The organism is Streptomyces sp. NPDC091387, from assembly GCF_044756945.1.
In the GTDB taxonomy this organism is placed as follows: domain Bacteria; phylum Actinomycetota; class Actinomycetes; order Streptomycetales; family Streptomycetaceae; genus Streptomyces.
The window spans coordinates 56,544-107,628 of the sequence record NZ_JBIVTZ010000021.1; the positions used below are offsets into that span (position 1 = coordinate 56,544).

Here is a 51,085-nt window from a genome sequence, read left to right on the forward strand (position 1 = left end):
GGGCTCACCCTGGTGCTGGAGGCCAGCGCGGGTGTCTCCGTCTACCCCGACCACGCACTGGACGCCGAGGGCCTGCTGCGCCGCGCGGACGTGGCGATGTACCAGGCCAAGCGCGACCGCACGGGCGTCGAGGTGTACGAGTCGAAGCGCGACAGCAACACCCCGGACCGGCTCGGGCTCCTCGGAGACCTGCGGCGCGCGCTGGACGCCGGCGAGGTCGAGCTCCACTACCAGCCGAAGGTCCGCTTCGACGGACAGGTGGCCGGTCTCGAAGCCCTGGTCCGCTGGGTGCACCCGGAGCGGGGCCGGGTCCCTCCGGACGAGTTCATCGCCATCGCCGAGTCGTCCGGGCTGATGCCGCACCTCACCGAGTACGTACTGGAGACGGCGCTCGCCCAGGTCGCGAGATGGCGGGCGCAGGGGCTGTTCGTCCCGGTCGCGGTCAACGTCTCCCCGCGCGACGTGCACACCCCGGGGTTCGCGGGCAGTGTCGCGGCCCGGCTGGCCCGGCACGGCGTTCCGGCCGGCGCGCTCCAGCTGGAGATAACGGAGCACGTACTCCTGGAGGACCCGCAGCGGGCCGCGGACACGCTGGCCGGGCTCACCGGGCACGGCGTGAAGATGTCCCTGGACGACTTCGGTACGGGGTACTCCTCCCTCGTCCACCTGCGCCGGCTGCCGGTCAGCGAGCTCAAGATCGACCGGTCCTTCGTGGCCCGGCTCGCCATCGACCACGAGGACGCGGAGATCGTCCGCTGCACGATCGACCTGGCGCACTCGCTCGGTCTGCTGGTCGTCGCCGAGGGCGTGGAGGACGACGAGACCTGGGAGCGGCTGCGGGACCTGCGCTGCGACGCGGTCCAGGGCTGGCTGGTGGCCGCCGCGATGCCGCCCCAGGAGACGACCGCGTGGCTGCGGGCGCGGGGCGAGCACGGGTGGCGGCGGCCCGCGGAGCTGGCGGCCGCCGCTGCGGCCGCGGCAGCGGCGGCATCGACGCCCGAGCTGGAGCAGCGCCCCCCGGGGCGGCCGGTCGACTCGCGGCCCGCGACGTCGTAGGGCGGGGCGCGGGGCTGCGGTGAGGCGCCCGGAGGCGCCTGGTGGTCGCTTCGCCGAGCAGGTGTTCCACGGGTGGCCGTGGCCTGTCCGGGCGACCCCATAGGATTGGGGGCCGGCGGCACATTTCCACCTGCCGCGCGACGTCCGGCACGCACGCTCGCCGTGTTGCCGAAGCGCCCATGTGGCTCCGCCACGAGGGCGCTCCGGCGCCTTGCGATCGCACGCACCAGACGCCGCGCGGCCCGTCCTTCGGACGGACGGCGGAAATGTGCCGCCGGCCCCCGGCCAAAACCACACACCAACCCCTGAGGATCGCTGCATGCCTGGCATCACGCGCGAGGAGGTCGCCCACCTCGCCCGGCTGGCGCGTCTGGAGCTGAAGGGCGAAGAGCTCGATCACTTCGCCGGTCAGCTCGACGACATCATCGGCGCGGTCGCCCGCGTCTCCGAGGTCGCCGACCAAGACGTACCGCCGACCTCCCATCCGCTGCCGCTGACCAACGTCATGCGGACGGACGAGGTCCGTCCCTCGCTCACCCCCGCGCAGGCGCTCTCCGGCGCCCCGGCCCAGGAGCAGCAGCGTTTCAAGGTGCCGCAGATCCTGGGGGAGGACTAAAAAGCCATGACGGACATCAGCACCATCATCAAGCTCACCGCCGCCGAGACCGCCGCGAAGATCGCTTCCGGTGAGCTCACGGCCGTCGAGGTCACCGAGGCCCACCTGGCCCGGATCGAGGCCGTCGACGAGAAGGTCCACGCCTTCCTGCACGTCGACCGCGAGGGCGCGCTCACGCAGGCCCGCGCCGTCGACGCGAAGAGGGCCGCGGGCGAGAAGCTCGGCCCGCTGGCCGGCGTCCCGCTCGCGCTCAAGGACATCTTCACCACGCAGGACATGCCGACCACCGTCGGCTCGAAGATCCTCGAAGGCTGGGTCCCGCCCTACGACGCGACCGTCACCAAGCGGCTGAAGGCCGCCGACGTCGTCATCCTCGGCAAGACCAACATGGACGAGTTCGCCATGGGGTCCTCCACCGAGAACAGCGCCTACGGGCCGACCGGCAACCCGTGGGACCTCACCCGTATCCCGGGCGGCTCCGGCGGCGGCTCCTCGGCCGCGCTCGCCTCGTTCGAGGCCCCGCTCGCCATCGGCACGGACACCGGCGGTTCGATCCGCCAGCCCGCCGCCGTCACCGGCACCGTCGGCGTCAAGCCCACCTACGGCGGCGTCTCCCGCTACGGCATGGTGGCCTTCTCGTCCTCCCTCGACCAGGGCGGCCCCTGCGCCCGTACGGTCCTGGACGCGGCACTGCTGCACGAGGTCATCGCCGGACACGACCCGCTCGACTCCACGTCCATCGACGCCCCGGTCCCGCCGGTCGTCGAGGCCGCGCGCAACGGCTCGGTGGAGGGCATGCGCGTCGGGGTCGTCAAGCAGTTCTCCGGCGAGGGCTACCAGGCCGGCGTCGTCCAGCGCTTCAACGAGTCCGTCGAACTGCTGAAGTCGCTCGGCGCCACCGTCGTCGAGCTGGACTGCCCGTCCTTCGACCTCGGCCTTTCGGCGTACTACCTCATTGCGCCGTCCGAGTGCTCCTCGAACCTCGCCCGCTTCGACGCCATGCGCTACGGCCTGCGGGTCGGCGACGACGGCACGAAGTCCGCCGAGGAGGTCACCGCGCTCACCCGCGAGGCCGGCTTCGGCGACGAGGTCAAGCGCCGCATCATCCTCGGTACGTACGCGCTGAGCTCCGGCTACTACGACGCCTACTACGGTTCGGCGCAGAAGGTCCGCACCCTGATCACGCGGGACTTCGAGAAGGCGTTCGAGCAGGTGGACGTCATCGTCTCCCCGACGACGCCGACCACCGCCTTCCCGATCGGCGAGCGCGCCGACGACCCGATGGCGATGTACCTCGCGGACCTGTGCACCATTCCGACCAACCTGGCCGGCAACGCCGCCATGTCGCTTCCCTGCGGCCTGGCACCTGAGGACGGCCTGCCGGTCGGGCTGCAGATCATCGCCCCCGCCATGAAGGACGACCGGCTGTACAAGGTCGGAGCCGCCGTTGAGGCCGCCTTCGTGGAAAAGTGGGGACACCCACTGCTCGAGGAGGCTCCGTCGCTGTGAGTGCCATGGCAAAGAAGGCCACGAACTTCAAGAAGTCCAAGACCGGGCTGTACGTCTCGCTCGGCAGCACCGCGTTCGGCGCGATCAGTGTTGCCAAGCAGATCAGGCTCGCGCGCAACGACAACGACACACTGCGGCTCATCGACGCCACCGTGTCCGCCGCCGCCATCGTCACCGGCCTCGCGATCCTCTATCGCGAACTGAAGCGTCTCGGCGACGACGACGTCCTGCTGGGCTGAGAGGGAAAGTTTTCACCGTGACTGCTGTCATTGACCTGGAGTCGTACGAGGACGCCCTCGCGACGTACGACCCCGTCATGGGCCTCGAAGTCCATGTCGAGCTGGGCACCAAGACCAAGATGTTCTGCGGCTGCTCCACCGAGCTCAAGCAGGACGCCAACTCCCAGACCTGCCCGGTCTGTCTCGGGCTGCCCGGCGCGCTGCCGGTCGTCAACGAGATCGGCGTCGAGTCCGCCATCAAGATCGGTCTCGCGCTGAACTGCGAGATCGCCGAATGGTGCCGCTTCGCCCGGAAGAACTACTTCTATCCGGACATGCCGAAGAACTTCCAGACCTCCCAGTACGACGAGCCGATCGCCTTCGACGGCTATCTGGACGTCCAGCTGGAGGACGGGGAGATCTTCCGGGTGCAGATCGAGCGCGCCCACATGGAGGAGGACACCGGCAAGTCGACCCACGTCGGCGGCGCCACCGGCCGTATCCACGGCGCGTCCCACTCCCTGCTCGACTACAACCGCGCGGGCATCCCGCTCATCGAGATCGTCACCAAGCCGATCGAGGGAGCGGGCGCACGGGCCCCCGAGGTCGCCAAGGCGTACGTCGCCGAGCTCCGCGAGCTCATCAAGGCGCTCGGCGTCTCGGAGGCCCGGATGGAGATGGGCCAGATGCGCTGCGACGTGAACCTGTCGCTGCGCCCGCACGGCCGCGAGGCGTTCGGTACGCGTTCCGAGACGAAGAACGTGAACTCGCTGCGTTCCGTCGAGCGGGCCGCCCGCTTCGAGATCCAGCGCCACGCCGCGGTGCTGAACTCCGGGGGCACGATCGTGCAGGAGACCCGGCACTTCCACGAGGAGGACGGCTCCACCACGGCCGGCCGCATCAAGGACAACGCCGAGGACTACCGCTACTTCCCGGAGCCCGACCTCGTCCCGGTCGCCCCGGCCCGCGCCTGGGTCGAGGAGCTGCGGGGCGGTCTCCCCGAGCTGCCGCGGCTGCGCCGCGCCCGGCTCAAGGAGGAGTGGGGCATCAATGAGCACGACATGCAGTCCATCCTCAACGCGGGTGCGGTCGAACTGATCGTCGCGACCATCGACGCGGGCGCTCCCGCCGACCAGGCCCGCAAGTGGTGGATGGGCGAGCTGGCCCGTAACGCCAACGAGACCGGCCGCGGCCTCGACGAGCTGCCCGTCACCCCGGTGCAGGTCGCCAGGGTGGCCGAGCTCGTCGCCTCGGGCGACCTCAACGACAAGCTGGCCCGTCAGGTGCTGGAGGGCGTCCTCGTGGGCGAGGGCGACCCGGACACCGTCGTCGAGAAGCGCGGCCTGAAGGTCGTCTCGGACGAGGGCGCGCTGTCCACGGCCGTCGACGAGGCCATCGCGGGCAACGCCGCCATCGCGGACAAGATCCGTGGCGGCAAGGTCGCCGCCGCCGGCGCGCTCGTCGGCGCCGTCATGAAGGCCACCCGCGGCCAGGCGGACGCGGCCCGGGTGCGTGAGCTGATCCTGGAGAAGCTCGGCGTCCAGGGCTGAGTCCGTTCCGTACGTCCTCAAGGGGCGGTGCATCCGGTACCACCGGGCGCACCGCCCCTTTCACCGCTCCGGAGAGCCCACTGAACGCCGTCACCGCCGAGATCGTCTCCGTCGCCCTCCTGCTGGGGGTGCTGGCGTTCGCCGTCGTACGCCCCCGGGGACTGCCGGAGGCGACCGTCGCCGTGCCCGCCGCGGTGCTGGTCATCGCGGTGGGCGCGGTCTCCTGGCCGGAGGCCCGGTCCCAGGTGAGCAGCCTGCTGCCGGTCGTCGGGTTCCTCGCCGCGATCCTGGTACTGGCGCAGCTCTGCGCCGACGAAGGGCTCTTCAGAGCGGCCGGTGACCTGGTCGCCCGCGCCTGCGGCGGGCGGACCGGCCCGCTGCTCGCGGGCGTCTTCGCCGTCGCGTCGGTGATCACGGCGGTGCTCAGTCTGGACGCCACCGTCGTCCTGCTGACCCCGGTCGTCCTCGCGACCGCGGCCCGCGTCGGGGCCCGCCCCCGCCCGTACGTGTACGCCTGCGCGCACCTCGCCAACTCCGCCTCCCTCCTGCTCCCCGTCTCCAATCTGACCAACCTCCTGGCGTTCACGGCCAGCGGTCTCTCCTTCACCCGCTTCGCCGCCCTGATGACGCTGCCGTGGCTGGCGGCGATCGCCGTCGAGTACGTGGTCTTCCGCCGGTTCTTCGCGGCCGACCTGGCGGCGGGGGCGTACCCGCCGAAGCCGGCGGACGACCGGCCCGCCGTCCCCGTCTTCACCCTGGTCGTCCTGGTGCTGACCCTGTGCGGATTCGTCGTGACCTCGTTCGCGGGCGCGGAGCCGCTGTGGGCGGCGCTGGCGGGCGCCAGCGTGCTGGCCGTACGGGCGCTGGTGAAGCGGGAGACCACCGTGAAGGGGCTGGCGCACTCCGCGAACGTGCCGTTCTGCCTGTTCGTGCTGGCCCTGGGCGTCGTCGTCAAGGCGGTCGTCGACCACGGCCCGGGTACCGGTATCGCCCGGCTCCTGCCGGACGGCTCGTCGTTGCCCGCGCTGCTGGCGGTGGCCGCGGTGGCGGCGGTGCTCGCCAACCTGATCAACAACCTGCCGGCGATCCTCGCCCTGCTCCCGGTCGTCGCGGCGGCCGGCCCGGGGCCGCTGCTGGCCGCGCTGATCGGGGTGAACCTCGGGCCGAACCTCACGTACGTCGGCTCGCTCGCCACCCTGCTGTGGCGTCGCATCCTGCACACGCACGGCGAGGCGCCGGAACTCGGCCACTTCACCAGGCTCGGGCTGCTGACCGTACCGGCGACGCTGGCGGTGTCGACGGTCGCGCTCTGGGGGTCGCTGCGGGTGATCGGGGTCTGACGCACGCTCCCGCGAGCCCGCCGGACGGCCGAGCCGATGTCGCCCATATGCGGATCCGACGCCTGTGAGTAAGGCCACGAATGGGGCAAATAATCACAGTTCACTGTCAGAGTGACGGTTCTCAAGGTCTTGCGTTTCCCGCGGACGGCTCTGCCGAGCCGTCGGAGAGACCACGAACCCGCAGGGAGCTCGTCCCTTGGCTGCTATCGCCCGCTGGTGCGTCGCACACCGTCTCGTCGCCGTCCTCATCTGGCTGCTCGCGCTCGGCGGCACGGCCGCGGGCGCGGTGTTCGCGGGCAGTTCGTACACGAACGACTACGAGGCGCCCGGCACCGAATCCGGCCAGGCCGCCGACCTGTTGAAGAGCGGCTTCACGAACCTCGGCGGGGACACCGACACCATCGTCTGGCACACCGACGACTCCACCGTGCGGGTGGCCGACGTCGAGCAGAAGATGACGGCGACCCTGCACGCGGTCGAACGGCTGCCGGGTGTCGGCGACGTCAGCGGGCCCTACACCCAGTCGGGCACCGGCCAGATCAGCGCGGACGGGCGCACGGCCTACGCCACGGTCACCTTCGACCGGCAGGCCGACGACGTACCGGTGGCGCAGGCAGAGGCGGTCGTCAGCACCGCGAAGGCCGCCTCGGGCGAACACCTCAGGGTCGAGCTGGGCGGCTCGGCCGTCGCCCTCACCGAGGCGCCCGCCGTGCACCTCAGCGAGGCCATCGGGGTCGCCGTCGCGGCCGTCGTGCTCTTCCTCGCCTTCGGCTCGCTCGCCGCCAGCATGCTGCCCATCGCCACCGCTCTCGTCTCGGTCGGCACGGCGTACGCGGGGATCGTGCTGCTCGGGCACGTGATGACCGTCGCCGACTTCGCGCCCATGCTCGGGATGCTCGTCGGGCTCGGGGTCGGCATCGACTACGCCCTCTTCATCGTCACCCGGCACCGCAGAGCGCTCCGGCGCGGCATGACCGTCCCCGAGGCGGCGGAGCACGCGGTCGCCACGACCGGACGGGCCGTCGTCTTCGCCGGGGCCACCGTCTGCATCGCGCTGCTGGGCATGCTGATCCTGCGGCTGAGCTTCCTCAACGGGGTCGCCGTCGCCGCCTCGCTCACCGTCGTGCTGACCGTGGCGGCCGCCGTGACGCTGCTGCCGGCCCTGCTGTCCTTCATCGGCATGAGGGCGCTGAGCAGGCGCGAGCGCAGACGGCTCGCCCAGCACGGCCCGCAGCCGGACCTGCCCACCGGGTTCGCCGCGCGCTGGTCCGCCTTCGTCGAGCGGCACCCCAAACTGCTCGGCGGGATCGCGGTGGTGGTGATGCTGGTCCTCGCGATCCCCACCTTCTCGCTCCACCTGGGCAGCTCCGACCAGGGGAACAACGCGAGGTCCTCGACCACCCGGCAGGCGTACGACCTGCTGGCCGACGGCTTCGGTCCCGGCGTCAACGGGCCGCTGACCGTCGCCGCCCAGCTCGACGGCGCGGACGACCGGCTGGCGATGGACGCGCTGCCCGCCACGCTGCGCGCCACCGACGGGGTCGCCTGGGCCTACCCGGTCACGTACAACTCCAGCGGCGACACCGCGTTCGTCACCGTCGTCCCGGACTCCGCGCCGCAGTCCCAGCAGACCAGCGAGCTCGTCGACCGGCTGCGTACGGACATCCTGCCGAAGGCCGCCGACAACACCTCGCTCCGGACCCATGTGGGCGGCGTGACGGCCAGCTACGACGACTTCGCGCAGATCATCATCGGGAAACTCCCGCTCTTCATCGGTGTCGTCATAGGGCTCGGCTGCCTGCTCCTGCTGATGGCCTTCCGGTCGGTCGGCATCCCGCTGAAGGCGGCGGTGATGAACGTGGCGGCGGTCGCCTCCTCGTTCGGCGTGGTCGTCGCGATCTTCCAGTGGGGATGGGGGAGCGAGCTGCTGGGGCTGGGCAGCGCGGGCCCCATCGAACCCTTCCTGCCGGTCATCATGGTGTCCGTGCTCTTCGGCCTCTCCATGGACTACCAGGTGTTCCTGGTCGGCCGGATGTACGAGGAGTGGCTGGAGACCGGCGACAACCGGCGGGCGGTCCGGGTCGGCCTCGCGGAGACCAGCCGGGTGATCAACTCGGCCGCGGTGATCATGATCTCGGTCTTCCTCGCGTTCGTGCTCAGCGGCGACCGGGTCATCGCGATGTTCGGGATCGCGCTCGCCGCCGCCGTCGCACTGGACGCCTTCGTCCTGCGCACACTGCTGGTACCCGCCCTGATGCACCTGCTGGGCGGGGCGAACTGGTGGCTGCCGGGCTGGCTGGACCGCAGACTGCCGCGTCTCAGCATCGAGCCTTCCGACTGCCGGGCGCCCCGTGCGAAGATCCCGGGGGCGGGCACGAGCCAGGACGACGAGGCCGTACCGGCCGCGCAACGCGTCCGCTGACCGGCGCGGAAACGCGGTGGGCGAGATACGGGGAGGCCGCGATGCTCGCGGTATCGCCGGGGGCGACGGGGCCGAGCGGCTCGGGACGACGCGGGACGGCGTGCTGCGCCAGAACCACCTGTACCGAGGCGTGAGACACGACTCCGAGACCTGGTCCGTGCCGGCCCCGGAACGGCGGGCCGGGCAGGGCTGAGCCGGGGTACGGGAGCGGGGCGCCGCCGGACGTTAAGAAGGTTCTCATCCGGGGCACCTAGCGTGCGGGAAATGAACCCCACCACTCCCACTACTCCCACAGCTCCCGTCGCCGAGGGCGACGGAGAGAAGACGACGGCGAAGAAGGCCGTCACCGACACCGCCGAGGACAAGGACACGGCGGCGCAGCTCGACGAGGCACGCACCGCCTCCGCAGAGCCCACGGACCGCGACGCGGACGGGTCCGCGGACACCGACACCGACGTGGATCCGGCCGCGGCGGAGCAGGACTTCGACCTCGACCTGGACGACGACGAGTCCGGCAAGGAGTCCGCCGGTCTCGGCACCGCCGCCGCGGCCGTCGTCTCCGTCGGCCTCGGCATCGTCGCGCTCACCGGGGCCTGGAGCGGCCGGGTCGTCGCCGAGCGCGAGACCCTCCTCGGGCAGATCAAGACGTCGTCCGGTGGCTCCGCGGCGCAGCAGATCTCCGAGATCTACGGCAACGCCTGGCACTCCACCGCCCTGGTCAACGGCCTCTTCGCGCTCGTCGCCCTGCTGGTCGGCATCTACGTCCTGGTCCGCCCCGCCTTCGGCGCCCCGTCCGCGCACCCGCAGGCAGGCTGGGTCCGCGCGGTGGCCATGGGCGGCATCGCGCTCGGTGTGATCGGTGTGCTGATCTCCGTCGGCATGTACTTCGACCTCATCGTCGCCCTGCCCACGGCGCCCGCCGCGACCGCGGGAAGCTGACCCGGGGACAGGTACTTCCCCTCCCGTACGGCGCCTCCCGGCGCGGCCTAAGGCATCCACGGCGCCGATCGCGGGCCTTGTGCGGTGACGTGGGCGGCCGCCTAAGGCGCCGGCCCGTCGGAGATGCGGAACTCGCCCGATGCGGCGGCACCCCCTGGGGGACGACAGTGGAGGCACGGCAGACGAACTGCCGCCACCGAGGCCCGACGGGCCCTCGTCACCAGGGGGGAATCGCATGTTCACGCTGGAGTTCCAGAAGATCAGGCAGGCCGAACTGATCCGCCGCGCCGACAACGAGCGGCTCATCAGGGAAGCGCGTCGCGCCGACCGGGCCGCCCGCAGCTCGGCACGCAAGGAGCGCGAGAGGACGGTGAGTGCGGACAGGGAACGGGAACGGTTCGCGCACGCCGCGTAAGGGCCGAAAGACGATGCCTGTCCAGCTTCCCGGCTCCGGGCTGTCGGACCCGTATGCGATGCTCGGCTCCGTGGAGACCAGGTCAGTCAGTCCCGTGTTCGTCGGCCGCGCAGGTGAACTCACCTCGCTCACCGACGCGCTCGCCCGCGCCACCGCGGAAGGAGCCGGTCCGGCCGGCTGCGCCTGCGGAGAGCCGCAGGCGCTGCTCGTCGGTGGCGAGGCGGGCGTCGGCAAGACCCGACTGGTCGAGGAGTTCCTCGCGGTGGCGGCCCGCCGCGGGGCCGTCGTCGCCGTGGGCGGCTGCGTGGAGATCGGCGCGGACGGCCTGCCGTACGCCCCCTTCTCCGCCGCCCTGCGCGCCCTGCGCCGCACCCTCCCCGACGAGATGGCCGCGGCCTGCGCCGGGCAGGAGGGCGAACTGGCCCGGCTGCTTCCCGAACTCGGCGAGCCGGGCCGGGACTCGGCCGACGAGCACGGCACCGCCCGGCTCTTCGAGCTCACCGGCAGGCTGCTGGAGCGCATCTCGGCGGAGCGCGCGGTCGTCCTCGTCCTGGAGGACCTGCACTGGTCCGACGCCTCCACCCGGCACCTCCTCGCCTACCTGTTCCGTACGCTGCGCACCGGCCGCCTCGTCGTGGTCGGCACCTACCGGTCCGACGACATCCACCGCCGCCACCCGCTGCGCCCGCTCCTGGCCGAACTGGACCGCCTCCGGACCGTCCGCCGCATCGAACTCGCCCGCTTCAACCGGGCCGAGGTCCGCCGCCAGCTCGTCGGCATCCTCGCGGACACCCCGGAAGCGGCCCTGGTGGACGAGATATTCGAGCGCTCCGACGGCAACGCCTTCTTCGTCGAGGAGCTCGCCTGCAGCCTGGAGTGCGGCGACGGGGACGGAGTCCCCGACTCACTGCGCGACCTCCTCCTCGTCAGGGTCGAAACCCTCACCGACGACGCCCAGCGGGTCGCCCGGGTCGTGTCCGAAGGCGGATCCGCCGTCGAGTACGAACTGCTGGCCGCCGTCGCCGGCCTCGCCGAGGACGACCTCATCGAAGCGCTGCGGGGAGCGGTCGGCGCCAATCTGCTGCTCACCACCCCGGAGGGCAACGGCTACCGCTTCCGACACTCCCTGGTCCGCGAGGCCGTCAGCGACGACCTCCTCCCGGGCGAACGCTCCCGCCTCAACCGCCGCTACGCCGAAGCCCTGGAGGCCGACCCCACCCTCGTCCGCGACGGGGAGCGCGCCACCCGCCTGGCCAGCTACTGGTACGGCGCGCACGATGCCGCCAAGGCCCTGCCCGCCGTACTGAAGGCCTCGGTCGAAGCACGCCACCGCAACGCCTTCTCCGAGCAACTGAGACTGCTGGAAAGGGCGATGGAGCTGTGGGACGACGCTCCCGAAGCGATACGCAGCACTCTGCGCCCCATCGACTACGCCGAGGTCTACCCGGCCTGCGGCCGTGACAGCGCCACCCCCCTCAGCTACCTCGACCTGATGGCAGAGGCCACCGTCGCCGCCCGCTTCGGCAACGACCGCGAACGGGCCCTCACCCTCTGCAAGAAGGCCCTGCGCATCCTGGAGAGCGAGGACGACGCGCTGCGCGCCGCCTGGTTCTGGGTCCAGCGCTCCCATCTGATCCAGGCCCTCACCCGGGGTGACGGCTGGGACGAGCTGGCCACCGCCGAGGAGCTGGTCCGGGGACTGCCCCCCTCGGCCGTCCACGCGGAGGTGCTGATGAGCGTGGCCGGCTGGGGCGCCCTGCACCGCCCCGGCGCCCAGACCCTCGCCGCCGCGGACCGGGCCGTGGAGTACGCCCGGCTGGTCGGTGACGAGTACATCGAGCTGCACGCACGCCTCACCCGGGGCTGGCTGACCGCCGACGCCGGAGACATCGACGACGGCATCGCCGAGATGTACGCCGTCCGCGACCGGGCCGACGAGCTGTGCCTCATCGGCGTCATGGGCCGCGCCAGCATCAACCTCCCCTCCACCCTCGAAGCCATGGGCCGTTCCCTGGAGGCCGTGGCCGCCGCCGACCACGGGATCGAGATCTGCCACAGCCACGGCATCGCCGACACGGAGGCCTGGGTCCGCACCAACCAGGCGATGTCCCTGTTCTCGCTCGGCCACTGGGACCAGGCCCTGGCCACCACCGAGGCCGCTGCCCGCACGGCGCTGTCCCGCAAGCCCCAGGGCCTGGTCGCCGCCCGCCGCACCGAAGTGGCGCTCGCGCGAGGAGACTTCGCCGAGGCCGAACGGCAACTCGCGCTGAACAAGCGGAGCTTCGGCTCCCGCGACCCGCAGCCCCAGCACTTCATCAACGCCGTGCGCCACACCGTCACCCTCGCCGTCCAGCAGGGCCGTTTCTCCGAGGCCCGGACGGCGTTCGAGGCCCAGGCGGAGATCGGCTTCCCGACCGGCACCCAGCGCTACGCCCTGCCTCTGCTGCACGTCGTCGCGGCGGCCGAGGCCGACGCCCGCGGCCTGCCCGCCACCGAGCCGGGCCGGCCGGCGAGCCTCGCCCTGATCCGCGCACATCTCAAACGCCTGCCGATGGTCGTCCCCGTATGGGCTGCCTACGGTCTGCTCGTCGATGCCGAGCTGGCTCGCGCCGAAGGCCTCGACACCCCGGAGCACTGGTCCCGCGCGGCGCAGGCCTTCACCCCGCTGCACCGTCCGTACGAACTGGCCCAGATCCGCCACCGCTGGGCCGAGGCCCTGCTCGTGGCCTCCGGTGACCGGCCCACGGCCACCGCCCTGCTGCGCGAGGCGCACGGCACCGCCCTGCGCCTCGGCGCCCGCCCGCTGGCCGAGACCATCGAGCTGCTGGCCGGCCGCGCCCGCATCGCCCTCACCGCCCCCGACGCGCCCCGCGGCGCGGGCTCGGGCGACGAGATCCTGGTGGCCGTCACGATCCCGGACGGCGACAGCGCTGCCGACGAGCAGACCGGGCGGGACCACTCCGAGGAGCAGCTCCGGGCCGTGGCCGCCGCCGCTGTGGAGTCCTTCGGGCTGACCCGGCGCGAACAGGACGTGCACCGGCTCGTCGCCGACGGCCACACCAACCGCCGGATCGCCGAGGAGCTCTACATCTCGCCCAAGACCGCGAGCGTCCACGTCTCCAACATCCTGGCCAAGCTCGGGGTGGCGAGCCGGGGCGAGGCCGCCGCACTCGCCCACCGGCTGCGCCTCTACCGCACGCCGACGGGTGCCTGAGGGCTGTCCCGTTCAGTCCTGGGGTCCTTCGTTCCGATCCGGGCCCCCGGCGCCCGCACCACCGGGGTCTCCGTCTCCGGAGTCGTCCGCCGGGTCTCCGTCCTCGCCGTCCGGCCGGCGGACCACCACTTTGCCCGAGGTGAGGTCTATCGGGCCGCGCGCCGGGTCGCCGATGCCGAGATCCACCCGGCTCAGCTCCAGCCGCCGCTGTTCCTCCGCAGCGTGCTTGCGGCCCGGTGCGAAGAGTTCCTCGAAGAAGTTGAACACGGGCCGCGCACCCTTCCGCCTGCTGTAGCCGCTACCGCACCTCCAGCACCAGGATCTTGTCGTCTCCCGGCTTCGGGGTGCCACGGGTGTCCGTCTCGCTCGTCACGAGATAGAGCTTGTTGCCGCCGGCCGCGAGCACGGTGCGCAGGCGGCCGTACTTCCCCTTCAGGAACGACTGAGGGGCCGCCAGAGGTTCCTTGTCCGCCGTACCGGACAGCGGGATCCGCCAGAGCCGCTCACCGCGCAGACCGGCCATCCAGAGGGAGCCCTCGGCGAAAGCGATGCCGCTCGGTGACGCCTCGGACGTCTTCCACTGTGCCACGGGATCACGGAACCCCGCCTTGCCCGCTTTCCCCTCGACGTCCGGCCAGCCGTAGTTCCCGCCCGGCACGATCAGGTTCAGCTCGTCCCAGGTGTCCTGGCCGAACTCGGACGCCCACAGCTGCTTGTGGTTGTCCCAGGCCAGCCCCTGCACATTGCGGTGACCGTACGAATACACCACGGAGTCGGCCTGCGGATTGCCGTGCAGCGGCTCGCCGTCCGGTGTCATCCGCAGGATCTTGCCGGCCGGCGACTTCTTGTCCTGCGCGAGGCCGCGGTCCCCCGTCTCGCCCGTCCCCGCGTACAGCATGTGGTCCGGGCCGAAGGCGATGCGCCCGCCGTTGTGGATGGATCCCTTCGGGATGCCGCGCAGAATCGTGTCGGGAGCGCCCAGCAGCTGACCGGGGTTCGTGCCCTTCTCGTTGTAGAGCATGCGGGCGATGCGGTTGTCCGAGGCGGTGGTGAAGTACGCGTACACCAGATGGTCCGTACCGAAGGTGGGGGAGACGGCGATCCCCAGCAGCCCGCCCTCCCCGGCGGGAGCCACTCCGGGCACGGTGCCCAGCAGCGTTTTCTTCCCGCTCTTCGCGTCGACCCTGGTGATCGTCCCCTTGTCGCGCGAGGAGACCAGCAGGTCGCCGTCGGGCAGGGCCGTGAGGCCCCACGGCGAGTCCAGCCCCTCCGTGAGGGTCGACACCACCTTCACCGAGCCCTTCGCGGGCGGCAGATCGGCCGCGGGACGCGAGGCTGACGGGGAGGCCGCCGGGCTCGACGTGGCCGTCGAGGACCCGGCCGGTGATCTCGCTCCCTGGCCCGCGGTGCTCTCCATTCCCTCCTGCGAGGAGCACCCCGCGGCGAGCACCAGGGCACCGACCGCCAGCACGGCCACCGCACCGCGCCGCACTCCCGCCTGACGCCGCGCAACGCGACCACTCCCGTGACGCGTCATATGACGCCCCACCGGGTCCTGCCCAGATCCGAACACCGCACCGATCCCTTCGACGGCCGCCTGTCTACTGTTCTTACACCGCCGCCCGGTGCGAGGTTCCCGATGACGGCCGACTTTCTCGGTCGGGGGCCGGCGCCACGGGGCAGCGGTGAACGGCCGGCCCCACGCTTCTGCCTCGCCCAACGCCCGCGCTCAGTCCCACGACTCCCGGGCCGGCGGCAGCCGGTCGATCTCCGCCAGGTCCTGCGCCGTCAGTGCCAGACCGGCCGCCCCCGCGTTCTCCACCGCCCAGCGCTCCCGCTTGGTCCCGGGTACCGGAACCACCTGCGGCCCCTGCCGCAGCACCCAGGCCAGCGCCACCTGCGCGGGCGTCGCCCCGTGCCGTTCGGCAACCCGCCGCAGCCCCACCACCACCGGCTGGTTCGCCGCCATCATCTCGGCGGTGAACCGCGGATGCCTGGCCCGCAGATCCTCCGGCTCGAAGCCCTGCCCCGGGGTGAGCGTCCCCGTCAGATAGCCGTTGCCCAGCGGCATCGCCGCCAGGAAGCCCACACCCCGCGCCGCACACCACGGAAGCAGCGATTCCAGCGCCTGCGGCGACCACACCGAGAGCTCCGCCTGCACCGCGCTCACGGGAAACACCTGCTGTACCCGCTCCAGCTGCCGGATCGTTCCGTCATGCAGCCGCGCACCCGTCCGGCGCGAGGCCCGCGCCCCGATCGCGCACAGCCCGAGCGCCCGCACCTTCCCCGCGGCCACCAGCTCCGCCATCGCGCCCCAGGTCTCCTCGACGGGCACCTCGGGATCGGCCCGGTGCAGTTGGTACAGATCGATCACATCGGTCTGCAGCCGTCGCAACGAGGCGTCGCACGCCCGCCGCACATAGCCGGGCCGGCCATTGGCCACGATGTGCTGATCGCCCACCAGCAGCCCGCACTTGGTGGAGAGGAAGGCCTCCGCCCGGCGCCCCTTCAGCGCCCGCCCCAGCAGCAGCTCATTGGTGAACGGGCCGTACATGTCCGCCGTGTCGAGCAACTGGACGCCCGCGTCCAGCGCCGCGTGCACCGCGCGCAAGGCATGGTCGCCACGCTGCTGGGAGGCACCGTACGCCCAGCTCATCGGCATGCAGCCGAGACCGACCGCGCCCACGGCGAGCGCCGCCGCACCGAGACTCCTGCGCTCCAACTCCCCGAACCCTCCCTCGGCCCCGCCGCACGGGATCACTCCGGACCCCCAAAGCTAACCTCTGCTCCCCGCGCGCCTTCGCATAGCCTCCTGACCATGACTTCCACCACGCGTTCCACCGCGGCCCCCGAGGTGTGGCTGCCGATTCCGGCCGACGGGATCGAAGGGCTCCCCGAGGGGCTCCACTACCGTTTCTGGGACGGCGGGCAGGACTACCCGGCCGACCCCGCGGACTGCGCCTTCTACGTCGTCCCGTACATGAAGGGCCCGGAGGTCGCGGTCCGTCCGCTCGCCGGGATGAGCGCGGTGCGGGTCGTGCAGACCCTCTCCGCGGGCATCGACCACGTCGAGCCGGGGCTCGGCCTGCTGCCCGCAGGCGTACGGCTGTGCAACGCCAAGGGGGTCCACGAGGCGTCCACCGCAGAGCTGACCCTCGCCCTGATCCTCGCCTCCCTGCGCGGCTTCCCCGGGTTCGTGCGCGGCCAGGACAACGAGGAGTGGCGCTCCGGGTTCTACCCGGCGCTCGCCGACAAGTCCGTGCTGATCGTCGGGTACGGATCGATCGGCTCCGCGATAGAGGACCGGCTCGCGCCCTTCGAGTGCGCGCGGGTGGCGCGCGTCGCACGCTCCGCGCGGACAACCGCACGCGGACCCGTACATACGCTCGACGACCTGCCCGCACTGTTGCCCGAAGCCGACATCGTGATTCTGTCCACCCCGCTGAACCCCTCCACACAAGGGCTGGTGGGCGCGGACTTCCTCGCGGCGATGCCGGACGGGGCGCTGCTGGTGAACGTCGCCCGCGGCGGTGTCGTCGACACCAAGGCCCTGCTGTCCGAACTCGAGTCCGGACGGCTGCACGCGGCACTCGACGTCACCGACCCGGAACCACTCCCTTCCGGCCATCCCCTCTGGCATGCTCCGAACGTCCTGATCACTCCGCACGTCGGCGGCAGCACCTCGGCGTTCCTGCCGCGCGCCAAGCGTCTGATCGCCGGACAGCTCAGCCGTTTCGCCGCGGGGGAACCGGTCCACAACGTCGTACGCACCACTGGCTGAACACGCTGCGAGCACGCTCCGCAGCGCTCGGTGCCGACAAGTCCCCAGGTCGTCACGGAGAGTAGAGGAACTATGTCCCTGTGTGACGAGTCTGGTGTATCGTCCCGAAAGGGAGGCTGCGCCGTGGAAGGGACGGCGCCGGGGAGGAAGCCACACGCGAGGGGGCGACGGGCGATGTACGGCCGATGGGCGAACGATCCGAAACGGCGGGGTGGCCGAAGGCGGTCGGCGATGCGTCCGGTGCGCCGGCGCCGCGGCCGTCCGGAGACCTCCGGAGTACCCCGGTGAGCGCGCCCGCGGGCACCCGCGGAGCGCTCCTGGCCCGGCGCCCAGCTGTCGGAAGAACGCCCGCGCTGCTTCCTCAGCTCCTCCTCGGCCTCGCCTGCGCCGGATACGCGGTGGGTGCGGGCGTCGGCTGGGGTTCGGCGCAACTGGCGCTCTTCATGGGTGACTTCGGCCTCAGTACGGCCGCCCTGGCCGCCGCCGTGTCCTGCTTCCTCTTCGCCCGCGCGGCGGACAACCGGTTCCGGCCGGCCTGGCTGCTGTTCTCGCTCTCCTCGCTCATGGCGGCCGGGGGCAACGCGGTCTGGGGCTGGTACGAGTTCGTGCGCGGGCTCCCGGTGCCCAGCCCCTCCCTCGCCGACCTCTTCTACCTCTGCTTCGCGCCACCCGCGATCGTCGGACTGCTCGTCCTCGCCAAGCGCCCCGTCACCCGGGCCGGCTGGGTCTGCCTGGCACTCGACTCCTGGCTGATCGGCGGATCCCTCCTCACGCTCTCCTGGAGCCTCGCCCTCGCCCACACGGCACATCTGGCGGACGTCGAGGGCGCCAGCGTGGCGCGGGCGGCGCTCTCGCTGGCCTACCCGCTGCTCGACATCGTGCTGGTCTCCATGGTGCTCGCGCTGCACTTCCGCCGGTCCAGCGTCAACCGCGCCGCGGTCAACACCGCCATCGCCGCCCTCGCGCTGACCGTCCTGTGCGACGCCCTGTTCACCTCGCCGCTGCTGCGCCAGACGTACCATTCCGGCCAGTTGCTCGACGCGGGCTGGTTCGCCGGTTCGCTGCTCCTCGCGTACGCCCCCTGGGGGGCGGGCCGGGAGGAGGGCGGCGCCGTCGAGCAGCGGCCCGTGCCACGCACCACCAGCCGCCCCATCGCCGGTTCGCTGGCCGCGCTGACGCCGTACCTCGCCGCCGCCGTCTGCACCCTGGGCATCCTCTACAACGTGATCGAGGGCCGCCGGGTGGACCGTGTCGTGGTCTTCACCGGATGCACGGTGGTGCTCGCACTGGTCGTCCGGCAGGGCATCATGCTCGTCGACAACATCGCGCTCACCCAGGAACTGGCCCAGAAGGAGAACCACTTCCGCTCCCTGGTGCAGGGCTCCAGCGATGTCATCATGATCGCCGCCCCGACCGGCATACTCCGCTACGTCAGCCCCGCCGCCTCCGGTGTCTACGGGCGCGATGCGGACGATCTCATCGGCGCGGAGCTCGCCTCGATCATCCACCCCGACGACCTGGGCGGGGTGGTGCACGAGGTGCGCCGCTTCCTCGCCGCGCCCCCGGCCGAGGAACCCACCACCCGCATCGAGTGCCGTTTCAGGTCCGGCAGCGGTGAATGGCTGAACGTCGAGTCCACCGTCAACCGCCACCAGGGCGGGCTGATCCTCAACAGCCGCGACGTCACCGAACGGGTCCGGCTCCAGGCCCAGTTGCAGCACAACGCGGAGCACGACCCGCTCACCGACCTGCCCAACCGCGCCCTCTTCACCGACCGGGTCCGCCAGACCCTCGGCGGCCGCCGGTCCGGTGACGCGGGCACCGCGGTGCTCTTCATCGACCTGGACGGCTTCAAGGCGGCCAACGACCGGCTCGGCCACCAGGCGGGCGACGAGCTCCTCATCCAGGCCGCCCGCCGCCTCCAGGACTCCGTACGGGCCGGGGACACCGCGGCCAGGCTCGGCGGTGACGAGTTCGCCGCCCTCATCGTCGGTGACGGCAGCCGCGAGCAGACCGCCCGCGAGTACCAGGTCCACGAGATCGCCGACCGGCTGCGCCTCACCCTCTCCCAGCCCTACCGGATCGGCGCCGGCGAGGTCCGGGTCACCGCCTCCATCGGGGTCGCCTTCGCCGAGCCGTCCATCACCCCCACCGACCTCATGCGCAACGCGGACCTCGCCATGTACCGCGCCAAGGCGGGCGGCAAGGACCGCGTCGAGCTGTACGCCCCCCAGATGCAGGCCGAGGTGGTCCGCCGCTCCGAGCTGGCGACCCGGCTGCGCACCGCCCTGCGCGAAGGCGAGTTCGCGCTGCTCCACCAGCCCGTGGTCCATCTGACCAGCGGCAGGGTCGCCGCCGTCGCGGCACAGGCCCGCTGGCGCTCCGCCCAGGGCATCCTGTTCACCCCCGCCGAGTTCCTCCGCGTCGCCGAGGACAGCGACCGCACCGCGGAGCTGGGCCGCTGGCTCCTCGAAGAGGCCGTCGAGCAGGCCGCAGACCGGGCCAGAGCCGGACACCAGGTCTCCGTCGCCGTCCGCCTCTCCGCCCGCCGGCTGCTCGACAAGGGGATGCCGTTCGGCTCCGTCGAGGCGCTGCTCACCCGGTACGGGCTGCCGTCCGGGGCGCTGATGATCGAGGTCTCCGACAGCGACCCGAGGGTCTCCTTCGACGAACTCGAACAGCGGCTGGTGGCCCTGCGCCGGCTCGGTGTGCGCATCGCGCTCGACGGCTTCGGCAGCGGCTACGCCGCGATCAACGCCCTGCGCCGGCTCCCCATCGACGTACTGAAACTGGACCGCGGTCTGGTCGAGGGCGTCGTCGAGTCCGCCCGGCTGCACAAGATCACCAGCGGGCTGCTGCGGATCGCGTGCGACCTCGGGATGCAGTCCGTGGCCGACGGCGTCGACGTACCGGAACAGGTCCTCGCCCTGCGCGCCATGGGCTGTACACACGGCCAGGGCATGGCCTTCTCCGGGCCGTTGGACGAGTACCGGCTGCGCCGCGCCCTGGTCCGCGGCGAGTTCCCGGTACCCGGCAGCCCGGCCGCTCAGCCGGTCCTGGCGGGCGGCTCGATCCCGCTCCTCACCGGCTCACATGCTGAGACGCCCATCCCACCCACTTGACACTTCGAGTGCGTCGGAGAGAGGGTCAATGCCATGCGCACCCGAATTCTCGTACTTGGAAAGCGCGTCGGCTGAAGCAGGGTCCCTCAATGACACTCTGCAGACCGCACCGGCGCGCTCCCCTCGCTTGCCTCACGGCACGAGGGGTTTTTTGTTGCACCGGTACTACGCAAAACGTCGTAAAACACTCGCAAAAACCCTCAGCTTCGAGAAGAGAATGCCGATGACCGAGCAGGCCACCGGGGCCCACCATCCCCAGCCGCGGGCCCGTACCGGCGGACCGTCCACCGCCGCCGTTGAGCACCTCACGGGCGCGCAGTCCCTCATCCGTTCTCTCGAGGAAGTCGGGGCCGACACCGTATTCGGACTCCCCGGCGGTTGCATCCTGCCGGCGTACGACCCGCTGATGGACTCCACCCGGGTCCGTCACATCCTGGTCCGCCACGAGCAGGGCGCGGGTCACGCGGCCACCGGCTACGCCCAGGCCACCGGCAAGGTCGGTGTCTGCATGGTCACCTCCGGGCCGGGCGCCACCAACCTGGTCACCCCGATCGCCGACGCGGCCATGGACTCCGTGCCGATGGTCGCGATCACCGGCCAGGTGGCCTCGGCCGCCATCGGTACGGACGCCTTCCAGGAAGCCGACATCTGCGGCATCACGATGCCGATCACCAAGCACAACTTCCTGGTCACCCGCGCCGAGGACATCGCGCACACGATCGCGGAGGCCTTCCACATCGCCTCCACCGGCCGTCCGGGCCCCGTCCTCGTCGACATCGCCAAGGACGCACTCCAGTCGAAGACCACCTTCAGCTGGCCGCCGGTGATGGACCTGCCCGGCTACCGTCCGGTCACCAAGCCGCACGCCAAGCAGATCCGCGAGGCCGCCAAGCTCATCACCCAGGCCAAGCGCCCGGTGCTGTACGTGGGCGGCGGCGTCATGAAGGCCGGAGCCACCGCCGAACTGAAGGTGCTGGCCGAGCTCACCGGAGCGCCCGTCACCACCACGCTGATGGCGCTCGGCTCCTTCCCCGACAGCCACCCGCTGCACGTGGGAATGCCCGGCATGCACGGTGCGGTCACCGCCGTCACCGCGCTGCAGAAGGCCGACCTGATCGTCGCGCTCGGCGCCCGGTTCGACGACCGGGTCACCGGCAAGCTGGACAGCTTCGCCCCGTACGCCAAGATCGTGCACGCCGACATCGACCCGGCGGAGATCGGCAAGAACCGCGACGCCGACGTGCCGATCGTCGGTGACGCCCGCGAGGTCATCGCCGACCTCGTCCAGGCCGTCCAGGCCGAGCACACCGAGGGCCACACCGGCGACTACACCGCCTGGTGGAAGGACCTCAACCGCTGGCGCGAGACCTACCCGGTCGGCTACGACCTGCCGGAGGACGGCAGCCTCTCGCCGCAGCAGGTCATCCAGCGGATCGGCGAACTCGCCCCCGAGGGAACGATCTTCGCGGCGGGCGTCGGCCAGCACCAGATGTGGGCCTCGCACTTCATCCAGTACGAGCAGCCCGCCACCTGGCTGAACTCCGGCGGCGCCGGGACGATGGGGTACGCGGTGCCGGCGGCGATGGGCGCCAAGGCCGGGATGCCGGACCGTACGGTCTGGGCGATCGACGGCGACGGCTGCTTCCAGATGACCAATCAGGAGCTCACCACCTGCGCGCTCAACAACATCCCGATCAAGGTCGCGATCATCAACAACGGCGCGCTCGGGATGGTCCGCCAGTGGCAGACCCTCTTCTACAACCAGCGGTACTCCAACACCGTGCTGCACTCCGGCGCCGACACCGACGGCAACGCGGCGAAGGGCACCCGGGTGCCCGACTTCGTCAAGCTGTCCGAGGCCATGGGCTGCTACGCGATCCGCTGCGAGGACCCGGCCGACCTGGACAAGGTCATCGCCGAGGCCAACGCGATCAACGACCGCCCGGTCGTCGTCGACTTCATCGTCCACGAGGACGCCATGGTGTGGCCGATGGTCGCCGCCGGCACCTCGAACGACGAGGTCATGGCAGCCCGCGGTGTCCGCCCCGACTTCGGCGACAACGAAGACGACTGAGAGACAGAGAGAGACCGACTCCATGTCCACCAAGCACACGCTCTCCGTCCTGGTCGAGAACAAGCCCGGTGTCCTCGCCCGGATCACCGCCCTGTTCTCCCGCCGCGGCTTCAACATCGACTCGCTCGCGGTCGGTACCACCGAACATCCCGACATCTCCCGCATCACGATTGTGGTGAATGTCGAGGGCCTGCCCCTGGAGCAGGTGACCAAGCAGCTCAACAAGCTGGTCAACGTCCTGAAGATCGTCGAACTCGAGCCCGCCGCTGCGATCCAGCGCGAGCTCGTCCTGGTGAAGGTCCGCGCCGACAGCGAGACCCGTTCCCAGATCGTCGAGATCGTCCAGCTGTTCCGCGCCAAGACCGTGGACGTCTCCCCGGAGGCCGTCACGATCGAGGCGACGGGCGGCGCCGACAAGCTGGAGGCGATGCTCAAGATGCTGGAGCAGTACGGCATCAAGGAGCTCGTCCAGTCCGGCACCATCGCCATAGGCCGTGGCGCGCGCTCGATCACCGACCGTTCCCTGCGCGCCCTCGACCGCACGGCGTAGCCGCCGCCTCGCCGCTCGTATGGCGAGACCCGAAAACGTAACTGACGCACCCCGCCGTACGGTGGGACGCAACACCTGCACACCAAGGAGAAGACCCAGTGGCCGAGCTGTTCTACGACGACGATGCCGACCTGTCCATCATCCAGGGCCGCAAGGTCGCGGTCCTTGGTTACGGCAGCCAGGGCCACGCCCACGCGCTGTCGCTGCGCGACTCGGGTGTCGACGTCCGTGTCGGTCTGCACGAGGGTTCGAAGTCCAAGGCCAAGGCCGAGGAGCAGGGCCTGCGTGTGGTGACTCCGGCCGAGGCGTCCGCCGAGGCCGACGTCATCATGATCCTGGTTCCGGACCCGATCCAGGCCCAGGTCTACGAGGAGTCCGTCAAGGACAACCTCAAGGACGGCGACGCGCTGTTCTTCGGCCACGGCCTGAACATCCGCTTCGACTTCATCAAGCCGCCGGCCAACGTCGACGTCTGCATGGTCGCCCCGAAGGGCCCGGGTCACCTGGTCCGGCGTCAGTACGAGGAGGGCCGCGGCGTTCCGTGCATCGTGGCCGTCGAGCAGGACGCCACGGGCAAGGGCCTGGAGCTGGCTCTGTCGTACGCCAAGGGCATCGGCGGCACCCGCGCGGGTGTCATCAAGACGACGTTCACGGAGGAGACCGAGACCGATCTCTTCGGTGAGCAGGCCGTTCTCTGCGGTGGTACCGCCGCTCTGGTGAAGGCCGGGTTCGAGACGCTGACGGAGGCCGGTTACCAGCCGGAGATCGCGTACTTCGAGTGCCTGCACGAGCTGAAGCTGATCGTGGACCTCATGTACGAGGGCGGTCTGGACAAGATGCGCTGGTCGATCTCGGAGACCGCGGAGTGGGGCGACTACGTCACCGGCCCGCGCATCATCACGGCCGACACCAAGGCCGAGATGAAGAAGGTCCTCGCGGAGATCCAGGACGGCACCTTCGCCAAGGCCTGGATGGCGGAGTACCACAACGGTCTGCCCAAGTACAACGAGTACAAGAAGGCCGACAGCGACCACCTGCTGGAGACCACCGGCCGCGAGCTCCGCAAGCTCATGAGCTGGGTCAACGACGACGACGCGTAACCCCGATGCCTCAAGGGCGGGTCCCCGGACCCGCCCTTGAGGCATCAGCCCTGCTTCACCGCTGGAAGAGGCGGCGTCGTACGTGTGTACAAGTCGTCCAGCCTCATGCGGGTGATCCTTCCAACGGGGCGCAGTATGCGTCGCCGCGCATGACTACACTTCTGCACACATACACGCGTCAGGCCCACAGTGTCGTGCGTCTTCCACGCGGCAAGCCCCTCCACCGCCTGCGGCCGTCGGGACGGCCGTCCGCACTGGACCTGTGAGGACTCACGTGAGCTCGAAACCTGTCGTACTCATCGCTGAAGAGCTGTCGCCCGCCACGGTGGACGCCCTGGGCCCGGACTTCGAGATCCGGCACTGCAACGGCGCGGACCGCGCCGAGCTTCTCCCCGCGATCGCCGATGTCGACGCCATCCTGGTGCGCTCCGCCACCAAGGTCGACGCCGAGGCCATCGCCGCCGCGAAGAAGCTGAAGGTCGTCGCCCGCGCGGGCGTCGGTCTGGACAACGTCGACGTCTCCTCGGCCACCAAGGCCGGTGTGATGGTCGTGAACGCGCCGACCTCCAACATCGTCACCGCCGCCGAGCTGGCCTGCGGTCTGCTGGTCGCCACCGCGCGCAACATCCCCCAGGCCAACACCGCCCTCAAGAACGGCGAGTGGAAGCGCTCCAAGTACACCGGCGTCGAGCTGAGCGAGAAGACCCTCGGTGTCGTCGGCCTCGGCCGCATCGGCGTCCTGGTCGCCCAGCGCATGTCGGCCTTCGGCATGAAGATCGTCGCGTTCGACCCCTACGTGCAGCCCGCGCGTGCCGCGCAGATGGGCGTCAAGCTCCTCTCGCTGGACGAGCTGCTGGAGGTCTCCGACTTCATCACCGTGCACCTCCCCAAGACCCCGGAGACGCTCGGCCTGATCGGCGACGAGGCGCTGCACAAGGTGAAGCCCTCGGTGCGGATCGTCAACGCCGCACGCGGCGGCATCGTCGACGAGGAGGCGCTCGCCTCCGCCCTCAAGGAGGGCCGCGTCGCCGGCGCCGGCCTCGACGTGTACACCAAGGAGCCCTGCACGGACTCCCCGCTGTTCCAGTTCGACCAGGTCGTCTGCACCCCGCACCTCGGCGCCTCCACCGACGAGGCCCAGGAGAAGGCGGGCATCGCGGTCGCCAAGTCGGTGCGCCTCGCGCTCGCCGGTGAGCTCGTCCCGGACGCGGTCAACGTCCAGGGCGGCGTCATCGCCGAGGACGTCCGTCCCGGACTGCCGCTCGCCGAGAAGCTCGGCCGGATCTTCACCGCGCTCGCGGGCGAGGTCGCGGCCCGCCTCGACGTCGAGGTGTACGGCGAGATCACCCAGCACGATGTCAAGGTGCTCGAACTCTCCGCGCTCAAGGGCGTCTTCGAGGACGTGGTCGACGAGACCGTGTCGTACGTGAACGCCCCGCTGTTCGCGCAGGAGCGCGGTGTCGAGGTCCGCCTCACCACCAGCTCCGAGTCGCCCGACCACCGCAACGTGGTCACCGTCCGCGGCACGCTCGCCAACGGCGAGGAGGTCGCGGTCTCCGGCACGCTGGCCGGCCCCAAGCACCTCCAGAAGATCGTCGCGATCGGCGACCACGACGTGGACCTGGCGCTCGCCGACCACATGGTCGTGCTGCGCTACGACGACCGCCCCGGTGTCGTCGGCGCGGTCGGCAAGATCCTCGGCGAGGCCGGACTGAACATCGCGGGCATGCAGGTCTCGCGGGCCGACGTGGGCGGCGAGGCGCTCGTCGTCCTCACCGTCGACGACGACGTCCCGCCGTCCGTGCTGGCCGAGATCTCGGCCGAGATCGGCGCGGCCTCGGCCCGTTCGGTGAACCTCACCGACTGAGTCCCGCCCGCGACCTCCGTACCCGGCATCTAGACGTGTGTCTTACACAGACGTCTGCGTGCCGGGTACGCTGCTGTCATGGGACATCGTGAGGATCTGCTCGAAGGCGCCAAGGCTTGCCTGCTGGAGAAGGGGTACGCCCGGACGACGGCACGCGACATCGTGGCTGCCTCCGGTACGAACCTCGCCTCCATCGGCTACCACTACGGCTCCAAGGAAGCCCTGCTCAACCTCGCCTTCATCAAGGTGACGGAGGAGTGGGGCGACGTGCTGACCGACGAGGCCGAGGGTGCCGCCGCCGGTGAGGACACGTCCAGGGCCCCGCTCGACCAGTTCCGCGACACCTGGGAGCGGGTGATCGGCAGTTACGAGCAGACCCGCTCGGTCTGGCAGCTCCAGATGGAGGTCATCTCCAGGATCGACACCGACCCCGAACTGCAGAAGGCCCTGGCCGGTCCGCAGCGCGAGGGCCGGAACGGGCTCGCCGAGAACATGCTGGGCATCGACCCGGAGACCGATCCCGAACGGGCGCGGGTGGCCGGGCTGTTCTGTCAGGCGCTCCTCGCCGGTGTGATGGTCCAGTGGATGATGGACCGCGACTCGGCGCCGTCCGCGAAGGACCTGACGGACGGGCTGAAGGTGGTCCTGGAGGGCCGGAAGCGGTAGGGGGCGCGGTCGCGGTACGAGCGGCCCTGCTGCCGGTGATGTGACGGGCGATCGGCAACAGAGGTCAGAGGACCAGCAGTTGATGCATGAAGTGGAGTACCGCGAGATGGCGTTGCGTACGGCCGATGGGCCCGTGCGGCTCCCGCGCGGCGCGAGCGGGGCCGTGCGGTGAGCGTCCGGGCCGGGGAGACGTTCGACGTCGTGCGGGCCGTCACCGACATCGAGGCACTGCTCGCCGCTCCGCTGCCGGACACCGGGCCGACGGTGACCGAAGGCGAGCCGGACACGGGGGAGTGGACGGTGACAGCCGGCGAGGGCTTCCGGATCATCCCGCTCTGGGAGAGCGCCTCCCTCGACGGGATGCACGGTGCCGAGTGGGACGACGCGATCGAGGCCGCGGAGGCGCGGCTCGCCTCGCTCGTGGCGGTACTGGACAGCCGCTGGGGCGCCCACCGCCAGGTGGCGGTGCATGTGGCGCTCCTCCTGGAACAGGACGGGGAGCCGGTGCCCGCGCTGTTCCAGGCGCTGCTCGACGAGGACTGCCACGGCGACCTCGCGGTGTGGGGACCGGTGTCCGGCCAGGGGCGCTGGGTCGGGGTGAGCGTCGGGCACAGCGACGGGGACGCGCCGCTGGTCATGGCCGCCGTCGTCAGCGACCACCCGGTCGTCGCGCCCGACCCGCCGTCCTGGCTGTAGGGCCGCGTACCGGCAGGAGCGGAGACGGGGAGCTCAGAGCCGGGACGCCTTCAGCGCCATGTGCAGCAGCAGCCGGTCCTCGCCGTCGTTCAGGTCCAGGCCGGTGAGCTGCTGGACCCGGGAGAGGCGGTAGTAGAGCGTCTGGCGGTGGATGCCCAGCTCGCCGGCGGTCCGCGACGCCTGGCCCGCGCAGTCGAGGAACACCTCGGCGGTACGGGCCAGATCCCGGTGCGCCGGGGTGAGCAGCGGGCGGACCGTGTGGTCGGGCGGCATGTCGGGGGCGAGCGCGGTCAGCAGGCGGTACGGGCCGATGGCCGACCACTGGGCGACCGGGCCGAACCGGGACTCCGCGGCTGCCGCCCGGTTCGCGGCGGATGCCTCGTGCCAGGCGTCGGCCAGCTCCGCCAGGCCCCGGCGCGGCACCGCGATCCCGGCGGTGGCGGTGACCCCCACGGCGGCTCCCGCCGTGGCGCGCAGCCGGTCGGCGGCGGCGAGTGCCGGGTCCAGGACGTCGGGGGAGCGGAGCCGGACCAGCGCGGCCAGGGCGGCGGTGCCCGCCCCGTCAGCGGAGGGGGCACCGGACAGGGCCGCCGCCGACGGCACCGTGCGCGCCGAGGGCGGGTCGTCCGTCCACGGGGTCACGCACACCACGGTGTGCAGCCCCTCCGCGTCCGGGCCGAGCGCCTCGCTGAGCGCGGCCACCGCCATGTCGCGCTGCCAGCCGCGCCCCGCCGTGAGGACCGCGCCGAACTCCCGGGACAGGTCCGTGCCCGCCCGCGCCTCGTCGGAGAGCAGCGCCCCGATCCGGGCCGCCACCTCCATCGCCGCGTCGAGTTGCCGGTCGGTCGGCCGGGGGTCGGCGTCCAGCAGCCATACGTAGCCGAGGACCACCCCCCGATGGCGTACCGGAAGGCAGATCCGGTCCCGGTTGACGCCGGCCTCCGGGGCGGCCGGGATGCGGACGGGGCCGGTGGCGCGGGTGATGCCGAAGTTCTCGAACCAGGCGCGGACCGCCGGGGTCGAGCGGCGGGTCAGGATCGACCGGGTGCGCACCGGGTCCATGGACGCGTCGTCGCTGTCGTGGGCGCCGAAGGCGACCAGGCCGAAGTCCCGGTTCTCCAGCGTCGCGGGCGCGCCGAGCAGCCCCGAGATCTCGTCGACCAGCTCCTGGTAATCGCCCTTCACCCGGCCATTCTCGCACCCCTTCAGACATATGTCTGAGATCCAGGGCACGGATGCGTGACAGCTGTCGATGGCCCAGGATCGGAGAGATCCTTAGATTTCACGGTGGTTCTCCGTGCTGTACCGCTTCTGTTCCTCACGTTTCATTTGCGGCGGTACGGCCTTCGTTCGTACTTTCCGTGGAGGTGCCCCGTGCTGGGTCCCGTGATTCTCGCCGCGTCCCGCAGCGACAAGATGCGCCGCTTCATCTCGGCAGCCCCGGGCACCAAGCAGGTCGTCGGCCGGTTCATCGCCGGTGAGACGGTCGAGCAGGTCGTCCCGATCATCGAGGACGCCGCCGGCAAGGGCCTCGAAGTCACCATGGACGTGGTCGGTGAGGACATCACCACGCCCGAGCAGGCCGCCACGGCCCGTGACGCCTACCTGGAGCTCATCGGCCGCCTCAAGGACCTCGGTCTGGGCACCAGGGCCGAGATGTCCGTCAAGCTCTCCATGTTCGGCCAGGCGCTGGAGGGCGGTCACGAGCTGGCCCTCACCAACGTCCGCCCGGTCGTCGAGGCCGCCGCCGAGATCGGCACCACGGTCACCCTCGACGCCGAGGACCACACCACCCTCGACTCGATGTTCGCCATCCACGAGGAGCTGCGGAAGGACTTCCCGCAGACCGGATGCGTCATCCAGGCCTACCTCTTCCGCACCGAGGAGGACGCCCGCCGGCTCGCCGCAGCCGGCAGCCGCGTCCGCATCGTGAAGGGCGCCTACAAGGAGCCCGCCTCCGTCGCGTACCAGGACAAGGCCGAGACCGACAAGGCGTACGTCCGCATCCTGCGGACGCTGATGGACGGCGAGGGCTACCCGATGATCGGGTCCCACGACCCGCGTCTGATAGCCATCGCCCAGGAGCTGGGCCGCAAGGCCGGCCGCAAGCTGGACGAGTACGAGTTCCAGATGCTGTACGGCATCCGCAGCGAGGAGCACATCCGGCTCGCGGCCGAGGGCCACCGGATGCGCGTCTACACCGCCTACGGCACCGACTGGTACGGCTACTTCATGCGCCGCCTCGCGGAGAAGCCGGCCAACCTGCTGTTCTTCGGCCGCTCCATCCTCACCAAGGGCTGAGCCCCCTCCCCCTCCCTACCTAAGGAGCAACGGAACTCATGGACGCTGTGACCCAGGTCCCCGCGCCGGTCAACGAGCCGGTCCACTCCTACGCGCCGGGCTCCCCGGAGCGCGCCCGCCTGGAGGCGAAGCTCAAGGAGCTCAGCCAGAACCCGATCGACCTGCCGATGACCATCGGCGGCGAGAAGCGGATGGGCGGCGGCGAGCGCTTCGACGTCGTGCAGCCCCACAACCACAAGGCCGTCATCGGTACGTTCGCCGGCGCCACCGAGCAGGACGCCAAGGACGCGGTCGACGCCGCCCTCGCCGCCGCTCCGGCCTGGCGCGCGATGGCCTTCGACGACCGCGCCGCGATCATCCTGCGCGCCGCCGAGCTGCTCGCCGGCCCCTGGCGCGAGACGCTGGCCGCCTCCACGATGCTCGGCCAGGGCAAGACCGCCCAGCAGGCCGAGATCGACACCCCCTGCGAGCTCGTCGACTTCTGGCGCTTCAACGTGCACTACGCACGCCAGATCCTGGCCGAGCAGCCCCCGGCCAACTCCCCGGGCGTGTGGAACCGCATGGACCACCGCCCGCTGGAGGGCTTCGTCTACGCGATCACCCCGTTCAACTTCACGGCCATCGCGGGCAACCTGCCCACCGCCCCCGCCCTCATGGGCAACGTCGTGGTGTGGAAGCCGTCCCCGACGCAGACCCACGCCGCCGTGCTCCTGATGCAGCTCCTGGAGGAGGCCGGTCTCCCCAAGGGCGTCATCAACCTGGTGACGGGCGACGGCATCGCCGTCTCCGAGGTGGCCCTGAACCACCGCGACCTGGCCGGTATCCACTTCACCGGCTCGACCCCCACCTTCCAGCACCTGTGGAAGACGGTCGGCAACAACATCGCGAACTACCGCACCTACCCGCGCCTCGTCGGCGAGACCGGCGGCAAGGACTTCGTCGTCGCGCACCCGTCGGCCGACCACGCGATCCTGAAGACCGCGCTGACCCGCGGCTCCTTCGAGTTCCAGGGCCAGAAGTGCTCCGCGTCCTCGCGTGCGTACGTCCCTGCCTCCATCTGGAACTCCGGTTTCAAGGAGAAGTTCGCGGCCGAGGTCGACTCCATCACGATGGGCGACGTCACGGAGCTGTCGCACTTCATGGGCGCCGTCATCGACGACCGTGCCTTCGCGAAGAACAAGGCCGCGATCGACCGCGCCGCCGCCGACCCGGTGTGCACGATCGTCGCGGGCGGCACGTACGACGACTCGGTGGGCTACTTCGTCCGCCCGACCGTCATCGAGTGCAGCGACCCGGAGAACGAGGTCTTCACGACCGAGTACTTCGGCCCGATCCTCGCCGTCCACGTCTACGAGGACGACGCGTACGACGCGATGCTGGAGCAGATGGAGTCGGTCTCCGACTACGCCCTGACCGGTTCCGTCATCGCGGGCGACCGCGCCGCGGCCGCGTACACGATGGAGAAGCTGCGGTACGCCGCGGGCAACTTCTACATCAACGACAAGTCGACCGGTGCCGTCGTCGGCCAGCAGCCCTTCGGTGGCGGCCGTGCCTCGGGTACGAACGACAAGGCGGGCGCCCCGCAGAACCTCCAGCGCTGGACCCTGACCCGGGCCATCAAGGAGACGCTGGTCCCGCCGACCGACTACACCTACCCCCACCAGGGCTGACACCCCCGGGGCGCCGCCGTCCCGGCGCCCCGCCACGAGTCCCGCCTCCCGACCGGTTCCCCTGCCGGCCGGGAGGCGGTTTCCGTGGGGCCCCCGGCGCCGTACACCTGGCTCTCGGACCGGAGCGCCCCATGCGTTCCGTGGGCCATGTCACCACCCCTGAGCAGGCGCGATCGCTCGCCGTCCGGCCTCTCATCCGTGAACTGCGGGCCGGCTGATCCAAACCTCCGTCTCAGATAGTAGGAAGTCCGAGTAATTGTGGAGACAGAACGGCGGGGCTGCCCTAGCTTTGTAGAAGCCGAACGTATCGCTGAACCAGCGACTGGCGTTGTGAGTGCGTGCCCCGATGCAGGTAACCCCTGCGGCACCCGCTCCCGCCCCTTCCGGCACCTCGAAATCACTGATCTCGAAATCACCGTTCACGAAGTTCCGATCTCGAAATCCGCGCGATCTCAAGGAGTCGATCCACCATGGCCGAGACCACTGTCCGCCGCGTCCGTCACGCCCACCGCCCGACCGAGTCGGAGCGTCAGAACGCCGCCGCCGCCCTGCAGCGTGCCCTCGACCGCAGGGACAACGGCGGCTCCACCGGTCACTGACCGGGCCCGCCGCGGCCCGGCCGTGGCAACCGGATCAGCCCCGGCTGATCTCGAAGTGGTCGATGCGCTCGCCGGACTCGGCGAGCGCGGTGACCTTCATCCGGGCGTGCCGCCCGGCCTCCACCTCCACCGCGAGGAACGAGAAGCCGGTGTAGCGCACCCGTGACCACTCGACGGTCTCGGTGGCCTTTCCGCCGCCCTTGACCACGTGGTACGTGTTCACGCTCTCCTGGTCCGCGACGTGTCCCTCGTAGCTGTCGGGTGCCGGGAAGTCGTACAGCGCCTTGCCCGCGCCGCCCGCGGTGACGTACACGATGCCGTCCCGCGTCGGGTCGGTGCGCTCACCGATGCGCACCTTCCGCTCGACCGCGTTCCTCAGGATCGCGTCGGTGCGCTCGTAGACGTGGTTGTGGCCGTTGATGACCAGGTCCACCTGGTGCTTCTCGAAGAGCGGCACCCAGGCGTCCCGCACCCCGCCGTCCGAGGCGTGCGCGTTGGTCGTGGAGAAGGCGCAGTGGTGGAAGAAGACCACCAGGAAGTCGATGTCGTTGCGCGACCGCAGCTCGCCCAGGCGCCGGTCCAGCCAGCGCGTCTGCTTGCCGCCGCTGATGCCGAAGTTGGCGGGGATCTCGTACGAGACGTCATTGGCGTCGAGCGCGATCACGCCGACGTTTCCGTGCACGAAGGAGTAGGCGCCTGGCTGGTTCACCGGGTCCGGGCCGTTGTCCGGCAGCGTCCAGCGGGCGTTCTGGCCGCCGTAGCCGTCCGGCGAGTACCAGGCCTCCATGTCGTGGTTGCCGGTGGTCACCATCCACGGCACGGTCTCGGTCTGTGCCAGGAACTGGTCCCAGGTGCGGGCGTCATAGGTGTCGCTCGTCTGGCCGGAGCCCGACGGGTCGGCGTAGCAGATGTCGCCCGCGTGCAGGTGGAAGGCGGGGTTCTGGCCCAGGATCAGCTGGTCGTTGCCGAGCGCGTGGTAGCTGACGCCCTGGTCGCCGAAGGCGGTGAAGGTGAAGTTCCCGGCGCGCGAGGGTGCGGTGGTGAAGGTGCCGAGCGTGCCCAGGTTGCGGGTGTCGGCCGGGTCGAAGCCGTCGTGGCCGACGCCGTAGTAGTACGTCGTGCCGGGCTTCAGCCGCTCCAGGCCCGCGTGCACGTAGAACTGCTCGGCGGCCGCGATCCTGCCGTCGTTCAGCAGCGGCGTGGTGAGGTGGCGCACCTCGGCGTCGATCTTCCGGCTCAGCGCCCACGGCTTGAGGCCGATCCGGATGTACGGCCGCCGCACCGCGAACGGGACCTGCCAGGAGACCGCCATCTGGGTCTTCGGGTCGGCTCCGTAGGCCAGGTGCCGGCCGAACGGGGCGACCAGCGAACCGTCCACCCGGGTGGAGCTGCGCGAGGTGAGCACCGTCGGCGCGGCGTACGCGGGCGAGGCGGTCAGCGAGGTGCCGAGACCGGCGACGGCGGCGGTGGCCACGCTCGTGCGCAGCACGCCGCGGCGGGTCAGCCGGGTGCGCAGGTAGTCGTGCTGCTCGGCCATGCTCATGCGGTCGGCGAGCTTCTCGGGGATTCCGAAACGGGGGATGTCCATGGGCGACAACCTCCACCCGTTCTCTGACGTGCTCCCATCGAGTGGGTGAACGGTACACGTACACCTGCCCATGTGTCCGTATAGTGGACGCCACGTGTCATGGGGTGGGACGCGCAGTAGGCTGCGGGGCATGTCTCGCAGCATCAATCTCGCAGTGATCCCCGGTGACGGTATCGGCCGGGAGGTCGTGGCCCAGGGCCTCAAAGTCCTCAACGCTGTTCTCCCGCAGGACGTGAAGCTGGAGACCAAGGAGTACGACCTCGGCGCCCAGCGCTGGCACCGCACCGGTGAAATCCTCCCGGACGCGGAGCTGGAGGCCCTCAAGGGCCACGACGCGATCCTGCTCGGCGCGATCGGCGACCCCTCGGTGCCGTCCGGGGTCCTGGAGCGCGGGCTGCTGCTCAAGCTGCGTTTCGCCTTCGACCACTTCATCAACCTGCGGCCGTCGAAGCTGTTCCCGAACACCGAGACCCCGCTGGCCGGCCGTCCGGACATCGACTTCGTCGTCGTCCGCGAGGGCACCGAGGGCCCGTACACCGGCAACGGCGGTTCGCTGCGCACCGGTACCGAGCACGAGGTCGCCACCGAGGTCAGCCTCAACACCGCCTTCGGTGTCGAGCGGGTCGTGCGGGACGCCTTCGAGCGGGCCGCCGCCCGTCCGCGCAAGAAGCTGACGCTGGTCCACAAGAACAACGTCCTCGTGTACGCGGGTCACCTGTGGAGGAACACCTTCGACAAGGTGGCGGCCGAGTACCCCCAGGTCACCACCGACTACCTGCACGTCGACGCCGCGACGATCTTCTTCGTCACGCAGCCGGAGCGCTTCGACGTCATCGTCACCGACAACCTCTTCGGTGACATCCTGACCGACCTCGCCGCGGCCGTCTCCGGCGGTATCGGCCTGGCGGCCTCCGGCAACATCAACCCGACGGGTGCCTTCCCGTCGATGTTCGAACCGGTCCACGGCTCCGCCCCCGACATCGCGGGCCAGGGCAAGGCCGATCCGACCGCCACGATCCTCTCCGTCGCCCTCCTGCTGCGGCACCTCGGTTACGAGCCCCAGGCCCTGCGCATCGAGGACGCCGTCTCCGCCGACCTCGCGGAGCGCGAGGGAACCGCACGCACCACCGACGAGATCGGCGACGCGCTCGCGGTACGCGTAGCGGGCTGATCCGACGACTGCCTCAAAGCCGCCGGGTCCCACAGGCACCCGGCGGCTTCTCCTGTGCGGCCCCGGGTGTCACCATCGAATCCTGGACCGCACACACATCATTTCGTGCACGGCCTCCCGCGAGAGATAATCGAACGGGGCCGTGGCTCGCCACGAAGCTCGGACGTCCTGGCACCTGTCCGGCACGAGTGGGCGTGTGCGCGGTCCTACACACACAAAACCGGTGAAGGACACGCACTCATGACGACGCCCACGATCGAGCTCAAGCCCTCCTCGAACCCGCTGTCCGACGCGGAGCGCGAGGCGATGATGGTCGAGCCCGGATTCGGCCGCCACTTCACCGACCACATGGTGACGATCAAGTGGACCGAAGGCCGCGGCTGGCACGATGCCCAGCTCGTCCCGTACGCGCCGCTGTCGATCGACCCGGCCAACATGACGCTGCACTACGGCCAGGAGATCTTCGAGGGCCTCAAGGCCTACCGCCAGCCCGACGGCTCGGTCGCCACCTTCCGCCCCGAGGCCAACGCCGAGCGCTTCCGCGCCTCCGCGCGCCGGATCGCCATGCCGGAACTGCCCGTCGAGACCTTCGTCGCGGCCTGCGACGCGCTCGTCCGGCAGGACGAGGCCTGGGTCCCGAAGCACGGCGGCGAGGAGTCGCTGTACCTGCGCCCGTTCATGATCGCGACCGAGGTCGGCCTCGGTGTCCGCCCGGCCAACGAGTACCTCTTCCTGGTGATCGCCTCGCCGGCCGGCGCGTACTTCCCCGGCGGTGTGAAGCCGGTCTCCATCTGGCTCTCCGAGGACCGGGTGCGCGCCGTCCCCGGCGGCGTGGGCGACGCCAAGACCGGCGGCAACTACGCCGCGTCCCTGCTCGCCCAGGCCGAGGCCGCCACGAAGGGCTGCGACCAGGTCGCCTACCTCGACGCCGTCGAGCACAAGTGGGTCGAGGAGCTCGGCGGGATGAACCTGTACTTCGTGTACGGGAACCGGATCGTCACCCCGGCCCTGACCGGCTCGCTCCTCGCCGGCATCACCCGCGACTCGCTGCTCAAGCTCGCGCAGGACCTCGGCTACGAGCCCGAGGAGAGCCGCGTCTCGATCGACCAGTGGCGCGACGACTCGGCGAACGGCACGCTCACCGAGGTCTTCGCCTGCGGCACCGCCGCCGTCATCACCCCCGTCGGCACGGTGAAGAGCGCCGGCGGCGAGTGGATCCAGGGCGACGGCAACCCCGGCCCGGTCACCCTCAAGCTGCGCGAGCGCCTGCTGGACATCCAGCGCGGTACCGCCGAGGACGCCCACGGCTGGATGCACCCGCTCGGCTAGACAGTCGCGCCGCGTCGCCGGCCGGGCTCGTCCACGAGCCCGGCCGGCTCACAAGTCCCCTCCCACGCAAGGGAGTTCCCATGAAACTCCCTCCTTCGGTGAACGCAACGCACATAAGTACGCCCGATGGTTGTCCACTGCATCCTTGTTAGTTCTCCGGCCGTTGGGGCACGGTGACCAACCATGGGACGAGAGCAGTGGAAGAAGATCTGGGTCGGCTCCGCCGGCAACATGGTCGAGTGGTTCGACTGGTTCGTGTACGCGACCTTCGCGGTCTACTTCGCGGACTCGTTCTTCCCCGAGGGCAACGAGACCGCCAATCTCATGAACACGATGGGCATCTTCGCCGTCGGCTTCTTCATGAGGCCGGTCGGCGGCTGGCTGCTCGGCCGGATCGGTGACCGCAAGGGCCGCAAGGCCGCGCTCACCCTGACCGTCACCCTCATGTCGGCCTCCGCGATCCTGATCGCCATCGCTCCCACCTACGACGTCGCCGGATACGGCGGGGTCGCCGTGCTGATGCTCGCCCGGCTGCTCCAGGGGCTCTCGGTCGGCGGCGAGTACGCCGCCAGCGCCACCTACCTCACCGAGGCCTCCGTCCCCGAGAAGCGCGGCTTCGCCTCCAGCTTCCAGTACGTCTCCATGACCGCCGGCCAACTCGTCGGCCTCGGCCTCCAGATCGTCCTCCAGCGGAACATGTCCGACGCGGCGCTGCACAGCTGGGGCTGGCGCATCCCGTTCGTCGTCGGCGCGCTCGGCGCCGCCATCGTCTTCTACCTGCGCCGCTCCATGCTGGAGACGGAGGTGTACGCGGAGTCCGGCGCCGCGGAGCAGGAGGACCGCGGCACGCTGAGGGTGCTCTGGCAGCACCGGCGCGAGGCGTTCCTGGTGATGGCGCTGACCATGGGCGGGACGGTGGCGTACTACACGTACACCACCTACCTCACCAAGTTCCTCTCCAGGAGCGCCGGCATGGACAAGTCCACCGCCTCGCTCGTCAGCTTCTGCGCGCTGTTCGTCTTCATGTGCATCCAGCCGCTGGCCGGGATGCTGTCCGACCGGATCGGCCGCCGTCCGCTGCTGATCACGTTCGCCGTCGGCTCGACCTTCCTGACCGTGCCGATCATGACGATGCTCAAGCACGCCAGCACCTTCTGGCCCGCGCTCGGCCTGGCACTCCTCGCCCTGGTCGTGGTCACCGGCTACACCTCCATCAACGCCTGTGTGAAGGCCGAGCTCTTCCCGACCAACATCCGCGCCCTGGGGGTCGGTCTCTCGTACGCCGTCGCCAACGCGCTGTTCGGCGGCACCGCCGAGTACGTGGCGCTCTGGTTCAAGAACGCCGGCGCCGAATCCGGCTTCTACTGGTACGTGGCGGGCTGCGCCGCGGTCTCGCTGATCGTCTACCTGTCGATGCGCGAGACCCGCGACATCGACCTGAACCGGGTCGCCGCGGCCGGACAGCCGCAGGAGCGGCCGCGGCAGGCCGGAGCGACCACCATCACGCCCGCATCCTGAGACGGGACACGGCACGGAGGCCGTCCTGTGCCAGACTGCCTCCGTGTCCTCGTTCGTCATGATTATTGGCAACAGGCGCGCCGGTCCGCAGTGACCGTCCCGTACCACCATGTACGGCGCGGCCATCGTGCCCCAGACCCGCGCGCAGACCTCTCGCACCCGCGAGGGGTTTTTTGTTTTCCGGCCCTCACCTCGGCCGGAGCGAGGCGCGCGGGATGATGGGGGCAAGTGGAGCCAGATCGTCCGGATCCACTCATCCGACAGGAGTCAGACCAGCATGACCACCAAGGCCAAGCCCACCGACGACAGTTTCCATGTCTTCGACACCACGCTGCGCGACGGTGCGCAGCGTGAAGGCATCAACCTGACGGTCGCCGACAAGCTCACCATCGCCCGGCACCTGGACAACTTCGGCGTCGGCTTCATCGAGGGCGGCTGGCCGGGAGCCAACCCCCGTGACACCGAGTTCTTCGCGCGCGCCCAGCAGGAGATCGAATTCCGCAACGCCGAGCTGGTCGCCTTCGGCGCGACCCGCAGGGCCGGCGGCAAGGCGGCCGAGGACCCCCAGGTCAAGGCACTGCTGGAGTCGGGCGCGCCGGTGATCACGCTGGTCGCCAAGTCCCACGACCGCCATGTGGAACTCGCCCTGCGCACCACGCTGGAGGAGAACCTGGAGATGGTCCGCGACACCGTCTCCTTCCTCCGCGAACAGGGCCGCCGGGTCTTCGTCGACTGCGAGCACTTCTTCGACGGCTACCGCGCCAACGCCGAGTACGCCAAGGCCGTCGTCCGTACGGCGTCCGAGGCCGGCGCGGACGTCGTCATCCTCTGCGACACCAACGGCGGGATGCTCCCCGCCCAGGTCCAGGCCGTCGTCTCCACCGTCCTCGCCGACACCGGCGCCCGCCTCGGCATCCACGCCCAGGACGACACCGGCTGCGCCGTCGCCAACACCCTGGCCGCGGTCGACGCGGGCGCCACCCACGTCCAGTGCACCGCGAACGGCTACGGCGAACGGGTCGGCAACGCCAACCTCTTCCCCGTCGTCGCCGCGCTGGAGCTCAAGTACGGCAAGACCGTGCTGCCCGAGGGCGCGCTCGCCGACATGACCCGCGTCTCGCACGCCATCGCCGAGGTCGTCAACCTCGCCCCCTCCACCCACCAGCCCTACGTCGGTGTCTCGGCCTTCGCGCACAAGGCCGGGCTGCACGCCTCCGCGATCAAGGTCGACCCCGACCTGTACCAGCACATCGATCCCGCGCTGGTCGGCAACACCATGCGGATGCTCGTCTCCGACATGGCCGGCCGTGCCTCCATCGAGCTCAAGAGCCAGGAGCTCGGCGTCGACCTCGGGGGCGACCGCGAGCTCGTCGGGCGCGTCGTCGAGCGGGTCAAGGAGCGCGAACTCAGGGGCTACACCTACGAGGCGGCCGACGCCTCCTTCGAGCTGCTGCTGCGGGCCGAGGTGGAGGGCCGGGTACGCCGCTACTTCCGTACCGAGTCCTGGCGCGCCATCGTCGAGGACCGCCCCGACGGCACGCACGCCAACGAGGCGACCGTGAAGCTCTGGGCCAAGGGCGAGCGCATCGTCGCGACCGCAGAGGGCAACGGCCCGGTCAACGCCCTGGACCGGGCGCTGCGGGTCGCCCTGGAACGGATCTACCCCCAGCTCGCCAAGCTGGAGCTGGTGGACTACAAGGTCCGCATCCTGGAGGGGCGCACCGGCACCGACTCCACGACCAGGGTCCTGATCACCACCGGCGACGGCACCGCCGACTGGTCGACCGTGGGCGTCGCGGAGAACATCATCGCGGCCTCCTGGCAGGCGCTGGAGGACGCGTACACCTTCGGTCTGCTGCGGGCGGGGATCGAGCCGACGGAGTAGTGCGGGCGCGCCCCGGCCGCGGACCGGACCCGGTCCGCGGCCGGGGCGCGCGTCGGCTACCCCAGGTGCCACTTCTGGTTGGCCGCCCCCGTGCACGTCCAGATCTGGGTGCGGGCGCCGTTGGCCGTCGACCGGTCGGTCACGTCCAGGCACTTGCCCGAGGCCGGGTTGACGACGGCACCCGTCGACGCGTCGTGCGTCCAGCGCTGCGCCGCCGAACCGTTGCAGGTGTACAGCTGGACCTTCGCTCCGTTCGCCGTCGAGCCGCCCGCGACGTCGAGGCAGGCGCCCAGCGTGCGGACCGAGCCGTCGCCCGGCAGCGTCCAGCGCTGGTTCGCCGCGCCGGTGCAGTCCCAGAGCTGGGCCGGGGTGCCGTCGGCGGCCGTGTTGCCGGTGGCGTCCAGGCACTTGCCGCCCGTCGCCAGCGCCCCGGAGGTGCCCGCGGAGCCGGACGGTGTGCCGGACCAGGTGAAGGTCGCGGACGTGCGGGCCGGCAGCGAGTAAGTGAACGAGCTGCCGCCCCAGTTGGCGGAGATCTGCTGGGCCGAACCGCCGCCGTTGTAGGCGATCAGCGCCTTCGAGCCGTCCGGGTTGCGCCAGGCGACATTGGGCACGGTGGAGCTGGCCGTGGAGGCGATCCGGGAGGCTCCCGGGCGGACGAACTTGGTCAGGTGGCCCATCGTGTAGTACTCGATGTTGTAGTCGACCTGTCCGCTGCTGCCGTCGCCGTCGTGCACGGTGATCAGTCCGTCGCAGGTGCCGCAGCCGCCGTTGTGCGGGCCGCGGTTCTGGTCCACCGCCAGGGACCACTTGGTCACCGACTTCGCCCAGTTGCGGGTGTAGTCGATGATGTTCAGCATGTCCTCGCGCTGCTGGTCGGCGATCCAGGTGCCGCCCGAGTGCTCGGTCTGGAAGGCGTCCATCGAGGGGTACTGGTCGTGCACCGCCGTCTGCTTGGAGACGTCGCCGCCGTACCCGTGCCAGGCGACCCCGCCGAAGTTGGGGTGGTTGCGCACCTGCGCGTCGTTCACGGTGGCCGCGGCGTACTCGTCGTAGGTGTCCCAGTTCCAGTCGTGCGCCAGCACCTTGGTGGAGAGGCCGGCCGACTGGAGTCCGGGCAGCAGCTCGCTCTTGGTGAAGTAGGCGAGCCCGGAGCCGTTCCAGCTCATCGAGGGGTAGCCGGAACAGCAGGTCGGCTCGTTCTGCGCGGTGACGTAGTCGACCGGAACGCCCTGGTCCCGGTAGGCCTGGAGGTACTTCACGAAGTAGTCGGCGTACGCGCCGTAGTTCTCCGCCTTCAGCCAGCCGCCGTTCAGCTGCCCGTTGTCCTTCATCCAGGCCGGAGCCGTCCACGGGGACGCCACCGTCGTCAGGGCCGGGTTCAGTTCCCTGGCCTGCTTGGTGAGCGGGAGCACGTCCTCCAGATCGTGTGCGATCGAGAATTTCCCGAGCGACGGGTCGGTCTGCCCGGCGGGGACGTCGTCGTAGGTGTAGCCGGTCCTGGCGAGGTCGGAGCCGCCCATGGGATTGCGTACGAACGAGAGCCCGATGCCGTCCGTGGGGGAGAACAGCTTCTTCATCGTGGCGTCCCGGGTCGCCTGGCTCAGCGCCCCGCTGCTCTTCATCAGGTACGCGGCCGTGTCGGTGAACGAGGCGCCGCCGCCGGTGAAGGTCTGGTACCGGGTGTTCTCGTCGACGGTGATGTTCGTACCGCCGCCGCCGTTCCCGGAGGTGAAGGCGACCGGGGTCTGGGCCTGGAGGCCCCGGGTGACGTGGCGGCCGCCCGAGTCGTCGGTGGTGGTCAGGGCGATGTTGACGGTCTCGCCCGCGGCCTGGGCGGTGCCGGACGAGAGTCCGGTGAGACCGGCGGTGGCGAGCGCTGCGGCGAGCAGCACCCGTACGGCTCTTCCTGATCGGATCATGCTCAAGACCTTCCTCGGCGGGAGCGTGGGGGACGTGCCGTCGAACGAGGCGTGAGTGAACTGCTCTTACGTGCTCACGTCAAGAGGGTCCGCGTTCAGGACTTGAACGCATCGGCCTTCCTCGCAGCTCGCGGGATGGGTACGGACCAATCTCGGTGTGAAGTATTGACGGCTCTGTTCCAGCGGGGTTAACTCACGCCACCAACGCCGGTACCGGTTCCGGAACCGGTTGCGGTACCGGTTCCACGACCCGCTGCTCTCTCTGTCCTGTTGTGTCCTGGAGGCCCCCGATGCGTGTCACCATCGCTGATGTCGCCCGCGAGGCCGGCGTCAGCAAGACGACCGTGTCCCGGGTCATCAACACCAAGGGCGAAGTGGACGGTTCAACGGCCGCCCGTGTTCGTGAAGTGATCGCACATCTCGGTTATGTGCCCAGCTCGGGCGCCGTCGGTCTGGCCCGCGGCAGCAGCCGTACGGTCGGCATGCTGGTGCCCTCGCTGACCTGGCCGTGGATGGGCGAGGTGCTTCAGGGCGTCGTCGACACCGTCGAGGCCGCCGACTACGGGCTGCTGCTCTTCACCTGCAACCGCGGGGCCGAGTCCGTGGAGCGCTTCACCAGCCAGGTGTCGGCGCGGGCCTTCGACGGACTGGTCGTCGTCGAACCCGAGAACACCCTCGACCACCTCACCGCACTGCACCGCGGTGGTCTGCCGATCGTGCTGATCGACGATCGCGGCCACCACCCCGAGTTCCCCTCCGTCGTGACCACCAACCACGAAGGAGGCGCGTCGGCCGCCCGCCATCTGCGGGCTGCCGGCCGCACCAGGCCCCTGGTCATCACAGGCCCCCAGGACTTCGGCTGCGTACGCGACCGGCTTGCGGGATTCGTCTCCGTGCTGCCGACGGACCTCATCGTCCGCGGGGACTTCACCGAGATCTGCGGCCGGCTGGCCGTGGAGCAACTCATCGCCTCCGGGGTCGAGTTCGACTCGGTCTTCGCACACAACGACATCACGGCGGCAGGCGTGCTGCGGGCGCTGCGCGCCGCGGGACGGTCCGTTCCCGGCGACATCGCGGTGGTCGGCTTCGACGACATCCCGATGGCCGAGCACACCGAACCGCCGCTGACCACCGTGCGCCAGCCCACCCGGCAGATGGGTGAGACGGCCGCACGGATGCTGCTCTCCCACCTCGGCGGCACGCCCGTACCCGACGCACCCCTCGTGCTGCCCACCGAACTGGTCGTGCGCCACTCGGCGCCCTAGCGGCCGGGGCCGGACCGGCCCCACCGCTCCCGTACTCCGTGCAGCAGCCGGCTGCGCGCACCCGCACCGCACCCGCACCGCCCGTACCCGGCGCGCCGAGCGCTGCCCGTTCCCGGATCTCCCAGACCCGCCAGTCCCTCCTGGAGTCGCTATGTCCGCACGCCGTCACCACACGCTCAGAGCGGTCGCGCTCGCCACCGCGGTGGTCGCGCTCGCCGCCGGATGCTCGTCAGCCAACTCGAACGCCAACAAGGGCGGCGGCGCCGCGTCAGGAGTCCTGACGCTGGGCAAGCCGGACGGGCCGCAGACGAACAACAGCAACCCGTTCCTCAACACCTCGGCGGGCGCCACCCTCGGCTACCGCTACATGATCTACGAGCCGCTGGCGATGACGAGCCAGATCCGGCCCGCCGACAAGGCCGACCCGTGGCTGGCGACGTCCTGGAAGTGGGACCTCAACTTCACCAAGGTCACCTTCACCCTCGACGACAAGGCCAAGTGGGCCGACGGCAAGCCGCTGACCGCCCAGGACGTGGCGTTCACGTTCAACCTGCTGAAGAAGCACCCGGCGCTCAACGGCAACGGCATCGCGTTCGGCGGGATCGAGGTCCGGGGCAAGAAGGTCGTGCTGACCTTCGACGACTCGCAGTACGTCAACCAGAACAAGATCATCCAGCAGTTCATCGTGCCCAAGCACATCTGGGAAGGCGTCAAGGACCCGGAGACCTGGCCGAACCGGACCCCCGTCGGCTCTGGCCCGTACAAGCTGAAGACGTTCACCCCGCAGACCACCACCCTGACCGCCACGCCCACCTACTGGAAGGGCGCGACGAAGGTCAAGGAGCTGCGGTACAGCACGTACAACGACAACAGTGCCGCCACCACCGCCCTGGCCGGCGGCAAGCTCGAGTGGTCGTTCGTCTTCATGCCGAACTACAAGCAGCTGTACATCGCCAAGGACCCCAAGAACCACAAGCTGTGGTTCCCCTCCGGGCTCGGCATCCACGGACTGTGGTTCAACACCGCGCGCAAGCCGTTCGACAACCCGGCGCTGCGCAAGGCCATGGCGATGGTCGTCGACCGCAACGCGATCTACACCCAGGCGGAGGCGACCCTCTACCCGGAGATCACCAACCCGACCGGCATCCCGCTGCCCGCCGGCAAGTCCTTCATCGCCCCCGCGTACAAGGACGCCACCACGAAGCCCGACGTCGAGGGCGCCAAGAAGATCCTCGACAGGGCAGGCTTCACGCTCAGCGGCGGAGTGCTGAAGGACCCGACCGGCAAGCCGGTGAAGCTGACCTTCACCGACCCGGCCGGCTGGAACGACTACATCACCGGCCTCGCGATCATCAAGGACAACATCAAGAAGCTCGGCATCGAGGCCAAGGTCAAGACCCAGACCGCGGAGGCCTGGGGCGCGGACGTCGCCAACGGCAACTTCGACGCCACCCTGCACTGGACCAACAGCGGCGCCACCCCGTACGACATGTACCAGAACATCATGGACGGCGCGCTGCTCCAGCCCATCGGCAAGGCCTCCCAGCTCGGCAACTTCGGCCGCTTCAAGAACACCGAGGCCACCGAGGCGCTCAAGGACTTCGCGAACGCCGTGACCGACACCACGCGCATCACCGCGATGAACACCCTGCAGAAGATCATGGTCGAGCAGGCGCCGATGATCCCCACCGCCGCCGCCCCCATCGGGGCCGAGTACTCCACCAAGAACTGGGTGGGCTGGCCCACGGAGGCCGACCCGTACGCCGACCCGCAGCACACCCAGCCCTCGTCGCTGGAAGTCGTGCTGAAGCTCAAGCCGTCGAAGAAGTAGCCCAGGGATCCAGGTACCGGCCATGTCTGAACAGCAGGAAAAGAACCACGTCGTGCTCGAGGCACGCGGAGTCACCAAACACTTCGCCGTGCGGCGCACCGGCCGCGATCTCCTCGCGGGCAGGCGCCGTACCGTCCACGCCGTCGACGACGTCTCGCTGAAACTGCGGCGCGGCACCGTCACGGCGCTGGTGGGGGAGTCGGGCTCCGGGAAGTCCACCGTCGCCAGACTGCTCGCCCAGCTGTATCCGCTCACCGAGGGCGAGATCCACCTGGGCGGCAAGCCGGTGAAGGCCGGACGTGGCCGGTCCTTCCGCAGTTACGTACGCCGGGTCCAGCTCATCTTCCAGGACCCGTTCGCCTCGCTGAACCCGGTGCACACCGTGCGCTACCACCTCACCCGGGCACTGAAGATCCACGGCCGGGCGGGGAACGGCGAGGCGGAACTGGAACAGAACCTGACCGCTCTGCTGAACCGCGTCCAGCTGACTCCTCCTCATCAGTACCTGGACAAGTTCCCGCACGAGCTGTCGGGAGGTCAGCGCCAGCGCGTGGCCATCGCCCGCGCGCTCGGCGCCGACCCCCAGGTCCTCCTCGCCGACGAGCCCGTCTCGATGCTGGACGTCTCGATCCGGCTCGGGGTGCTCAACCTGCTCAAGGACCTCAAGGACCGCATGCACCTCGCGATCCTCTACATCACCCACGACATCGCCTCCGCCCGCTACTTCGCGGACTCCACGCTGGTGATGTACGCGGGCCGGATCGTGGAGGGCGGGGACAGCGAGACCGTCACCCAGCGCCCCGCCCACCCCTACACCCAGCTGCTCATCGCCTCCGCGCCCGACCCGGACCGGGTGGTCGCGGACGAGGAGCAGGAGGAGACCGGCAGCGGCGAGCCCCCGTCGCTCATCGCGCCCCCGGCCGGCTGCCGCTTCCACCCGCGCTGCCCCAAGGCGATGGAGCGCTGCCGCACCGAACTGCCGCCGCGCTTCGACCTGGCCGACGGCCAGTGGGCCGCCTGCTGGCTCTACGCCGACGGCGCCGGCCGCGCCGGTGACCACGAGAAGGAGGCCGCGAAGTGAAGTACCTGCTCCAGAGGCTCGCCTTCTACCTGGTCACCGCCTGGGCCGCGATCACCATCAACTTCCTCATCCCGAGGCTGATGCCAGGCGACCCGGTACAGGCCCTCATCGCCCGCTTCCAGGGACAGCTGGACACCAGCGCCATCGCCTCCCTCAAGGCCCTCTTCGGCCTGGACAAGCACCAGTCGCTCTGGGAGCAGTACACCTCCTACTGGGGCCATCTGCTCGACGGCGACCTCGGCCTGTCCTTCACCTTCTTCCCCACACCGGTGAGCGAGGTGATCGCCCAGTCGCTGCCGTGGACGCTCGCGCTCGTCGGCATCACCACGCTGATCAGCTTCGTCCTCGGCACCGGGATCGGCGTCTTCACCGGCTGGCGGCGCGGGTCCTGGATGGACAGCCTGCTGCCCGTCACCACCTTCATCTCCGCGATCCCGTACTTCTGGCTCGGCCTCATCGCCATCTCGCTGTTCGCCGTGAAGTGGCCGTTCTTCCCGGCCGCCGGCGGCTACGACAACGCGCTCGTGCCCGCCTTCGACTGGCCGTTCATCTCCAGCGCGCTCTACCACGGGGTGCTGCCCGGCCTCACCATCGTGCTCAGCGCGGTCGCCGGCTGGATCCTCGGCATGCGCAACATGATGGTGACGGTCTCCTCCGAGGACTACGTCATGGTCGCCCAGGCCAAGGGGCTCTCCGAGCGCCGGGTGATGTTCGGGTACGCGGCCCGCAACGCGATCCTGCCCAACATCTCCGGCTTCGCGCTCTCGCTCGGCTTCATCGTCGGCGGCACCCTGCTGGTGGAGATGGTCTTCTCCTACCCGGGCATCGGATACCAGCTCTTCCAGGGCGTGGGAGCCAAGGACTACCCCCTGATGCAGGGCGTCTTCCTCATCATCACGCTCTCCGTCCTCGCCGCGAACCTCCTCGCCGACGTGCTCTACATGATCCTCGACCCCCGTACCCGAAGGGAGGCCTAGGTCATGGCCGTCACCGCCACCGAAGTCGCCGTACTCGACACCGCCGAGACCCCGGCGCCCAGCAAGCGCACGTTCCGGTTCCTGCGCGGCCGCAAGACCGTCATCGGACTCGGCATCCTGCTCTTCTTCGTGCTGATCGCCGTCATCGGCCCGTGGATCGCCCCGTACGACCCGGACACCATGGGCAAGGAACTGCTCCAGCCGCCCTCCGGGGCCCACTGGTTCGGCACCACCCAGACCGGTCAGGACGTGCTCTCGCAGATCCTCGTCGGCACCCGGGGCGTACTGGTCGTCGGATTCATCGCCGGCATCCTCGCCACGATCCTGTCCGTGCTGATCGGCGTCAGCGCCGGCTTCCTCGGCGGCACCGCCGACGAGGTGCTCTCGCTGCTCTCCAACGTCTTCCTCGTCATCCCCGGACTGCCGCTGATCATCATCATCGCCAGCTTCGTCTCCGACGCGGGCGACCTGCTCATCGCGACCGTCATCGCCCTGACCTCCTGGGCCTGGGGCGCCCGCGTACTGCGCGCCCAGACACTCTCGCTGCGCCGCCGGGACTACATCGAGGCGGCCCGCGCCACCGGCGAGTCGACCTGGCGGATCATCCTGTTCGAGGTGATGCCCAACCTGACCGCCGTCATCGCCTCCGGCTTCGTCGGCACGGTCATCTTCGCCATCCTCTCCGAGATCACCCTCGCCTTCATCGGCGTCGCCGACATCTCCAACTGGAACTGGGGGACCGTCCTGTTCTGGGCGCAGTCCAACCAGGCCCTGGCCCAGGGCGCGTGGTGGTGGTTCGTCCCGGCCGGGCTCTGCATCGCCCTGCTCGGCATGTCCCTCGCCCTCATCAACTTCGGCATCGACGAATTCGTCAACCCGCGCCTGCGCACCGAGACCGGCGGCTCCCGCAAGGTCCGGATGCGGGTCGGCTTCACCCCCGTGGCACGCGGCACGGACAGGGCCGCGGCGCGCGCCAGGCACGACAAGGAGACCCGCTCATGAGCGAGCCCGTCCTCACCATCAGCGGCCTCGACGTCGACTACGGGACCGGCGACGACGCCGTGCACGCGCTGCGCGACATCGACCTCACCCTGCACCGGGGCGAAGTCCTCGGCCTCGCGGGCGAGTCGGGCTCCGGCAAGTCCACCCTGGCCTACGCCGTCACCCGGCTGCTCTCCCCGCCCGGCGTGATCACCGGCGGCGAGGTCCGCTACCACCAGCGCGACGGCGAGACGCTCGACCTGCTCACCCTGTCGGCGCCCGAGCTCCGCGCCTTCCGCTGGCAGGAGCTGTCGATCGTGTTCCAGGGCGCGATGAACTCCCTCAACCCGGTGCACACGGTCCACAGCCAGCTTACCGACGTACTCCAGGCCCACCGCCCGGAGATGAAGCGGGCCGCACGCACCGCCCGCGCCGAGGAACTGCTGAAACTCGTCGGGATCTCCGCCGACCGGCTCGGCGCCTACCCGCACCAGCTCTCCGGCGGGATGCGCCAGCGCGTGATGATCGCGATGGCACTCGCGCTGGAACCCGAGATCGTCATCATGGACGAGCCCACGACGGCCCTGGACGTCGTCATGCAGCGCCAGATCCTGCGCCAGCTGGTCAGACTCCGCGAGGAGCTCGGCTTCTCCGTCGTCTTCATCACGCACGACATCTCGCTCCTGATCGAGTTCTCCGACCGGATCGCGATCATGTACGGCGGCCGGATCGTCGAGGAGGCCGGGTCCTCCGACATCTACCGCGACCCCCGCCACCCCTACAGCGACGGACTGCTCCACTCCTTCCCCGCACTGCACGGCCCCCGCCGCGAACTCAGCGGCATCCCGGGCTCGCCCCCGCACCTGTCCGCGATGCCCGCCGGCTGCGCCTTCCACCCCCGCTGCGCCAAGAAGGTCGAGGGCTGCGACACCCACGTCCCGGTGCTCGCCGCGCCGGACGGCGACAGCTCCCGCTCGGTGGCCTGCTGGCTCCACCGGGAGGCCCCGGCCGCCGCCACCGTCCCGGCCGCCCGGTCGTAGCGCACTACGCCACGCACACCACAGGAGAACCATGAACCTCGTCACCCCCCAGGCCTACGCCCGCGAGATCACCGCCCAGGCCGTGTCCGGTCTGCCCGCCGACTTCCGCTGGGGCGTCGCCACAGCCGCCTACCAGATCGAGGGAGCGGCGGCCGAGGACGGCAGAACGCCCTCGATCTGGGACACGTACTGCAGGGTGCCGGGCATGGTCGTCCGCGGCGAGAACGGCGACGTGGCCTGTGACCACTACCACCGGATGCCCGAGGACGTCTCGCTCATCGCCGACCTGGGCGTCGACACGTACCGCTTCTCGCTGGCCTGGCCGCGCATCCAGCCCGGCGGCCGGGGCCCCGCCAACGCGAAGGGCCTCGACTTCTACAAGCGCCTGGTCGACGAGCTGGAGGCCAAGGGCGTCACCCCCTGGATCACGCTCTACCACTGGGACCTGCCGCAGGAGCTGGAGGACGCGGGCGGCTGGCCGGCCCGTGACACTGCCTACCGGTTCGCCGAGTACGCCGCCCTCGCCTACGACGCCCTGGGCGACCGGGTGAAGCACTGGACCACGCTGAACGAGCCGTGGTGCTCGGCGATGCTCGGTTACGCCTACGGCAACCAGGCCCCCGGCCGGCAGAACTTCGGCGAGGCGATCCACGCCGTCCACCACCTCCTGCTGGGCCACGGCCTCGCCTCGCAGCACCTGCGGGAGCAGGCCGCCGCACGGGGCAACGCACTCGAACTCGGCCTCACCCTCAACCTGGGCACCGCCACCCCCGAGACGCGGAGCCACGAGGACGCCGAGGCTGCCCGCCGCGCCGACGGACTCGGCTGCCGCCTCTACCTCGACCCGGTCGTCAAGGGCGCCTACCCCCAGGACATCGTCGCCGACCTCGCCGCACAGGGCGTCGAACTCCCCGTCCAGGACGGCGACCTGGCCGTCATCGCCACCCCGCTGGACGTCCTCGGCGTCAACTTCTACCGCGGCACCCTCTTCTCCGGCGTGACCGAGGAAGGCGCGACGACGGACGCCGAGGGACTGCCCGTCACCCGCGTCGTCGAGCGCGACCTGCCCCGCACCGCGATGGACTGGGAGATCACCCCCACCGCCCTCACCGACCTGCTCGTCCGGCTGGAGAAGGACTACGGTCTCCCGACGGTCATCACCGAGAACGGCGCCGCCTTCGACGACACCGTCTCCGCGGACGGCCGGATCCACGACGCCGACCGCACCACCTATCTCGCCGACCACATCGCCGCCGTCGCCGCCGCCCGCGCCCAAGGGGCCGACGTCCGGGGCTACTTCGCCTGGTCGCTGATGGACAACTTCGAGTGGTCCTACGGCTACGACAAGCGATTCGGTATCGTCCGCGTCGACTACGACACGCAGGTGCGGACGCTCAAGGACAGCGCCAAGTGGTACCGCGACACCATCCACCACACCCGCAACGCGTAGCTGCGCCCGCGCGCGGTCGCGCAGCCCCACGGATACGAACGGGCGCCCCGCCGTGCCCTCTCGTACGACTCCGGCAGCCACCACCGCCGCGCTGATCGCCCTCGCCGCCCCCGTGGTTTTCGCCCCTCCCCACGGGCCGCCGCGCAGGCCGCGGCCTGGGACACCGACCGGGCGGCCTCCGCCCACACCGCCGACCCCGGCGCCGTCACCGCGTCCGGCAGCGAGAGCGACGCCACCGGACCGGGCGCCGCCGCGGACGGCGACGCCGCCACCCACTGGTCGAGCGACGCCGCTGACGACGCCTGGCTACGCGTCGACCTCGGCGCCACGCTCCGGATCAGCCAGGTCACCCTGGACTGGGAGGCCTCGTACGGCAAGCAGTACGTCCTGGAGGTGTCGAGGAACGGCACTGACTGGACGACGTTCTACACCGAGGACGACGGCACCGGCGGCAGCGTCACCGCCCACACCCACCCGCAGGAGGCCACCGGCCGCTACGTCCGGCTGCGCGGCATCCAGCGCGCCACCGCGAGCGGCTACGCCCTGGCCTCCTTCAAGGTGTACGGGGGCGAGCCCGCAGCCGCCTCCACCACCCGCACCAACCTGGCCCTGAACCACCCCGCGTACGGCAACCTCTAGCAGGACGCGGGCAGTTCACCCGCCCTCGTCACTTACGGCAAGGTCAGCGCCCGGATGAAGCTGCCGGTCGGCGACGGCTACTGGCCCGCGTTCTGGATGCTCGGCAGCAATGTCGACGACCCGACGGTCTCCTGGCCCGGATCCGGCGAGACGGACATCATGGAGAACATCGGCTACGGGGACTGGACCAGCTCCGCGCTGAACGGCCCCGGCTACTCCGCCGACGGCAACATCGGGAAGCAGCAGACCTACCCGGACGGCGGCCGCGCCGACGCGTGGCACACCTACGGCGTCGAGTGGACGGCCGAAGGCATGACGTTCACCGTCGACGACCGGGTCGTCCAGCGGACCTCCCGCCAGAAGCTGGAGTCCACTCGCGGGCAGTGGGTCTTCGGCCACAACCAGTACGTGATCCTCAACCTGGCCCTCGGCGGCGCCTACCCGGCCGGCTGGAACAAGGTCACCGAGCCCTACTGGGGTCTCCCGCAGTCCAGCGTCGACCGGATCGCCCAGGGCGGCATCAAGGCCGAGATCGACTGGGTCAAGGTCGAGCAGAAGAAGTAGGAGGACAGAAGCAGCAAGAGAACGGGGTCGGGGGGGGCGGCCGGGGGGGGGGCCCCGCCCCCCCCCCCCCCCCCCCCCGGCCCCCCCCCCGCCGGCCCCCCCCCCCCCGCCCCCCCGGGGGCGGGGGGGGGGGGCGGGC

General features: G+C 70.5%; 38 protein-coding genes and 3 pseudogenes (1 of these 41 running past the window's edge). 35 read left to right on the forward strand and 6 right to left on the reverse strand.

What is annotated here, in order from left to right; translation table 11 throughout:
- The 11 genes and pseudogenes from ACIQM0_RS33325 to ACIQM0_RS33375 all read left to right on the forward strand — a co-directional run.
- On the forward strand, positions 1-1,056 hold the 3' end of the coding sequence (locus ACIQM0_RS33325; protein WP_401293998.1) for a putative bifunctional diguanylate cyclase/phosphodiesterase. 1,101 nt of this gene lie to the left of the window's left edge; only the last 1,056 of its 2,157 coding nucleotides appear in the window; the start codon falls outside the window, past its left edge; its stop codon occupies positions 1,054-1,056.
- 319 nt (positions 1,057-1,375) lie between these two features.
- On the forward strand, positions 1,376-1,672 hold the full coding sequence (gene gatC, locus ACIQM0_RS33330; RefSeq protein WP_024492941.1) for an Asp-tRNA(Asn)/Glu-tRNA(Gln) amidotransferase subunit GatC: 297 nt from the start codon (positions 1,376-1,378) through the stop codon (positions 1,670-1,672).
- Between the two features lie 6 nt (positions 1,673-1,678).
- A complete protein-coding gene (gatA, locus tag ACIQM0_RS33335) occupies positions 1,679-3,181 on the forward strand; it encodes an Asp-tRNA(Asn)/Glu-tRNA(Gln) amidotransferase subunit GatA (RefSeq protein ID WP_401294001.1) in 1,503 nt (500 codons plus the stop codon).
- Positions 3,182-3,186: 5 nt separating this feature from the next.
- Positions 3,187-3,420 carry a hypothetical protein gene (locus ACIQM0_RS33340; RefSeq protein ID WP_073738655.1) on the forward strand — a complete coding sequence of 78 codons (234 nt, stop codon included), beginning with the start codon at positions 3,187-3,189 and terminating at the stop codon, positions 3,418-3,420.
- 17 nt (positions 3,421-3,437) lie between these two features.
- Positions 3,438-4,949: an Asp-tRNA(Asn)/Glu-tRNA(Gln) amidotransferase subunit GatB gene (gene gatB, locus ACIQM0_RS33345; protein ID WP_401294004.1), complete on the forward strand. Its 1,512-nt coding sequence runs from the start codon at positions 3,438-3,440 to the stop codon at positions 4,947-4,949.
- 101 nt (positions 4,950-5,050) lie between these two features.
- Positions 5,051-6,289: an SLC13 family permease gene (locus tag ACIQM0_RS33350; RefSeq protein WP_401294110.1), complete on the forward strand. Its 1,239-nt coding sequence runs from the start codon at positions 5,051-5,053 to the stop codon at positions 6,287-6,289.
- A gap of 196 nt (positions 6,290-6,485) precedes the next feature.
- Positions 6,486-8,711, forward strand: coding sequence for an MMPL family transporter (locus ACIQM0_RS33355; RefSeq protein ID WP_401294007.1), 2,226 nt, complete (start codon positions 6,486-6,488; stop codon positions 8,709-8,711).
- Positions 8,712-8,781: 70 nt separating this feature from the next.
- A pseudogene (locus ACIQM0_RS33360) lies at positions 8,782-8,904 on the forward strand (RimJ/RimL family protein N-acetyltransferase); the annotation flags it as partial.
- Positions 8,905-8,975: 71 nt separating this feature from the next.
- On the forward strand, positions 8,976-9,650 hold the full coding sequence (locus ACIQM0_RS33365) for a hypothetical protein (RefSeq protein WP_401294010.1): 675 nt from the start codon (positions 8,976-8,978) through the stop codon (positions 9,648-9,650).
- 235 nt (positions 9,651-9,885) lie between these two features.
- The gene (locus ACIQM0_RS33370; RefSeq protein ID WP_401294013.1) at positions 9,886-10,065 is read left to right on the forward strand and encodes a hypothetical protein; all 180 of its coding nucleotides are present in this window, start codon (positions 9,886-9,888) and stop codon (positions 10,063-10,065) included.
- 58 nt (positions 10,066-10,123) lie between these two features.
- Positions 10,124-13,279 (forward strand): AAA family ATPase, encoded by a 3,156-nt coding sequence (locus tag ACIQM0_RS33375; protein WP_401294113.1) that lies wholly within the window; start codon positions 10,124-10,126, stop codon positions 13,277-13,279.
- A 12-nt stretch (positions 13,280-13,291) separates the two neighbouring features.
- Here ACIQM0_RS33375 and ACIQM0_RS33380 read toward each other — a convergent pair whose 3' ends face one another.
- From ACIQM0_RS33380 to ACIQM0_RS33390, 3 genes are all read right to left on the reverse strand, one after another.
- Positions 13,292-13,546, reverse strand: a complete 255-nt coding sequence (locus ACIQM0_RS33380; RefSeq protein WP_401294015.1) for a DUF6191 domain-containing protein — start codon at positions 13,544-13,546, stop codon at positions 13,292-13,294.
- Positions 13,547-13,577: 31 nt separating this feature from the next.
- Entirely contained in the window at positions 13,578-14,816 is a 1,239-nt protein-coding gene (locus ACIQM0_RS33385) for a PQQ-dependent sugar dehydrogenase (protein WP_401294018.1), read from the reverse strand.
- A gap of 192 nt (positions 14,817-15,008) precedes the next feature.
- Positions 15,009-16,001: an aldo/keto reductase gene (locus ACIQM0_RS33390; RefSeq protein WP_401294021.1), complete on the reverse strand. Its 993-nt coding sequence runs from the start codon at positions 15,999-16,001 to the stop codon at positions 15,009-15,011.
- A gap of 96 nt (positions 16,002-16,097) precedes the next feature.
- Here ACIQM0_RS33390 and ACIQM0_RS33395 point away from each other — a divergent pair, with 96 nt between their 5' ends.
- The 8 genes from ACIQM0_RS33395 (at position 16,098) to ACIQM0_RS33430 (ending at position 27,135) form a co-directional block, all read left to right on the forward strand.
- Positions 16,098-17,060, forward strand: a complete 963-nt coding sequence (locus tag ACIQM0_RS33395) for a 2-hydroxyacid dehydrogenase (protein WP_401294024.1) — start codon at positions 16,098-16,100, stop codon at positions 17,058-17,060.
- 284 nt (positions 17,061-17,344) lie between these two features.
- Positions 17,345-20,182 carry a putative bifunctional diguanylate cyclase/phosphodiesterase gene (locus ACIQM0_RS33400; protein ID WP_401294026.1) on the forward strand — a complete coding sequence of 946 codons (2,838 nt, stop codon included), beginning with the start codon at positions 17,345-17,347 and terminating at the stop codon, positions 20,180-20,182.
- Between the two features lie 217 nt (positions 20,183-20,399).
- Positions 20,400-22,256 carry an acetolactate synthase large subunit gene (locus tag ACIQM0_RS33405; protein ID WP_363030486.1) on the forward strand — a complete coding sequence of 619 codons (1,857 nt, stop codon included), beginning with the start codon at positions 20,400-20,402 and terminating at the stop codon, positions 22,254-22,256.
- 22 nt (positions 22,257-22,278) lie between these two features.
- Positions 22,279-22,806, forward strand: a complete 528-nt coding sequence (gene ilvN / locus ACIQM0_RS33410; protein ID WP_073738667.1) for an acetolactate synthase small subunit — start codon at positions 22,279-22,281, stop codon at positions 22,804-22,806.
- Positions 22,807-22,904: 98 nt separating this feature from the next.
- Complete coding sequence (ilvC, locus tag ACIQM0_RS33415) at positions 22,905-23,906, forward strand: ketol-acid reductoisomerase (protein ID WP_073738668.1); 1,002 nt, start codon at positions 22,905-22,907, stop codon at positions 23,904-23,906.
- 274 nt (positions 23,907-24,180) lie between these two features.
- Complete coding sequence (gene serA / locus ACIQM0_RS33420) at positions 24,181-25,773, forward strand: phosphoglycerate dehydrogenase (RefSeq protein ID WP_123461818.1); 1,593 nt, start codon at positions 24,181-24,183, stop codon at positions 25,771-25,773.
- Positions 25,774-25,851: 78 nt separating this feature from the next.
- A complete protein-coding gene (locus ACIQM0_RS33425; RefSeq protein WP_363030217.1) occupies positions 25,852-26,439 on the forward strand; it encodes a TetR/AcrR family transcriptional regulator in 588 nt (195 codons plus the stop codon).
- Between the two features lie 168 nt (positions 26,440-26,607).
- Complete coding sequence (locus ACIQM0_RS33430; RefSeq protein ID WP_401294030.1) at positions 26,608-27,135, forward strand: hypothetical protein; 528 nt, start codon at positions 26,608-26,610, stop codon at positions 27,133-27,135.
- Between the two features lie 33 nt (positions 27,136-27,168).
- Here ACIQM0_RS33430 and ACIQM0_RS33435 read toward each other — a convergent pair whose 3' ends face one another.
- On the reverse strand, positions 27,169-28,320 hold the full coding sequence (locus tag ACIQM0_RS33435; RefSeq protein WP_401294033.1) for a PucR family transcriptional regulator: 1,152 nt from the start codon (positions 28,318-28,320) through the stop codon (positions 27,169-27,171).
- Between the two features lie 189 nt (positions 28,321-28,509).
- On the opposite strand from ACIQM0_RS33435, the gene ACIQM0_RS33440 reads away from it, so the two are divergent.
- From ACIQM0_RS33440 to ACIQM0_RS33455, 4 genes and pseudogenes are all read left to right on the forward strand, one after another.
- Positions 28,510-29,436 (forward strand): proline dehydrogenase family protein, encoded by a 927-nt coding sequence (locus ACIQM0_RS33440; protein ID WP_401294036.1) that lies wholly within the window; start codon positions 28,510-28,512, stop codon positions 29,434-29,436.
- A 38-nt stretch (positions 29,437-29,474) separates the two neighbouring features.
- Positions 29,475-31,106: an L-glutamate gamma-semialdehyde dehydrogenase gene (pruA, locus tag ACIQM0_RS33445; RefSeq protein ID WP_401294039.1), complete on the forward strand. Its 1,632-nt coding sequence runs from the start codon at positions 29,475-29,477 to the stop codon at positions 31,104-31,106.
- 68 nt (positions 31,107-31,174) lie between these two features.
- A pseudogene (locus ACIQM0_RS33450) lies at positions 31,175-31,362 on the forward strand (LysR family transcriptional regulator); the annotation flags it as partial.
- A gap of 214 nt (positions 31,363-31,576) precedes the next feature.
- A complete protein-coding gene (locus tag ACIQM0_RS33455) occupies positions 31,577-31,705 on the forward strand; it encodes a hypothetical protein (protein WP_260255582.1) in 129 nt (42 codons plus the stop codon).
- Positions 31,706-31,739: 34 nt separating this feature from the next.
- Here ACIQM0_RS33455 and ACIQM0_RS33460 read toward each other — a convergent pair whose 3' ends face one another.
- Complete coding sequence (locus ACIQM0_RS33460; protein WP_401294042.1) at positions 31,740-33,293, reverse strand: fibronectin type III domain-containing protein; 1,554 nt, start codon at positions 33,291-33,293, stop codon at positions 31,740-31,742.
- Positions 33,294-33,423: 130 nt separating this feature from the next.
- Between ACIQM0_RS33460 and ACIQM0_RS33465 the strand changes: the two genes are divergently transcribed.
- The 4 genes from ACIQM0_RS33465 to cimA all read left to right on the forward strand — a co-directional run bounded on the left by ACIQM0_RS33465 (position 33,424) and on the right by cimA (position 39,196).
- Positions 33,424-34,464, forward strand: a complete 1,041-nt coding sequence (locus tag ACIQM0_RS33465) for a 3-isopropylmalate dehydrogenase (RefSeq protein WP_401294045.1) — start codon at positions 33,424-33,426, stop codon at positions 34,462-34,464.
- 240 nt (positions 34,465-34,704) lie between these two features.
- Positions 34,705-35,793, forward strand: a complete 1,089-nt coding sequence (locus ACIQM0_RS33470; RefSeq protein ID WP_401294048.1) for a branched-chain amino acid aminotransferase — start codon at positions 34,705-34,707, stop codon at positions 35,791-35,793.
- A gap of 183 nt (positions 35,794-35,976) precedes the next feature.
- On the forward strand, positions 35,977-37,311 hold the full coding sequence (locus ACIQM0_RS33475) for an MFS transporter (protein WP_401294050.1): 1,335 nt from the start codon (positions 35,977-35,979) through the stop codon (positions 37,309-37,311).
- 277 nt (positions 37,312-37,588) lie between these two features.
- Positions 37,589-39,196: a citramalate synthase gene (gene cimA, locus ACIQM0_RS33480; protein WP_401294053.1), complete on the forward strand. Its 1,608-nt coding sequence runs from the start codon at positions 37,589-37,591 to the stop codon at positions 39,194-39,196.
- Positions 39,197-39,252: 56 nt separating this feature from the next.
- On the opposite strand, the gene ACIQM0_RS33485 is transcribed toward cimA, so the two are convergent.
- Complete coding sequence (locus ACIQM0_RS33485; RefSeq protein ID WP_401294056.1) at positions 39,253-41,118, reverse strand: ricin-type beta-trefoil lectin domain protein; 1,866 nt, start codon at positions 41,116-41,118, stop codon at positions 39,253-39,255.
- Between the two features lie 290 nt (positions 41,119-41,408).
- Here ACIQM0_RS33485 and ACIQM0_RS33490 point away from each other — a divergent pair, with 290 nt between their 5' ends.
- The 8 genes and pseudogenes from ACIQM0_RS33490 to ACIQM0_RS33525 form a co-directional block, all read left to right on the forward strand.
- The gene (locus ACIQM0_RS33490) at positions 41,409-42,383 is read left to right on the forward strand and encodes a LacI family DNA-binding transcriptional regulator (protein WP_363030188.1); all 975 of its coding nucleotides are present in this window, start codon (positions 41,409-41,411) and stop codon (positions 42,381-42,383) included.
- Positions 42,384-42,534: 151 nt separating this feature from the next.
- Positions 42,535-44,214 (forward strand): ABC transporter substrate-binding protein, encoded by a 1,680-nt coding sequence (locus ACIQM0_RS33495; RefSeq protein ID WP_401294060.1) that lies wholly within the window; start codon positions 42,535-42,537, stop codon positions 44,212-44,214.
- Between the two features lie 22 nt (positions 44,215-44,236).
- Positions 44,237-45,295, forward strand: a complete 1,059-nt coding sequence (locus ACIQM0_RS33500) for an ABC transporter ATP-binding protein (protein WP_401294063.1) — start codon at positions 44,237-44,239, stop codon at positions 45,293-45,295.
- Complete coding sequence (locus ACIQM0_RS33505) at positions 45,292-46,272, forward strand: ABC transporter permease (RefSeq protein ID WP_401294066.1); 981 nt, start codon at positions 45,292-45,294, stop codon at positions 46,270-46,272. Before ACIQM0_RS33500 ends, ACIQM0_RS33505 begins: the two co-directional genes overlap by 4 nt.
- A 3-nt stretch (positions 46,273-46,275) precedes the next feature.
- Positions 46,276-47,274, forward strand: coding sequence for an ABC transporter permease (locus tag ACIQM0_RS33510; protein WP_401294069.1), 999 nt, complete (start codon positions 46,276-46,278; stop codon positions 47,272-47,274).
- Positions 47,271-48,293 (forward strand): ABC transporter ATP-binding protein, encoded by a 1,023-nt coding sequence (locus ACIQM0_RS33515; RefSeq protein WP_401294072.1) that lies wholly within the window; start codon positions 47,271-47,273, stop codon positions 48,291-48,293. Before ACIQM0_RS33510 ends, ACIQM0_RS33515 begins: the two co-directional genes overlap by 4 nt.
- A 31-nt stretch (positions 48,294-48,324) precedes the next feature.
- Positions 48,325-49,743, forward strand: coding sequence for a GH1 family beta-glucosidase (locus ACIQM0_RS33520; RefSeq protein ID WP_401294075.1), 1,419 nt, complete (start codon positions 48,325-48,327; stop codon positions 49,741-49,743).
- Between the two features lie 171 nt (positions 49,744-49,914).
- Positions 49,915-50,946: pseudogene (locus tag ACIQM0_RS33525) on the forward strand (discoidin domain-containing protein); the annotation flags it as partial.
- Positions 50,947-51,085: the final 139 nt, after the last annotated feature.

Coding starts and splice junctions, on each gene's coding strand:
- ACIQM0_RS33475 (WP_401294050.1), top strand. CDS start 35,977: ATGGGACGAGAGCAGTGGAAGAAGATCTGGGTCGGCTCCGCCGGCAAC.
- cimA (WP_401294053.1), top strand. CDS start 37,589: ATGACCACCAAGGCCAAGCCCACCGACGACAGTTTCCATGTCTTCGAC.
- ACIQM0_RS33370 (WP_401294013.1), top strand. CDS start 9,886: ATGTTCACGCTGGAGTTCCAGAAGATCAGGCAGGCCGAACTGATCCGC.
- ACIQM0_RS33470 (WP_401294048.1), top strand. CDS start 34,705: ATGACGACGCCCACGATCGAGCTCAAGCCCTCCTCGAACCCGCTGTCC.
- ACIQM0_RS33425 (WP_363030217.1), top strand. CDS start 25,852: ATGGGACATCGTGAGGATCTGCTCGAAGGCGCCAAGGCTTGCCTGCTG.
- ACIQM0_RS33365 (WP_401294010.1), top strand. CDS start 8,976: ATGAACCCCACCACTCCCACTACTCCCACAGCTCCCGTCGCCGAGGGC.
- ACIQM0_RS33405 (WP_363030486.1), top strand. CDS start 20,400: ATGCCGATGACCGAGCAGGCCACCGGGGCCCACCATCCCCAGCCGCGG.
- ACIQM0_RS33375 (WP_401294113.1), top strand. CDS start 10,124: ATGCTCGGCTCCGTGGAGACCAGGTCAGTCAGTCCCGTGTTCGTCGGC.
- ACIQM0_RS33395 (WP_401294024.1), top strand. CDS start 16,098: ATGACTTCCACCACGCGTTCCACCGCGGCCCCCGAGGTGTGGCTGCCG.
- ACIQM0_RS33485 (WP_401294056.1), bottom strand. CDS start 41,118: ATGATCCGATCAGGAAGAGCCGTACGGGTGCTGCTCGCCGCAGCGCTC.
- pruA (WP_401294039.1), top strand. CDS start 29,475: ATGGACGCTGTGACCCAGGTCCCCGCGCCGGTCAACGAGCCGGTCCAC.
- ACIQM0_RS33455 (WP_260255582.1), top strand. CDS start 31,577: ATGGCCGAGACCACTGTCCGCCGCGTCCGTCACGCCCACCGCCCGACC.
- ACIQM0_RS33520 (WP_401294075.1), top strand. CDS start 48,325: ATGAACCTCGTCACCCCCCAGGCCTACGCCCGCGAGATCACCGCCCAG.
- ACIQM0_RS33495 (WP_401294060.1), top strand. CDS start 42,535: ATGTCCGCACGCCGTCACCACACGCTCAGAGCGGTCGCGCTCGCCACC.
- gatA (WP_401294001.1), top strand. CDS start 1,679: ATGACGGACATCAGCACCATCATCAAGCTCACCGCCGCCGAGACCGCC.
- ACIQM0_RS33490 (WP_363030188.1), top strand. CDS start 41,409: ATGCGTGTCACCATCGCTGATGTCGCCCGCGAGGCCGGCGTCAGCAAG.
- ACIQM0_RS33385 (WP_401294018.1), bottom strand. CDS start 14,816: ATGACGCGTCACGGGAGTGGTCGCGTTGCGCGGCGTCAGGCGGGAGTG.
- ACIQM0_RS33465 (WP_401294045.1), top strand. CDS start 33,424: ATGTCTCGCAGCATCAATCTCGCAGTGATCCCCGGTGACGGTATCGGC.
- ACIQM0_RS33340 (WP_073738655.1), top strand. CDS start 3,187: ATGGCAAAGAAGGCCACGAACTTCAAGAAGTCCAAGACCGGGCTGTAC.
- ACIQM0_RS33515 (WP_401294072.1), top strand. CDS start 47,271: ATGAGCGAGCCCGTCCTCACCATCAGCGGCCTCGACGTCGACTACGGG.
- ACIQM0_RS33500 (WP_401294063.1), top strand. CDS start 44,237: ATGTCTGAACAGCAGGAAAAGAACCACGTCGTGCTCGAGGCACGCGGA.
- ACIQM0_RS33510 (WP_401294069.1), top strand. CDS start 46,276: ATGGCCGTCACCGCCACCGAAGTCGCCGTACTCGACACCGCCGAGACC.
- ACIQM0_RS33460 (WP_401294042.1), bottom strand. CDS start 33,293: ATGGACATCCCCCGTTTCGGAATCCCCGAGAAGCTCGCCGACCGCATG.
- ilvN (WP_073738667.1), top strand. CDS start 22,279: ATGTCCACCAAGCACACGCTCTCCGTCCTGGTCGAGAACAAGCCCGGT.
- gatC (WP_024492941.1), top strand. CDS start 1,376: ATGCCTGGCATCACGCGCGAGGAGGTCGCCCACCTCGCCCGGCTGGCG.